The sequence below is a fragment of the Rugosimonospora acidiphila genome, assembly GCF_039543385.1.
GTDB classification, from domain to species: Bacteria; Actinomycetota; Actinomycetes; order Mycobacteriales; family Micromonosporaceae; genus Rugosimonospora; species Rugosimonospora acidiphila.
This window is the reverse complement of sequence record NZ_BAABJQ010000010.1, coordinates 226,123-270,163: the sequence shown is the minus strand read 5'-3', so window position 1 is coordinate 270,163 and position 44,041 is coordinate 226,123. Positions and strand designations below refer to the sequence as shown.

General features: G+C 72.1%; 36 protein-coding genes and 1 pseudogene. 16 read left to right on the top strand and 21 right to left on the bottom strand.

All coding sequences use genetic code 11. The annotated features are described in order from the left end of the window. Positions 1 to 187: 187 nt before the first annotated feature. The 4 genes from ABEA87_RS19470 to ABEA87_RS19455 are packed head-to-tail and all read right to left on the bottom strand — an operon-like array spanning position 188 to position 3,265. Entirely contained in the window at positions 188 to 982 is a 795-nt protein-coding gene (locus ABEA87_RS19470; RefSeq protein WP_345631419.1) for an ATP-binding cassette domain-containing protein, read from the bottom strand. Continuing rightward, positions 979 to 2,022 (bottom strand): ABC transporter permease, encoded by a 1,044-nt coding sequence (locus ABEA87_RS19465; RefSeq protein ID WP_345631417.1) that lies wholly within the window; start codon positions 2,020 to 2,022, stop codon positions 979 to 981. Before ABEA87_RS19465 ends, ABEA87_RS19470 begins: the two co-directional genes overlap by 4 nt. Beyond that, positions 2,022 to 3,002, bottom strand: coding sequence for a sugar ABC transporter substrate-binding protein (locus ABEA87_RS19460; protein ID WP_345631415.1), 981 nt, complete (start codon positions 3,000 to 3,002; stop codon positions 2,022 to 2,024). Before ABEA87_RS19460 ends, ABEA87_RS19465 begins: the two co-directional genes overlap by 1 nt. Further along, positions 2,978 to 3,265, bottom strand: a complete 288-nt coding sequence (locus ABEA87_RS19455; protein ID WP_345631413.1) for a hypothetical protein — start codon at positions 3,263 to 3,265, stop codon at positions 2,978 to 2,980. The genes ABEA87_RS19460 and ABEA87_RS19455 overlap by 25 nt, the downstream gene beginning before the upstream one ends. 167 nt (positions 3,266 to 3,432) lie before the next feature. Between ABEA87_RS19455 and ABEA87_RS19450 the strand changes: the two are divergent. Continuing rightward, positions 3,433 to 3,761 (top strand): annotated as a pseudogene (locus tag ABEA87_RS19450) (ATP-binding cassette domain-containing protein); the annotation flags it as partial. A gap of 12 nt (positions 3,762 to 3,773) precedes the next feature. Here the strand turns inward: ABEA87_RS19450 and ABEA87_RS19445 are convergent. The 9 genes from ABEA87_RS19445 to dnaK all read right to left on the bottom strand — a co-directional run bounded on the left by ABEA87_RS19445 (position 3,774) and on the right by dnaK (position 16,134). Continuing rightward, complete coding sequence (locus ABEA87_RS19445) at positions 3,774 to 4,526, bottom strand: ROK family protein (protein ID WP_345631412.1); 753 nt, start codon at positions 4,524 to 4,526, stop codon at positions 3,774 to 3,776. A gap of 63 nt (positions 4,527 to 4,589) precedes the next feature. Further along, the gene (gene ggt / locus ABEA87_RS19440; RefSeq protein WP_345631410.1) at positions 4,590 to 6,422 is read right to left on the bottom strand and encodes a gamma-glutamyltransferase; all 1,833 of its coding nucleotides are present in this window, start codon (positions 6,420 to 6,422) and stop codon (positions 4,590 to 4,592) included. 139 nt (positions 6,423 to 6,561) lie between these two features. After that, the gene (locus ABEA87_RS19435; RefSeq protein ID WP_345631408.1) at positions 6,562 to 8,751 is read right to left on the bottom strand and encodes a diguanylate cyclase; all 2,190 of its coding nucleotides are present in this window, start codon (positions 8,749 to 8,751) and stop codon (positions 6,562 to 6,564) included. A gap of 261 nt (positions 8,752 to 9,012) precedes the next feature. Beyond that, positions 9,013 to 11,424: a transglycosylase domain-containing protein gene (locus ABEA87_RS19430; protein ID WP_345631407.1), complete on the bottom strand. Its 2,412-nt coding sequence runs from the start codon at positions 11,422 to 11,424 to the stop codon at positions 9,013 to 9,015. A 92-nt stretch (positions 11,425 to 11,516) separates the two neighbouring features. After that, the gene (locus tag ABEA87_RS19425; protein ID WP_345631406.1) at positions 11,517 to 12,329 is read right to left on the bottom strand and encodes a DUF1707 SHOCT-like domain-containing protein; all 813 of its coding nucleotides are present in this window, start codon (positions 12,327 to 12,329) and stop codon (positions 11,517 to 11,519) included. 5 nt (positions 12,330 to 12,334) lie between these two features. Beyond that, positions 12,335 to 12,748, bottom strand: coding sequence for a pilus assembly protein CpaE (locus ABEA87_RS19420; RefSeq protein ID WP_345631404.1), 414 nt, complete (start codon positions 12,746 to 12,748; stop codon positions 12,335 to 12,337). Between the two features lie 113 nt (positions 12,749 to 12,861). After that, the gene (locus ABEA87_RS19415; protein ID WP_345631402.1) at positions 12,862 to 13,647 is read right to left on the bottom strand and encodes an aldo/keto reductase; all 786 of its coding nucleotides are present in this window, start codon (positions 13,645 to 13,647) and stop codon (positions 12,862 to 12,864) included. 73 nt (positions 13,648 to 13,720) lie between these two features. Continuing rightward, positions 13,721 to 14,263, bottom strand: coding sequence for a nucleotide exchange factor GrpE (locus tag ABEA87_RS19410; protein ID WP_345631400.1), 543 nt, complete (start codon positions 14,261 to 14,263; stop codon positions 13,721 to 13,723). Continuing rightward, a complete protein-coding gene (gene dnaK, locus ABEA87_RS19405; RefSeq protein ID WP_345631399.1) occupies positions 14,260 to 16,134 on the bottom strand; it encodes a molecular chaperone DnaK in 1,875 nt (624 codons plus the stop codon). Before dnaK ends, ABEA87_RS19410 begins: the two co-directional genes overlap by 4 nt. 199 nt (positions 16,135 to 16,333) lie before the next feature. Here dnaK and ABEA87_RS19400 point away from each other — a divergent pair, with 199 nt between their 5' ends. From ABEA87_RS19400 to ABEA87_RS19390, 3 genes are all read left to right on the top strand, one after another. Then, positions 16,334 to 19,606 carry a helix-turn-helix transcriptional regulator gene (locus ABEA87_RS19400; RefSeq protein WP_345631397.1) on the top strand — a complete coding sequence of 1,091 codons (3,273 nt, stop codon included), beginning with the start codon at positions 16,334 to 16,336 and terminating at the stop codon, positions 19,604 to 19,606. Positions 19,607 to 19,688: 82 nt separating this feature from the next. After that, complete coding sequence (locus ABEA87_RS19395) at positions 19,689 to 20,366, top strand: BON domain-containing protein (RefSeq protein WP_345631396.1); 678 nt, start codon at positions 19,689 to 19,691, stop codon at positions 20,364 to 20,366. Positions 20,367 to 20,512: 146 nt separating this feature from the next. Further along, complete coding sequence (locus ABEA87_RS19390) at positions 20,513 to 21,259, top strand: SDR family oxidoreductase (RefSeq protein ID WP_345631395.1); 747 nt, start codon at positions 20,513 to 20,515, stop codon at positions 21,257 to 21,259. 29 nt (positions 21,260 to 21,288) lie between these two features. Here the strand turns inward: ABEA87_RS19390 and ABEA87_RS19385 are convergent, their stop codons facing one another. Continuing rightward, a complete protein-coding gene (locus tag ABEA87_RS19385) occupies positions 21,289 to 21,834 on the bottom strand; it encodes a DUF1697 domain-containing protein (RefSeq protein WP_345631393.1) in 546 nt (181 codons plus the stop codon). Between the two features lie 66 nt (positions 21,835 to 21,900). On the opposite strand from ABEA87_RS19385, the gene ABEA87_RS19380 reads away from it, so the two are divergent. Further along, positions 21,901 to 24,405: a Tex family protein gene (locus ABEA87_RS19380; RefSeq protein WP_345631434.1), complete on the top strand. Its 2,505-nt coding sequence runs from the start codon at positions 21,901 to 21,903 to the stop codon at positions 24,403 to 24,405. Between the two features lie 89 nt (positions 24,406 to 24,494). Here ABEA87_RS19380 and ABEA87_RS19375 read toward each other — a convergent pair whose 3' ends face one another. Further along, the gene (locus ABEA87_RS19375) at positions 24,495 to 26,597 is read right to left on the bottom strand and encodes a catalase (protein ID WP_345631392.1); all 2,103 of its coding nucleotides are present in this window, start codon (positions 26,595 to 26,597) and stop codon (positions 24,495 to 24,497) included. Between the two features lie 149 nt (positions 26,598 to 26,746). On the opposite strand from ABEA87_RS19375, the gene ABEA87_RS19370 reads away from it, so the two are divergent. After that, positions 26,747 to 27,310, top strand: a complete 564-nt coding sequence (locus ABEA87_RS19370) for a TetR/AcrR family transcriptional regulator (RefSeq protein ID WP_345631391.1) — start codon at positions 26,747 to 26,749, stop codon at positions 27,308 to 27,310. Positions 27,311 to 27,394: 84 nt separating this feature from the next. Further along, positions 27,395 to 28,009, top strand: a complete 615-nt coding sequence (locus ABEA87_RS19365) for a hypothetical protein (RefSeq protein ID WP_345631389.1) — start codon at positions 27,395 to 27,397, stop codon at positions 28,007 to 28,009. Here the strand turns inward: ABEA87_RS19365 and ABEA87_RS19360 are convergent. The 4 genes from ABEA87_RS19360 to ABEA87_RS19345 form a co-directional block, all read right to left on the bottom strand. After that, entirely contained in the window at positions 27,981 to 29,042 is a 1,062-nt protein-coding gene (locus tag ABEA87_RS19360; RefSeq protein WP_345631388.1) for an alpha/beta hydrolase, read from the bottom strand. The genes ABEA87_RS19365 and ABEA87_RS19360 overlap by 29 nt on opposite strands. Before the next feature lie 88 nt (positions 29,043 to 29,130). Beyond that, entirely contained in the window at positions 29,131 to 29,727 is a 597-nt protein-coding gene (locus ABEA87_RS19355; RefSeq protein ID WP_345631386.1) for a nucleotidyltransferase family protein, read from the bottom strand. 112 nt (positions 29,728 to 29,839) lie between these two features. Beyond that, complete coding sequence (locus ABEA87_RS19350) at positions 29,840 to 31,006, bottom strand: XdhC family protein (RefSeq protein WP_345631384.1); 1,167 nt, start codon at positions 31,004 to 31,006, stop codon at positions 29,840 to 29,842. Between the two features lie 43 nt (positions 31,007 to 31,049). Beyond that, entirely contained in the window at positions 31,050 to 31,997 is a 948-nt protein-coding gene (locus tag ABEA87_RS19345; RefSeq protein WP_345631382.1) for a LysR family transcriptional regulator, read from the bottom strand. 165 nt (positions 31,998 to 32,162) lie between these two features. Here ABEA87_RS19345 and ABEA87_RS19340 point away from each other — a divergent pair, with 165 nt between their 5' ends. Genes ABEA87_RS19340 through ABEA87_RS19310 form a run of 7 tightly spaced genes read left to right on the top strand, consistent with a single transcriptional unit; the run spans position 32,163 to position 39,969 of the window. Next, positions 32,163 to 33,038 (top strand): FAD binding domain-containing protein, encoded by an 876-nt coding sequence (locus ABEA87_RS19340; protein ID WP_345631380.1) that lies wholly within the window; start codon positions 32,163 to 32,165, stop codon positions 33,036 to 33,038. 1 nt (position 33,039) lies between these two features. After that, positions 33,040 to 33,516, top strand: a complete 477-nt coding sequence (locus ABEA87_RS19335) for a (2Fe-2S)-binding protein (protein WP_345631378.1) — start codon at positions 33,040 to 33,042, stop codon at positions 33,514 to 33,516. Beyond that, entirely contained in the window at positions 33,513 to 35,903 is a 2,391-nt protein-coding gene (locus tag ABEA87_RS19330) for an aerobic carbon-monoxide dehydrogenase large subunit (RefSeq protein ID WP_345631377.1), read from the top strand. Before ABEA87_RS19335 ends, ABEA87_RS19330 begins: the two co-directional genes overlap by 4 nt. A gap of 25 nt (positions 35,904 to 35,928) precedes the next feature. After that, complete coding sequence (locus ABEA87_RS19325) at positions 35,929 to 36,891, top strand: XdhC family protein (protein WP_345631376.1); 963 nt, start codon at positions 35,929 to 35,931, stop codon at positions 36,889 to 36,891. A gap of 7 nt (positions 36,892 to 36,898) precedes the next feature. Then, positions 36,899 to 37,792 (top strand): AAA family ATPase, encoded by an 894-nt coding sequence (locus ABEA87_RS19320; RefSeq protein WP_345631374.1) that lies wholly within the window; start codon positions 36,899 to 36,901, stop codon positions 37,790 to 37,792. Further along, positions 37,785 to 39,008, top strand: coding sequence for a vWA domain-containing protein (locus ABEA87_RS19315; RefSeq protein WP_345631372.1), 1,224 nt, complete (start codon positions 37,785 to 37,787; stop codon positions 39,006 to 39,008). Before ABEA87_RS19320 ends, ABEA87_RS19315 begins: the two co-directional genes overlap by 8 nt. Before the next feature lie 7 nt (positions 39,009 to 39,015). Further along, complete coding sequence (locus ABEA87_RS19310; RefSeq protein ID WP_345631371.1) at positions 39,016 to 39,969, top strand: SRPBCC family protein; 954 nt, start codon at positions 39,016 to 39,018, stop codon at positions 39,967 to 39,969. A gap of 65 nt (positions 39,970 to 40,034) precedes the next feature. Here the strand turns inward: ABEA87_RS19310 and ABEA87_RS19305 are convergent, their stop codons facing one another. Together ABEA87_RS19305 and ABEA87_RS19300 are read right to left on the bottom strand one after the other, a co-directional pair. Beyond that, positions 40,035 to 41,438, bottom strand: coding sequence for a cellulose binding domain-containing protein (locus tag ABEA87_RS19305; RefSeq protein ID WP_345631370.1), 1,404 nt, complete (start codon positions 41,436 to 41,438; stop codon positions 40,035 to 40,037). Positions 41,439 to 41,621: 183 nt separating this feature from the next. Beyond that, a complete protein-coding gene (locus ABEA87_RS19300) occupies positions 41,622 to 41,822 on the bottom strand; it encodes a hypothetical protein (protein WP_345631369.1) in 201 nt (66 codons plus the stop codon). A 288-nt stretch (positions 41,823 to 42,110) separates the two neighbouring features. Between ABEA87_RS19300 and ABEA87_RS19295 the strand changes: the two genes are divergently transcribed. Together ABEA87_RS19295 and ABEA87_RS19290 are read left to right on the top strand one after the other, a co-directional pair. Beyond that, positions 42,111 to 42,485: a hypothetical protein gene (locus ABEA87_RS19295; RefSeq protein WP_345631368.1), complete on the top strand. Its 375-nt coding sequence runs from the start codon at positions 42,111 to 42,113 to the stop codon at positions 42,483 to 42,485. Between the two features lie 131 nt (positions 42,486 to 42,616). After that, positions 42,617 to 44,038, top strand: a complete 1,422-nt coding sequence (locus ABEA87_RS19290; protein ID WP_345631367.1) for a serine/threonine-protein kinase — start codon at positions 42,617 to 42,619, stop codon at positions 44,036 to 44,038. Positions 44,039 to 44,041 lie beyond the last annotated feature (3 nt).

The window sequence follows — 44,041 nt, the reverse complement described above, 5'->3', positions numbered from 1 at the left end:
TTGGTGGCTTTCCCCCCGCGGGCGGGGGGAAAGCCACCAAGATCTCGCATTCTCCGCCTCACCGGCCCCAGCGATGCCCGTAATGCGCGTTCCGTTAGCGCCGTCGGTGGAGGTGGTCGATGTCCATGGGTGGGAAAGTCGTGGCAGCCGGCCCGGCCAAACCGACCGGCGGGCGGCGGAGCGGTGCTCACGTCGGCGACGACTGCTCCAGTTCGTGGCCGAGTTCCTCCAGTTCCGCGCCGCCGGCCATCAGCCTGGTCACCTCCGCCAGGCCGACCTCCGACTTGGCGAAGTCACCCAGGCTGCGCCCGCGCTTGAGCAGCACGAAGCGGTCCCCCACCGGGTACGCGTGGTGCGGGTTGTGGGTGATGAGGACGACCGCCAGGCCCCGGTCCCGCGCCTGGACGATGTAGCGCAACACCACGCCGGCCTGCTTCACGCCCAGCGCCGACGTCGGCTCGTCGAGGATCAGCAGCCTCGCTCCAAAGTGGACGGCGCGGGCGATCGCCACCGACTGGCGTTCGCCCCCCGACAGCGTGCCGACCGGCTGCTCCGGGTCGCGGATGTCGATGCCCAGGTCGGCCAGTTCGCGCCGGGTGATGTCCTTGGCCCGCGCGACGTCGAGCCGGCGGAGCGGCCCGCGACCCTTGGTCGGTTCGGAGCCGAGAAAGAAATTGCGCCAGATCGGCATCAGCGGCACCATGGCCAGGTCCTGGTACACCGTGGCGATGCCGCGGTCGAGCGCCTCACGCGGACCGGCCAGCCGCACGGGTCGGCCGTCGATGAGGTACTCGCCGGTGTCCGGCGGAAACACCCCGGACAGGATCTTGATGAGGGTGGACTTCCCGGCCCCGTTGTCGCCGAGCACGCAGCACACCTGTCCGGCGGCCACCGCCATGGAGATTCCGGACAGCGCGATGACGCTGCCGAAATACTTGCCGATTTCCCTGACCTCCAGCAAGGGGGTGCTGCATTCGCTCATCGCCGACTCTCCTCTGCCAGCCGCCGGACGAACCGATTGGTGAACACCGCCAGCAGCAGCATGGCGCCCAGGAAGAACTTGAACCAGTCGCTGTCCCAGCCGAGGTACACGATGCCCTGCTGCACCATGCCGAAGATGAGCGCGCCGAGGCTGGCGCCGACCGCGGAGCCGAAGCCGCCGGTGAGCAGGCAGCCGCCGATGACCGCCGCGACGATGTAGATGAGCTCCTCGCCGATGCCGGTGTTGGCCTGTACCGAGGTGAGCCGCAGCGCGGTCATCGTGCCGACCAGCCAGGCTCCGGCCGCGGTACCCATGAACAGCAGCACCTTGGTGCGGGCGGCCGGTACGCCGACGCTGCGGGCGGCCTGCACGTTCCCGCCCACGCTGAAGATCCAGTTCCCGAACCGGGTACGCAGCAGCACCCAGGTCGCCAGCGCGGTGAGCACCACCCACCACAGGATGGTGACCCGGAACCCGACGCCGCCGACGTTCACCGTGGTGGCGAACAGGTCGTAGGCGGGCCGGTAGGCGGGCGCGGTATCGATCGAGTCGGCCTGCACGGTGTCGGTGATGGCCTTGGTGACGCCCAGATTCAGCCCCTGCAGCATCAGGAACGTGCCCAGCGTGATGATGAAGCTCGGCAGCCCGGTGCGCACCACCAGGTACCCGTTGAAGAAGCCCAGCGCCAGCGCCAGCGCCAGGGCGACTACCAGGGCGCCCCAGGTGTTCATCCCGTACTCGCCGGTCAGCACCCCGACGGTCAGCCCCACCGTGCCCACCATCACCCCGGCGGACAGGTCGAACTCACCGCCGATCATCAGCAACGCCACCGGGATCGCCATGATGCCCAGCGTCGAGGCGGGGTCCAGCCAGTTCGCCACGCCCGCACCGGACCGGAACACGCTGGACTGGACCGCGAAGAACGCGAACACCACCACGGCGCCGATCAGCGCTCCGATTTCGGGGCGGGCCAGCAGTTGCCGGGTGACGCCGGAATTTTTGATCCGCTCGTCGACTCCGGCGGTGGTGGCGGCCGCCACTACCGGGTGCCCTTCTCGGTGAGCGCCTCGACCTGCGCCGCGTTGTCCTTCGTGACGAAGCCGGGCCCGGTCAGGATCGGCTGACCGCCGCCGAGCGTGTTGAGGTTCTGCTTGTACAGCGTGAGCAGCACGATCGGCAGGTACCCCTGGGTGTACTGCTGCTGGTCGACCGCGAAGGCGATGTCGCCGGACTGGACCTGCTTGGCCACGTCGGTGTTCAGGTCGAAGGTGGCCACCTTGGCGGCGGAGCCCGCGCCCTTGGCAGCCGCCACGGCAATCGAGGCGACCTGGGCGTTGAGGGTGAGCACGCCGTCCACCGACTTGTCGGACTGCAGCTTGGCCTGGATGGTCGCCTGGGCCGCTTGCAGGTTGTTGAGGTCGACCTGGAGGTTCTCCACGGTGCCGCCGGTCAGGCCGGCCTTGGCGCCGACGCAGCGCTGCTCCAACCCGACGTTGCCGGCCTCATGGATGACGCAGATGAGGTGGTGCACGCCCATCGACGCCAGCTTGTCGCCGGCTCCCTTGCCGGCCACCGTCTCGTCCTGGCCGACATGGGCTATCGCGCCGAACGCCGCGGACTGTTCGGCACCGGAGTTGATGGTGATGACCGGGATGCCGGTGGCGACCGCCCGTTGAACGGATGCCTTCAGCGCGTCCGGATTGGCCATGGAGACCACCAGACCGTCCACCTTCTGATTGATCGCGGCGTCGATGAGCTGCGACTGCTGCTGAGGGTCGCCGCTGCTCTCGTAGGTCACCTTGTCGTTCAGCTGCTTGCCCGCCGCCATCGCACCGTTCTTCACCACCGTCCAGAACGCGTCCCCGGTGCCGCCGTGCGTGACCACGGCGAAGGTGTACCCGCCGCCGGTGCCCGGCGCCGTCCGGGCCGCGTTCTTCTTGCCGCCCTCGCACGCCGTCAGCGCGGTCAGCGCGAGCGGTACCAGCACGAGCGCGGTCAACAGCCGTCGATGCCTGCGCATGTCGCATCCTCCAGTCCCAGGGTCCGCGCGTCGACGCCGGTCAGCCCCAGCGACTCGATCTGGTCGAGGCCGCGCGGGTGGCCGCGTGCGAGGCGCCGGATCCGGCCGGCGCCGGCGAGCCCGATCCATATCTCGAATACTTTCGATAGATCGATATCTACGCCGTACGGTCGAGTTCGGCAACCACCACCACCGCGCCTCGCGCGCCCGGCGATCACTGACCACGCCCGGCGATCACTGACCACGCCCGGCACCGACCGCACCGGGGGCTATCCCCCGGTCCGGAATCCAGGTGATAGCCGCATTCCGCGTGCCGCCTCGGTTACCTACTGTGATCTTCGAGGCCAACGAGGCCCGTGCTCACCTCACCGATGAACGGACGCTCGCCGAAAGCGGCGGCGTTCAGGCACACGGCCAGCGAGGAGGTTCGGTGATCGAGGTCAAGGATCTGACCAAACGCTACGGCCCCACCCTGGCCGTCGACCGGCTCAGCTTCGCGGTCCGGCCCGGCACGGTGACCGGTTTCCTGGGTGCCAACGGGTCGGGAAAGTCAACCACTCTGCGCCTGCTGATGGGGCTGGACCGGCCGGACGGCGGGCAGGCACGCTGGGCATCGCGACCGCGCCGCTCGGCGATCCGGCCGTACTGCTCGGCGATCCGGCCGTACTGCTGCTTGACGAGCCGCTCAACGGCCTGGATCCGGAGGGGATCCGCTGGGTCCGCGGCCTGCTGGCATCGCTGGCGGCGCAGGAGCGGACCCGAGGATCCGGCTCAGACGCCCCGGATCGACCAGGCCCGCACCCCGCCGATGATGCCGGCCGTGTTCGGTACCACCACCACGTCGTCGCCCATCCGGGCCAGCTGCTCCGATCGGATGTGCCGGGAGTTGCCGCCGCCGAGGTAGAGCCGGTCCCACAGGAACACCGGACGGAGCCCCTCCACCACCGCGCGTACCCGACGTGACCACAGCGCGTCGCCGAGGCGCCGGCGCTCCGGCTCGCCGATGTACGTGTCGTAGCTCTGCCCCCACTTCGCCGGGGCCTGCGAGAACTCTATGTGCGGCGCCAGCGTCCCGCCGTCGAACAGGGCGCATCCCAGCCCGGTACCCAGGGTGAGTACCAGCTCCAGACCGGCACCGGCGACCACGCCGGCCCCGTGCACCTCGGCGTCGTTGAGCACCAGCGTCGGCACCCCGAACGCGGCGCCGACCGCGCTCTGCGCGTCGAAGCCGCTCCACGCCGACAGCAGGTCGGAGTCGATCTTGGTCCGCGGCCCGCTCCGGGTGACGTAGTGCGGGGTGGCCACCACCACACCGTGCCGGATCATCCCGGGCATACCCACCGTGACCCGGTCCGGCGTCGGGAACTCCGACCCCAACTCGACCAGGGTCGACACGAACCGGGCGGGCGACAACGGGTACGGGGTGGGCACCCGCTGCGGATGCGTGCGCATGGTGCCCGCCTCATCCAAGATCGAGCCCTTGATCCCACCACCGCCGCAGTCGATGGCCAGCGTCGTCTTCACGATCACAGTGTGCCCGGCCGCCGGACCGGACTCGCTCCGGCCCGGCGGCTCAGTGCCGGTCACTCAACGTGCTGGACGCACCACCCCGGCCGATCCGGTGCCTCGCCGGACCGGTTCGGCCGATGCCACCAGCCGGTTGCCCGGCAGGAACTCGATGCCAGTGGCCGCACCGATCTCCGCCGGGGCGCCCCACTGGTACCCCATCGCGGCCAGCGGACCGGCCTGCGGTGAGGCCAGGAACGACTGCTCCACGTCGGTCGTCGCGGCGTCCCGCTGCGAGGCCCTGGGCGCGGCTATCGCGTCGGGCAGGCTCATCCCGAAGTCCAGCCGGTTGACCAGGATCTGCAGCACGGTGGTAATGATGGTCGCCCCGCCCGGCGAGCCCACCGCCAGGTATGGCCGGCCGTGATCGAGCAGGATGGTCGGGGACATCGAACTGCGCGGCCGCTTGCCCGGGCCGGGCAGGTTCGGGTCCGGCGCGCTGCCCTGGGTCGGGGTGAAGTTGAAGTCGGTCAGCTCGTTGTTGAGCAGGAAGCCCCGGCCCGGCACCAGCATGGCGTTGCCACCGATCTGCTCGATGGTCAGCGTGTACTCCACCACGTTGCCCCACCGGTCGGCCACGGTCAGGTTGGTGGTGCTCTGCTCGTTGCTGTCGGTCACCGTACCGGCCGAGGGGGTGCACCGGCCGTTGGCGCCCGGCACGCCGGGACCGATCGGGGTGGGCAGCGCGTGCGCCTGGTCGACCAGGCAGGCCCGCTGCCGGCCGAAGTCGTTGGTGAGCAACGAGTTCAGCTCGGACCGCGGCGTGTAGTCGCCGACGTAGCGGTTGCGGTCGGCGAATGCCAGCGCGCTGGCCTGGAGGTAGTCGTTGAGCGCGGTGGTGCGCGGCTCGTGCGCCAGGTCGAAGTTCTTCAGGATGTTCAGCGCCTCGCCGACCGTGCTGCCGCCGCTGGACGGCGTGGCCATGCCGTACACGTCCAGGCCGTGGTACGTGACGTGGGTCGGCGCGGGCTGCCGGACCGCGTACGCGGCCAAGTCGGAGGCGCGCATGGTGCCCGGCCGGATGGTGTACGGCCAGGACATCGCCGGGTCACTGGCCACCGGCGGGTGCTGCACGGTGCGCACGATGTCCTGGGCCACTGGGCCGCGGTAGAACTCCTGCACCCCGTTCTTGGCGATCAGCCGGTAGGTCTCGGCCAGGTCGGGGTTGCGGAAGGTCGAGCCGACGGCCGGCGGCGCGCCATTGCGCAGATACAGCGCGCGGGTCGAGGTGAACTGACTGAACGCGGCCGCGTTGCTGCTGACCTGCCCGGCGAACGTGGCGTCCACCGGAAAGCCGTGCGTGGCCACGTCGATCGCCGGGCTCAACGCGTCGGCGAGCGAACTGGTCCCCCAGTTGTGCAGGGCGGTCTGCCAGGTCATCAGCGAGCCGGGAATGCCGGCCGAGATGCCGCTGATCCGGGCCTCCTGGAACGCGTACGGCGCGCCGGTGCCCGGGTCGACGAAGGCGTTCTGCTTCATCGAGACCGGCGCCGTCTCCCGCCCGTCGAGCGTGTGCACGGTGTGGGAACGGGCGTCGTAGTACACGAAGAAGCCGCCGCCACCGATGCCGGAGGAGAACGGCTCGGTCACGCCGAGCGTCGCGGCCGCGGCCACCGCGGCGTCGACCGCGTTGCCGCCGTGCCGCAGCACGTCCAGGCCGACACTGGTGGCGGTCGGGTCGACCGTGGCGACCGCGCCGCCGGAGCCGGTGGCGGTCGGGCCGGGTGGCGGGGCCGAGCCCGGCGAACCGTGCCCGGCCGGCGCCGCGGCCGCGGCCGTCGGCACCGCCAGCACGGCCGCGGCGGCCAGCACCGCCAGCGGGTACCCGTGCCGGCGCCCCAGAATCAGCCTCATGCGTGCCTCCCCAAGTAGCGAAACATCGACATCCCTCTGCCTACCCTCACGGGTACCGGGCCGCAAGTGGGCAGGGCGCGTCGACACGCCGCAATCAGGGATAATCCACAGTGGACTATGAGCCTGAGGGCTTTCCCCGTCAGGGAGTCAGGCGGTCGAAGGTGGCGGCCGGCGCGGAGCGGGGTGCGGGCACCGTCCCCGATCGCGGGCCGGGCAGGGAGAGCGGCCCGCCGTTGAAACGCGCGGCGGTCTCGGCGGAGAACGGGGTGGCGGCGGGCCGCAGCAGGCTCAACTGGCCCACCTCGCCCCGCTCGTGCAGGTCGAGGAACAGGTCGACCAGGTCCGGGTCGAACTGGGTGCCCCGGCCCGCCCACAGCTGCTCGCGCGCCCGGTCCTCGCTCAACGCCGGCTGGTACGCCCGGTCCGAGCGCATCGCCGCCCAGGAGTCGCAGACCGCGATGATCCGTGCCTCCAGCCGGATGCCCGACCCGCCCAACCGGTCCGGGTACCCGGCGCCGTCGTACCGCTCGTGGTGCTGCCGGATGGTCTCGGCCACCGCGTCGAATCCCGGTACCAGCCGGGCCAGCCGGGCACCGTGGTCCGGATGCTGCCGCAGCAGCAGCCACTCCTCCTCGGTCAGCCGGGTCGGCTTGCTGAGGATGGCCTCGGGCACCACGATCTTGCCGATGTCGTGCAGCCGGCCGGCCAACTCCAGCCGCCACCGGATGGCCTCGTCCAGGCCGAGCCGGCCGGACATCATCGTCGCCCACCGGGAGACCGCGGTGCTGTGCTCCTGCGCGGAGAGCCAGAGGTCCACCTGATCGGCGACCTGGCGCAGGAAGTCAACCATGGGGGTCTGGTTAGCACCGGCCGGCGGGGCCGCCGGCGGTGCCGGCTCGCCGGAACCGGCACGGCCGCGCGCCTTGGCCCGGGACAGCTCCCGGTCCACCGCGGCGACCAGCTCCCCGGGGCCCTCGCCGTGGCTCGGGTAGCCCGCCGCGCCGATCGACACGGTGACCATGAGGTAGGTGCTCGACGACACCGTGACCGGGCTGCCGGTGAGCCGATCGGACAGCCGCGCGGACATCGCGGTCAGCTCGTCCGGGCACAGCCCCGGCGCCAGCAGTGCGAACTCCTCGCCGCCGTAGCGGGCGAGCACGTCGCCCGGCCGCGCCGCCTCGCGCAGCCGACGGGCGATCTCCACCAGCGCCCGGTCGCCCGCCGGATGGCCGTACCGGTCATTGACCGAATGGAAATTATCGATGTCGATGACGAACATGGCAACGGCCGACCCGGACCGCCGCGCCCGGGCCACTTCCAGCGCCAGCTGCGCCTCGACGAACTGGCGGGTGTGCAGCCCGGTCAGCGCGTCGGTGATGGCCGAGCGCCGCTGAGCGGCGACCAGCGCGGTGATCCGGGCGATGGTGAGCCCGAACAGCAGCAGGCAGGCCACGGCGGTGGCCGGGATGTCGCGGTACGCGTGGTTGGCGCACTCGACCACCAGCATCACCGGCGCGGTGAACGCGGTGGCGGACAGCGTGGCCACCCGGGTCGGCATTCCATGGGCGCCGCGCACGTGCGAGCGCTTGCCCAGCTTGCTCATTGTCGGGTGCAGCGCGGCCGCGCCCAGGCACAGGTCGGCGATCAGCCACACCGCGCCCAGCGCCCGGCCGGAGGCCTGCGCGCCGTGCAGCCGCTGGACCGAGAAGGCCGTGTCGGCCGCCAGCATCGCGAGCAGGTTGCCGCACAGCAGGACGAACGCGGCCGGACGCCGCCCGGCGCCGAGCATCAGCCGCACCGCCGCCCCGAGCAGCGCCAGATCCATCACCGAGTAGCCGACGGAGACGACCCGCGTGCTCAGCGACATCGCGAAGTGGGAGTGCGGCTCGACCAGGTACAGCCAGTACGGCAGCGCGGCCACCACCACGAGCACGCCGGCGTCCAGCAGCCCGGCCAGGTCCCGGCCCGGGATGCGGGACCGGATCAGCAGACCCAGTCCGAGCACCACCAACGGGTAGTGGGACAGGTACAGCAGGTAGGCAGCTTGTAGCAGCCCGGCGGAGCCGAGCAGGTGCGACGCGAAAAAGCTGGTGTCGGCGCCGGCGTAGACCAGTTGGCCGAGCCCGAGCATCAGCCAGGGCAGCCACTGCGGGGGCCGGTCGCGCCGCAGCCGGAACCCGAGGGCCACCGCCGCCGAGGCGCTGACCAGGCAGTACAGCACGACTTTCGCGCCCCGCAGCGGTCCGACCGCCGGCACCAGATAATAAGCAGCGGTCACGCCCAGCCCGACGATCAGGTAGGCGAGCCAACCGCGCGCCTTCGGCTCCATTGCCGCTTCCCCCACGGTCATCTGATCGAGTCAGGTCACCGTATCGCCGGCCCGCCCGCCCGCGTCATGACCCGACTGCCCTGCCTGTTTTAGATGTGGCGGACTATCGGGCCCCGGACGGCCCCCCGCGCGTCTCGGTACGTGCTAAACCGTAGACCACCCATCGACGGACGCCAAGCGGCGCCACGCTGCGCCAATCACCGCACTGCCCCAGTGACCGCGCTACCTCACTGACCGCGCTGACTCCGTCACCGCGCGGTCTCAGTCACCGCCGGCCGAGGGGCTCGCGCGTCCCGCCGCGGGTCCCTCGCTGATCTGAAGGGTGGCCGTACCGGTCCCGTTGGAGCCGCCGGACAGCTTGGCCCGGGCGACCGTTCCGGCCGGACAGCTGGAGGCCACCGGGTCGCGGCTTACCTTGACCCGGTATCCGCCGGCACGCAGCGTCGCCGTGGCCGAGGAGACCGACTTGCACGTCACGCTGCTCCCGCTCTGCTTGCCGAAGGCCAGCGTGCGCGGCGGCGCGGTGAAGTCCATGCCCGGCTTGCCAACCATCACGTCGTGCAGGGTCTCGCCCACGGCCGGGTTCACCACGTCGGCGTGCGGGTCCACGCCACCGACGTCGTGTTGCAGCCGGGTGGTCTGCGACCAGTCCGGGTCGGCGAGGATGCCGCCCACCGACAGCTGTTTGGTCATCGTTATCAGCGTCGCGGTCTGGTTACCATCGGTGGTTCCGGTCTTACCGGCGACCGGCTTGCCCACCATGTCCCGGATGTTCGCGGCGGTCGCGCCGTCGCACTGGTCGAACGCCGACTGGTCGCCGACCGGGCAGCGCATGGCGTCGACCGCGGCGCGCGACACGTCAACCGGCACCGCCTGGTGGCAGCGCGGGTTCGCGGCGTCCAGCTTGTGCCCGCCGAAGTCACTGATCGAGTCGACCGGCAGCGGCTCGCAGTACAGCCCGTCCGCGGCCAGCGAGGCGTAGGCGTTGGCCATGTCCAGCGGGGTCGTCGCGGACACACCGAGGGTGAAGGCACCCCACTGGCTGGCGTTCGCGGCGAGCGAGGCGTCGGAGGGCGCCCGGAACTGGATGCCCAGGCCCTTTGCCACGTTGACCGCGTTCTGCGCGCCGACCTTTTCCTCCATCGGCACCCAGTAGGTGTTCACCGAGCGCCCCAGTCCGGTCCACATGTTGCGTGGCCCGTTCATGTAGGGCGGGTTGTCGTTGACGGGGCAGTAGTGCGCGCCGTGGCACGACGCCGGGCTGCCCGGCTCGACCGGGTACTTCGACACGTACGGCGACGTGGTGTTGATGGTGTAGTTCAGCTTCACGCCCTGCTCCAGCGCCGCCACCATGGTGAACACCTTGAACGACGAGCCGGCCTGGTACCCGGCGAGGTCGGTGCCGCCGCTGATCAACGGGTTGGTCGTGTTGGGGCTGTTGCCTTTGATGCCCAGCCTGCCCTTGGCCGGGTCGGAGCTGGTCGTGTTGTGCGACTGGTCGTTGCTGAAGTTGCGGTTGGCGGCCATCAGCACGACGCGCCCGGTGCCCGGCTGCACGCCGGCGAGCATCAACGCGCTCGGATTGCTGCCGGTCTGGTCGTACTTCTCCACGTTTTTCTTGGCCGACGCCTGCGCACCCACGTCCAACGAGGTGACGATCGTGTAGCCGCCGGTCTTGAGTCGGATCTCCCGCTCGTACTCGTCGGCGCCGAACGCCGGCTGCTGCAACCACCAGCGGTAGAAGTAGTCGCAGAAAAAGCCCCAGCTGTTGTTGGCGACCAGAGTGCAGCCGTTGGGTGACACCCGGTCGACGAACTTCAGCGGCGTCTTGATGGCGGCCTGCCGCTGCGCCTCGCTGATGTAACCCATCTTCACCATGTTCACCAGCACGTAGTTGTCGCGCCGGTCGGTCGCCTGCTTGAGCCCGCCGGAGGTGGTCGGGTCGTAGGAGCTGGGCGCCTTGGGCAGCCCGGCCAGCAGCGCGGCCTGTCCCAGGGTCAGCGCGCTGGGCGCGATGCCGAAGTATGCCTCGGACGCGGCGTAGATGCCGAAGGCGCTGTTGCCGAACGGCACGAGGTTGAGGTAGCGCTCCAGGATCTGCTGCTTGGTCAGCTGCTTCTCCAGGGACAGCGCGTAGCGCATCTCGCGAATCTTGCGCTCGGGGGTGTCCGCGGTGGCGTCGACCACCTGCTGCGGGCTGGCGGCCGAGTACTCGACGGCCTGCCGCACGTACTGCATGGTCAGCGTCGACGCGCCCTGCTCGGTCTGGCCGGCCTGCTGGTCGGCCACGAGAGCCCGGGCCACACCCTTGATGTCCACGCCGTGGTGCTGGTAAAAACGCGTGTCCTCGGCGGCGACCATGGCCTCCTGCATCACCTTGGCCACCTGCGCGAGGGGCACGTCGCGCCGGTCCTCGTCGTAGAACGTGGAGATCAGCGTCTTGCCGTCGGACGCGTAGACGTAGCTGATCTGCGGCGACTGCTGCACCGTCAGCTGCGTGGGCAGGTCGTCGAAGCCGTCCGCGCCGGTCTTCGCCGCCAGGCCGGAGATGGCCACGACCGGGAACAGCGCGGCGGCGACCACGACCCCGGCGAGCAGACCGCACGCGATCAGCGCCGCGGCGTTCGAGAACAGGCTGTGGTCACGGTTGCGGGAGCGACGTCGCCGGAACACGCATCCAGAGTATGCGACCAACTGCGAGCGTTACGTCCCTCGTCGGGAGCAAACTCGCATCGATTCATGCAACATCAACGCAAAATCATCCATCAATTTTCCGGGTACTCGGACCCGGGCAGTTCCCGCTTGCGCCGCTTGCGTTCCTCTTTGCGGCGCTTCAGCTCGCCCTCGGTGGGTAGCCGCCTGACGTCCACGCCGCCCCAGAACGCCAGCCCGTTGACGGTGATGCGCGGCCCGCCCGTCTGCCCGGCGCCGGACGCCCGGTGGTCGAACCCGCCCATGATGCCGATGCCGTTGACGGTCACCATGGCATCCTCCGGCACGAGCACGCTGATCCCACCCATGAACGCGAACGCCCAGATGGTGATCTCGCCGTCGATCAGGCGCGCCTCGCGCAGGTCGACCTCGCCGCCGCCGAGCAGCGCGAAGCAGGAGAAGGTGCCGGGGGCGGCCCAGGCGCCCTTGCGCTGGAAGCCGCCCATTATCGCGACGGCCGCGCCCTTGGTGGTGGGTGAGCCCGGGGGCCGGACCGGGGCCGGGGCCGGCCCCGGCGCCTGGGGCACGGCGGGGGCCAGCCGCTCGCCGTGCGTGGGCAGGTCGGCGGTGACCGGCTCCAGCTCCGCGTAGGTGCGCGCGGCGTAGACGACGGCCAGCCGCTCGTCCAGCTCGTCCAGCGCGAGCCGGCCCTCCCCGGCCGCCCGGTGCAGGATCTCGGCGACCCGCTGGCGGTCCGCGTCGGACGCGCGCAGTTGCCCGCGGTCAGCGGTCCCGGCGCGACCGGGGGCGACGGCACCATCGGGAGCCGTGGCGCCACCGGAAGCCGCGGCGCCACCGGAAGCCGCGGTGCCGCCGGTGGGCTCGGCGCGGTTGGTGGGTTCGGCGCGGTCCGGGGTCTCAGCCATGCCGCTCAGGGTAGCGGCCTGCCGTCCCCGCTACGACCTGCCAGCAGGTGCAGCAACGCCTCGCCGTACGCCCGCTCCACGCTCTCGGCCGAGAACTCGCCGGCGAGCCCGCGCACCAGGTACCCGTCCGGGGCGCGCTCCAGCGCCGTGAACGCCAGGCCGAGCAGTTCGCGCAGCTGGTCCTCGCGCGGCAGCCACACGGCCTCGTCCTTGTCCAGGTCGTCCAGCGCCCGCTGGGTGGTGCCGTTGAACCCGATCACGGAGCCGTCGGGCACCTCGTACACCTGGATGGTCATGTTGCTGAGCACGAACAGCTCGTCGTCCATGTCGCGGTCCGGTACGGCGAACCAGTCGCCGGCGTTCGGCTGCCACACCAGTCCGGCGTCACGCAGCCGGATAGCGAGATCGAGGGGGATCATCTTCCCATCGTGCCCACCCTCGGACGCGACGGCCATTCTCGTCACGCGATCCGGCGTGGGTGCCGTGGGTGTCACGTCAGGGGCCGGCCCGCCGCGCGGACCGGCCCGACCGCTCACTCCTTCGACAGCCCGTCGATGCGGGCCATCTCGTCCTCGCTCAGCGAGAAGCCGAACAGGTCGAAGTTCTCCTTGATCCGACCAGGGTTCGCGGACTTCGGGATCACCGGGATGCCGTGCTGGACGTGCCAGCGCAGCACCACCTGCGGCACCGTCACCTGGTGCCCATCGGCGATCTCCACCAGTAACCGGTCCCGCAGGTGGGTGCCCTTGAGCGGGCTATACCCCTCCACGACCACCCCGCGGTCCCGGCTGTCGGCCAACCGGCCCGGGTCGTGCTGGGCGGGGCTCCACGGGATCTGGTTGACCGCCGGCGGCTGCCCGGTCGCCTCGATCAGCTCGTCGATCTGGTCGGTGCGGTAGTTGCTGACGCCGATCGCCCGGACCAGCCCCCTGTCCCGCACCGCCAGGAACTCCCGCCACATCGGGGGGGCCGCCCGGCCCGCCGGGGGCCAGTGCACCAGCCACAGGTCGACGTAGTCCACGCCCAGCGCGTTCAGGCTGGCCGTGATCGCCTCCCGCTCCCGACCGGCGGCGCTCGGCGGCGCCTTGGTGGTGATGAAGACCTCGCCGCGGGCCAGCCCGGTGTCCCGCAGGGCACGGCCGACCTCCTGCTCGTTGCCGTAGTTCGTCGCCGTGTCGATGTGCCGGTACCCGGACTCGAGCGCCTGCCGGACCGCCTGGTAGGCCTGCTCACCGCCCAGCTGCCAGGTCCCGAAACCGACGATCGGCATTGATACGTCGCCAGCCAGCGTCACCGCCGGCATCTCCCCTGCCTCCATGCGAACATTGTCCCCAACCATGAACGGGCGAAACGATCGGCTCCGCCTGACACGCTTAGCCAATGTTGGACAGTCAGCCGCCCTCGCCGGAGACCACCACGGAGGCCGGGCGCAGCTGGCGGTCCCCGTCGCCGTACCCGGGCCGCAGCACCCGCAGCACCACCCCTGGCGGTTGGTCGGCGGGGCACTCCACGCTCAGCGCCTCGTGGGTGACCGGATCGAACGGGACCCCGATCTCGTCGTGGCGCGGGTAGCCGAGTTCGGACAGCACCGCGACGGCCTGGTCACGGATCGCCCGTACCCCCTCCACGACGCCGCCCTCGCCGCTGCCGGCGTGCGCCACGGCGAGATCGAGGTTGTCCACCACCGGTAGCCACGCCGCGACCACCTGGCACCGCTCGTTGGCCTGATCCCGGGCCATCTGGCGGTCGTAGCGCCGGCGCAAATTGTCCAGATCGGACATGGCCCGGCGCCACCGCTGTTCGATATCCGACAGTTGCTCGAGCCCCGGCGGGGCGCCGGAGGGCATCCGCGGCCCCGCGGTCCCGGCCGTCTCCTCCCGCCGTGGACCCGACAGCGGGACGCCACCGGGCTCGGGCTGGCTGCTGGGGTTCACCGCGCCTGGGGCCCCGCGTCGGTGTTCACGTCGATCACGTCGTCGCCCACCAGCCGGTCCGGGGCGCCCATCCGGACCCTGGAGCCGAGGGTGACCAACCCCTTGGCGATCTCGCGCAGCTCGGTGTTCATCGACTCGATCTGCTCCAGCGGCGCCTGGTCCTCCATCGCCTGCCGGGCCTGAGCCAACAGCGTCTCGCTGCGCGCCTTCTCGTGTACGGGTACGTCGTCCTCCAGCTCGTCCAGCCGGCGTTCGACCAGGTACGCGACGGACTCCAGCTCGTTGCGCATGTCGATGAGCCGGCGCATCCGCCCGTCCTCGTCGCGGTTGCGGTTCGCGTCGGTCACCATGCGGTCCACCTCGACCCGGTTCAGATCCGTGGTCCTCGTGATGGTGATGTCCTGCGCCGACCCGGTGTGCGTGTCCTTGGCCGCCACGGTGAGCATGCCGTTGACATCGATGTCGAACGTGACCTCGATCTGGGGTACGCCGCGCTGGGCCGGCCGGATGTCCTCCAGCAGGAACCGGCCGATCAGCCGGTTGTCCGACGCGCGTTCCCGCTCCCCCTGCAGCACCACGATGGACACCGCCGACTGGTTGTCCTCGGCGGTGGAGAACACCTCGCTGTGCCGCACCGGAATGGTGGTGTTGCGCTCGATCAGCCTGGTCATCACGCCGCCGAGCGTCTCCAGCCCGAGCGAGAGCGGGATGACATCCAGCAGCACCACGTCCGGGCCCTGCCCGGTCAGCACCGCGGCCTGGATCGCCGCGCCCATCGCCACTACCTCGTCCGGATTCACGCTCATGTTCGGTTTCCGGCCGCCGGTCAGCTTCCTGACCAGCGCCTGCACCGCCGGCATCCGGGTGGAACCGCCGACCAGGATGACCTCGTCGAGCTGGTTGGGGCCGAGCCCGGCGTCGCTCAACGCCTGCCGAACCGGCTCCACGCACCGGTCGAGCAGGTCGCGGGTCAGCTCCTCGAACCCGTCCCGGGTGACGGTCTCGCACAGGTGCTTCGGGCCGTCCCCGCCGGAGGCGATGAAGGGCAGGTTGACCTGGGTGTGCGACACCGAACTCAGCTCGACCTTGGCCGCCTCCGCGGCCTCGAACAGCCGCTGCCGCGACTGCGGGTTCTCGCGCAGGTCGATGCCGTGTTCGCGCTGGAACCCGGCGGCCAGGTGGTCGACCAGCCGGCGGTCGAAGTCGTCGCCGCCCAGGTGCGTGTCGCCGGCCGTGGCCCGCACCTCCACCACGCCCTCGCCGACGTCGAGCACGCTCACGTCGAAGGTGCCGCCGCCCAGGTCGAATACGAGCACCGTCTCGTTCTGCCGCTTGTCCACCCCGTAGGCCAGGGCGGCGGCGGTCGGCTCGTTGATGATGCGCAGCACGTCGAGCCCGGCGATGCGGCCGGCCTCCTTGGTGGCCGCGCGCTGCACGTCGTTGAAGTACGCCGGCACCGTGATCACGGCCTGGGTGACCTGCTCGCCGAGGTACCGGCTGGCGTCCTCGACGAGCTTGCCGAGGATCTGCGCGCTGATCTCCTCCGGGGCGTACTGGTCGCCGTGGATGTCGAACCGCGCCATCCCTTCCGGCCCCGGTACGACGGTGAAGGCCACCGTCTGCGACTCCTCGGAGATCTCCTCGTAGCGCCGGCCGACGAACCGCTTGGCGGAGAACGCGGTACCACCGGGATTGAGGATTGCCTGGCGCCGGGCCAGCTGCCCGACCAGGCGCTCGCCGTCGGTGAAGGCGACCACCGAGGGGGTCGTACGGGAGCCCTCGGCGCTCACGATCACCATCGGCGACCCGCCCTCGACGAGGGAGATCACGGAGTTCGTGGTCCCGAGGTCGATACCGACTGCCTTGACCATCCCTGCGTGCAACCTCCCCCGTGTCCCGCTCGGGCCACCTCGGCGGGCGAACGTCTTCCGTAGCGCCACGATCTGCACTAGCCGGGTGATCCCGGTTCGCCCGCCGCGGATGAACGTCCTCGCCCGGTGCCGGTTTGCGCCGCCGCGCCGGGGATAACGCAAGAGTTGGTTGTTCGAGGTCTCCACGGGGGTGGGACGGGTGCCTCAAGATCACCCGGAGGTCAATTTCACCAACAGCGTCGGTAACATTGGCATTGCTGACAATACCGACATCGCTGGTGAAACCGCAGGTCATCCGGTCGTTGACGACGACGCCGCTCGCCTGGCGGGCGCCGTCGGCGCCGAGCCGCTGCTGGTCTCCAAGCTCGCCATGCCGCCGCTGCCCGGTAGCCTGGTCAACCGGTCTAGGCTGCACAACCTGCTCGACGCCGGAACCCGCGGCCCGCTGACCGTACTGGTGGCGCCGGCGGGTTGGGGCAAGACGGTGCTGCTGAGCACCTGGGGACGGGAACGCGGCGGCACCGGCTGGCTGTCGCTCGAACCCGACGACGCGGGCGAGCGGTTCTGGTGTTACCTCAACGCCGCCCTGGACTCGGCCGGGGTACCCGGACCGCTGCCGGTACCCGGGTCGAGCGGGTACCTCACCGAGCTGGCCGGGGCGCTGTCCGGCCTGGCCGAGCCGGCGGTACTGGTGCTCGACGACTTCCACCACGTCCAGGACGCCGGCGTGATGTCCGGGTTGGAGTTCCTGCTGCGCCACGCGGCCAGCGGACTGCGGCTGATCCTCGCCACCCGGGTCGACCCGGCGCTGCCGCTGCACCGGCTGCGCCTGCGCGACGAGCTGACCGAGGTGCGCGCCGCCGAGCTGTCGTTCACCGCCGCCGAGACCGCGCGGCTGCTGGGTGAGCAGGAGCTGGCGCTGCCGGGCCCCGCCCTCGACGCGCTGCAGGCACACACCGAGGGCTGGCCGGCCGGGGTACGGCTCGCCGCGCTGTCCCTGCGGGAGCACCCGGACCCGGCCAGGTTCGCCGGCCACTTCGCCGGGGACGACCCGACCGTCACCGAGTACCTGATCGGTGAGGTGTTCGAGGACCAGTCCCCCGGCATCCAGGACGCGATGGTGGACACCTCGATCCTGCAAGGGTTGTGCGGCGGGCTGGTCGAGGCGCTGACCGGGCGCGACGACGGCGACCAGGTGCTCGCCGAGCTGTCCCGGACCAACACGTTCGTGGTGCCGCTGGACTCCCGGCCGTCGTGGTACCGGTACCACCGGATGTTCGGGGAACTGCTGCGCGCCCGGCTGCACCGGCAGGCGCCCGAGCGCATCGCCGACCTGCACCGGCGGGCGGCCCGCTGGCACGCCGGGCAGGATCAGCCGGTGGACGCCCTGCGCCACGCGCTGGCCGCGCAGGACTGGGGATACGCCACCGGGCTGCTCGTCGGCAACTGGCACCACCTGGCCCGGTACGGGCACGACGAGCAGCTGCCCGCGCCCATGCCGCCGCCGCCGGCCGACGCCATCCGGGCCGACCCGGAGTTGGCCCTGGCGTACGCCGCCGAACGGTTGGACCTGCGCGACCTGGACACCGCCGAGGGGTACCTGCGGCTGGCCGACGGGCACCGCCACCTGCTCGACGAGGACCGCCGGGACCGGTTCGCGCTGATCACGACGGCGCTGCGGCTGGCACAGGCCCAGCAGCGCGGCGACGCTGCGCAGACCCGGCGCGCGGCGCTCGCCATGCTCGACCTGCTCGGCCCGGTCGCCCCTGTCGGGTCGGTCGCCCCGATCGGATCGGTCGGACCGATCGGGTCGGTCGGACCGATCGGGTCGGTCGGACCGATCGGGTCGGTCGGACCGGACGGCGCACTCGGGCAGGACGGCGCACTCGGGCCGGACGGCGCACTCGGGCCGGACGGCGCACTCGGGCCGGACGGCGCGGACGGGCCGAACGGCGCGGACGAGCCGACCGCGACCGGGGCCGGAACGACCGCCGGAGCGGGAACGGTTGGCGGGGCCGGAACTGTTGGCGGAGCGGGAACTGTTGGCCGGGCCGGAACTGTTGGCGGGGCGGGGGGTTCGGCCGAGGCCGGGCCGGCCGCGATCGCGCTGGCCGCGCTCGGTACCGCAGAGCTGACCGCCGCCGACCTGAACGCGGCCGAGGCCGCCCTGCGCACCGGCCTCGCCCACGCCGAGGCCGCCGGGCTGTCCTGCCCCCGGCTCGTGTGCGCCAGCACCCTCGCGTTCGTCCAGGCGGTACGCGGCGAGTTGCGCGCCGCCCAGCGCACCGCGCAGGATGCCATCGCCCTGCCGCCCTGCCCCGGCCAGTCCCGGGCGGTGCACCGCGGCTACGCGTACCTGGCGCTGGCTCTGGTGGACATCCAGCGGGACCGGCTGGGCCGCGCCCGTTCCGAGGTGGACTTCGCGGCCGGCGCGTGCGAGCCGGGTTCGGAGCCGGTGCTGGCCGGCTGCGTGGCGGTGGTCTCCGCGCAGCTGCTGCACGAGCAGGGCGAGCTGGCCAAGGGGTACGAGGTGCTGTCGGCCGGGCGGCGCGATCTGGCCGACCGGCCACCGTCGGCGTTCCTGGAGCAGTGGTTCGCGGCGGTCGAGGCCGACCTGCGCACGGCCCACGGCGACGCCGAGACGGTACGGCGGCTGCTCGCCCACACCCCCTCCGGCGGACCGTCCCGCCCGCCGCAGCCGGGGGCTCTCCAGCACGGGGCCACTCAGCTCGGCACCGCCCAGCACGGGACCACTCAGCTCGGCACCGCCCAGCACGGAACCGCCCAGCACGGGCCGGTGCGGCATGGATCCGGCGCGCCGCCGGGCGCCACCCGGCAGGTGTCGGCCGCGCCCGGGGCCGCCGGGCAGCAGGGGCCGGCCCCCGCCCCGGCGCGCGACCCCGCGCTGGCGGTCGCCCGGGCCCACGCGTACCTGCGCGACGGCGATCCGGCGGCCGCGCTGCGCACGCTGCACGGCTGGCACGAGGAGGCCGGCGCGCCGCTGCCGGTCCGGCTGTCCGCCGGGCTGGTCGAGGCGCTCGCCACCCGCCGGGCCGGCGACACCCGCCGGGCCAGCCGGACGCTGGAACAGGTGCTGCGGCTGGCCGAGCCCGAGGGCTACCGGCGGGTGTTCACCCGGGCCGGCGCGTCCGCGCGGGAGTTGCTCATCGAGCACCTGGACTCGGGCACGGCCTGCTGGTCACTGGTGAACGAGCTGGTCGCGGCCGGCGAACGGCCGGCGCCGGCCGACCCGGGCGCGGCGGCGCCGGCCACCCTGGCCGAACCGCTCACCGAGCGCGAGCTGACCGTGCTGCGGTACCTGCAGAGCATCCTGTCGAACACCGAGATCGCCGTGGAGATGTCCCTGTCGGTGAACACGGTCAAGACGCATGTCCGCAACATCTACCGCAAACTGGACGCCGCGCGCCGCCGGGACGCGGTTCGCCGGGCTCGCGAACTGCACCTGCTGTGACGGTTCACCGCGTGAGGGTGAGGGGACCTCACCCGGTACGGCGCAACGATCGGCGGGTAGGCGTCAGGAAGGGTATCCGCAGATGACCGGCCCATCGGTGACTCGTACCGACGACCAGATCCAACGGGATGTCCTGGAGGAGTTCAGCTGGGACGCCCGGGTCCAGCCCAACGAGATCGGCGTGACCGTCAACGACGGCGTGGTGGCCCTGACCGGCTGGGTGGACAACTACGGCAAGAAGTGGACCGCCGAGCGCACCGCGCACCGCGTCAACGGCGTGCGGGCGGTGGCCAACGACATCGAGGTCAGGCTGCCCAGCTCCGCCGAGCGCACCGACGCCGACATCGCCGGCGCGGCCACCCGGGCCCTGGAGTGGGACGCCTTCGTGCCGATCGAGCGGCTCGACATCACCGTGGCTCGCGGCTGGGTGACGGTCAAGGGCGAGGTCGAGTGGGAGTACCAGCGCCGCTCGGCGGAGCGGGCCGTACGCCGGCTCTCCGGCGTGCGCGGCGTGACCAACCTGGTCACGGTACGGCCCCGCATCCAGCCCTCCGCGGGGGAGCTGCGCCAGCGCATCGAGGACGCGCTGAGCCGCAACGCGGAGACCGACGCCGAGCAGGTCAACGTCGACGTCGAGACCGACAAGGTGATTCTGCGGGGTTCGGTGCGCTCGTGGGTCGAGAAGCAGGAGGCCGAGCGGGTGGCCTGGTCCGCCCCCGGGGTGACGTCGGTGGACAACCGGATCGCCGTCACGCTCTGACCCACCATGATCACGGCCGGCTCGTCAACGGGGGACGGGCCGGCCGACCTCATCCCTGACCGGCGTCGGGCAGGCCCGGCCGGACCGCACGGGGCGGGATCAGAAACCGCTCCCCCGCCCTCCCCTCTTCGCCTAAGGTCGCTGGGATGAGACCTGTGGCGCTGGTGACCGGGGTCGGACGACGGGTCGGCATCGGCGCGGCCATCGTGGCCCGGCTGGCCGCCGAGGGCTGGGACATCGGTTACTCGTACTGGCGGCCGTACGACCAGCGGATGGTCTGGGGCGCCGACGACGAGGCCCCCGAACGGATCGAGCACCAGCTCGCCGAGCTGGGCGCGCGCGGTCACGGTGCGCCCGCCGACCTGACCGACCCCGAGGCCCCGGCCCGCCTCCTGGACGAGGTGGTCGGCGCGCTCGGCCCGGTCCGGGCGCTGGTCATGGCGCACTGCGAGTCGGTGGATTCCGGCCTGCTGAACACCAGCCTGGAGAGCTTCGACCGGCACTTCGCGGTCAACACCCGGGCCTCCTGGCTGCTCATCCGCGAGTTCGCCCGGCGCTACCGGGAGCCCTTCGGCGCCGGGCGCATCATCGCGCTGACCAGCGATCACACGGTCGACAACCTGCCGTACGGGGCCAGCAAGGGCGCGCTGGACCGGATCACCATCGCGGCCGCGAAGGAGCTGCGCCACCTGGGCGTGACCGCCAACGTCATCAATCCGGGCCCGGTCGACACCGGCTGGATGACCCCGGAGTTGATCAAACGCTTCACCGAGGCGACCCCGCTGGGTCGGCTGGGCGAGCCGGTGGACTGCGCCAACCTCGTCGCGTTCCTCTGCTCGCCGCAGGGCGGCTGGGTCAACGGCCAACTGCTGTACAGCAACGGCGGGCTGTAGCCCGCGCGGCGATCACCGGGCGGCGCTCATCACGCGGCGCCGCTCACCATCGCCAGCAGCTTGGTGACCGTGTTCCAGTTGCGGGTGGTCGACACCCGGTCGATCCGCTTGTCCCAGAAGTTCACCGGAATCCGGCTGTTGCTGAACCCGTTGGGCAGCCACACGTAGACCTCCCGGCCGGCCAGCCGGAACTCGTCGGGGGCGAAGTCGGCCGGGTCGGTGTCGGCGAACCGGGCCGGATCCACCGGCCCGTCCAGGAAGGTCACCGCCAACTTGGCACCCTCGGTGGCCTTGTCCGGGAACGGGTTGGCCGCCACGACGGCGGCCAGCTCGTCGGCGGTGCGGATGACGCAGCCGATGTCCATGCCCAGCTCCGCGGCCAGCCGGTCGGTGATCTCCGCGGAGAGCTTGTCCGGTTTGCGGCTAGCGGCGCCGAACACCGCGTTGCCGCTCTGCAGCAGCGTGCGCACGTCCTGGTAGCCGAGGCCGGACAGCAGGGCACGCAGGTCCTGCATGGTGACCCGGCGGTTCGAGCCGAGATTGATGCCGCGCAGCATGACCGCGTATCTGACCACGCCCGATTAGACCATCCCGGGAAGTGTCGGCGGGCACCCGTAGGATGGCGCACCGTGACCACCACCGTGACCGCCTCCATTAATCAGCAGATCGCCACCGAGCTCGGCGTCCGGGAAGGACAGGTCCGGGCGGCCGTGGATCTGCTCGACGGCGGAGCGACCGTGCCGTTCGTCGCTCGGTACCGCAAGGAAGCCACCGGCGCCCTCGATGACGCGCAGCTGCGCACCCTCGAGGAGCGACTGGGTTACCTGCGGGAGCTGGAGGAGCGGCGCACCGCGATCATCGAGTCGATCCGCGGCCAGGGCAAGCTCGACGACGCCCTGCTGGGCCAGATCATGGCGGCCGACTCGAAGGCTCGGCTCGAGGACATCTACCTGCCCTACAAGCCCAAGCGGCGGACCAAGGCGCAGATCGCCCGGGAGGCCGGCCTGGAGCCGCTGGCCGACGCGCTGCTCGCCGATCCGGGCCTCGATCCGCAGGCCACCGCCGGCGGATATGTCGACGCCGACAAGGGCGTGGCCGACGCGGCCGCCGCGCTGGAGGGCGCCCGGGCCATTCTGACCGAGCGGTTCGCCGAGGACGCCGACCTGATCGGCGCGCTGCGCGAGCAGATGTGGTCGCGGGGCCGGATGGTGTCCAAGGTGCGCGAGGGCAAGGAGGACACGGGGGCCAAGTTCTCCGACTACTTCGACTTCTCCGAGCCACTGACCACGCTGCCCTCGCACCGCATCCTGGCGCTGTTCCGGGGCGAGAAGGAGGAGGCGCTCGACCTGGTCATGGAGCCCGAGGAGCCGGTGGACGGGCCGAGCAGCTACGAGCGGAACATCGCCGCGCAGTTCGGCATCTCGGACGCCGGCCGGCCCGCCGACCGATGGCTGGTGGAGACCGTGCGCTGGGCCTGGCGCACCCGCGTCCTCGGGCACCTGTCGATCGACCTGCGGATGCGGCTGCGCCAGGCGGCCGAGGACGAGGCCGTCCGGGTGTTCGCCGCCAACCTGCGCGACCTGCTGCTCGCCGCGCCGGCCGGGGCGCGCACCACGATGGGCCTGGACCCGGGCTTCCGCACCGGGGTGAAGGTCGCGGTCGTCGACGCGACCGGCAAGGTGGTCGCCACCGAGACCATCTACCCGCACGTACCGCAGCGCCGCTGGGACGAGTCGATCGCCACCCTGGCCCGGCTGGCCCACGCACACGGCGTCGAGCTCATCGCGATCGGCAACGGCACCGCCTCCCGGGAGACCGACAAGCTGGCCACCGATCTGATCGCCGCGCACACCGACCTGAGCCTGACCAAGGTGATGGTGTCCGAGGCCGGCGCCTCGGTGTATTCGGCCTCCGCGTACGCCTCGCAGGAGTTGCCCGGCATGGACGTGTCGCTGCGCGGGGCGGTCTCCATCGCCCGCCGGCTCCAGGATCCGCTGGCCGAGCTGGTCAAGATCGACCCTAAGTCGATCGGCGTGGGCCAATACCAGCACGACCTGGCCGAGAGCAAGCTCGCCAAGTCGCTGGACGCGGTGGTGGAGGACTGCGTCAACGCGGTCGGCGTGGACGTGAACACCGCCTCCGCGCCGCTGCTGACCCGGGTGTCCGGCGTCGGCTCCGGGCTGGCCGGCAGCATCGTGGCGCACCGGGACGCCAACGGGCCGTTCCGGTCCCGCCAGGCGCTCCTGCAGGTCTCCAGGCTCGGCCCCAAGGCGTTCGAGCAGTGCGCCGGGTTCCTGCGCATCCGCGGCGGCGACGACCCGCTCGACGCCTCCAGCGTGCACCCCGAGGCATATCCGGTGGTGCGCCGGATCATCGACGCCACCAGCACCGACATCACCTCGTTGATCGGCAACACGGCGCTGCTGCGCAAGATCAAACCCACCGACTTCGTGGACGACACCTTCGGCCTGCCCACCGTCAGCGACATCCTCGGCGAGCTGGACAAGCCGGGCCGCGACCCGCGCCCGGCCTTCAAGACCGCCGTGTTCGCCGACGGCGTGGAGACCCTCGCCGACCTCAAGCCCGGCATGCAGCTGGAGGGCGTGGTCACCAACGTGGCCGCGTTCGGCGCGTTCGTCGACATCGGGGTGCACCAGGACGGGCTGGTCCACGTGTCCGCGATGTCGAAGAATTTCGTGAAAGATCCGCGTGATGTGGTCAAGCCGGGCAACATCGTACGGGTGAAGGTGCTCGACGTGGACATCGCGCGCAAGCGCATCTCGCTGACGCTGCGGCTGGACGAGCCGCTGGACGCCGCCGGGGGCGCGCCGGGTGGCGGAGGCGCTCCCGGCGCCCCCGGCGGGGGCGGCGCCCCTGGTACGGGTGCCGGTCAGGGTGGCTCCGGTGACGGGCCGGAGCGGCGGCGCTCGGGGCGCTCGGGCAGCCGTTCGGGCGGTTCCCGCGGCGGCACCGGAGGCTCCAGCGGAGCCAAGGGCGGTGCCCCCGGCGGCTCCAGTGGCGGCTCAGGCGGCTCGGGTGGCTCGGGCGGCTCCGGGGGCGGCGGAGGTTCGCGCGCCTTCAACACCGCCATGGCCGACGCACTGCGCCGCGCCGGCCTCGTGGACAAGGGCCGCGACCGCCGCTGACCCACGCCTGAAACGTGAGATCTTGGTGGGTTTTCCCGCGCGGGGAAACCCACCAAGATTCGGAAGTCATCCGGGGCGGTGCGGGCGGATCAGGCGACGACGGCCTTGCGGGGTCGCTGGAAGTACCGCTGGCCGGTCAGCGCGCCGATGAACTCCTCCAGGAAGTCGGCGCCGGCCGGCCCGTTCTCAGTCTGGATTACCACCCCGGCCCCGGCACCGTCCGGGGCCGGTGCGCCGTCCGCGCCCGGCAGTCCCGCCCGCCGCAGCAGGCTCACCCCCTCGGCCACCGCGCCGATCGGCTTGGCGTGCAGGTATGCCTCGGCCACGAAGTGCACCGCGTACCCGTCCTCGACCAGCGCCGCCGCGCTGTCCTCGCCGCCGGCGATCACCACGGCGTCGTAGAGCACCGAGGCCATCGTGTTCAGCGCCTTCGCCTCCGGTAGTTCGAGCGTGTCCTGGTTGTTGGTGCGCAGCGGGCCGGCCGCCGGCGCGAGCAGGTCGGCCTTCGCGCCCCGCTGGTCGAGCGCCTGGCACAGCCGGGACAGGCCGACCTCCTCCACGCCCGGGGCGGCGAGGATCGCCACGCGCCGGCCGAGGACTCCCTCACCGGTCCGCGCGGTCAGGCTCAGCGCCGGGGAGCTGCGCCCGTGGTTCTCGCCGACCGGTGCGGGCTCGTCCACGCCGATGCCGGCGGCGACGGCCACTGCCAACTGGTGATCGATCTGCTCCAGGTGGTCGACCAGCCGCTTCCGGACGTCCATCCGGTCGCACTTGCCCAACTCGAACCGGTACGCCTCGATGATGTGCGAGCGCTCCCAGTCCGACATGCTGTTCCAGAACAGCGTCGCCTGGCTGTAGTGGTCGGCGAAGGTCTCGCTGCGGCGCCGGATCTTGTGCCCGTCCACCCGCTCCGGGAAGTGCCGGAACCCGTCGCCCCCCGGTACCACCGGGCAGCCGCCGCCGAGCGTGTTCGGGTGGTAGTTGCCCTCCCCCATCGGGATCTCGTGCTGGCCGAACCCGTCCTGCTGGTGGTGATGCACCGGAGCCAGCGGCCGGTTGACCGGTAGCTGCGCGAAGTTGGGCCCACCGAGCCGGGTCAGCTGGGTGTCCAGGTACGAGAACAGCCGCGCCTGCAGCAGCGGATCGTCGGTGAAGTCGATGCCGGGCACCACGTTGCCGACGCAGAACGCTACCTGTTCGGTCTCGGCGAAGAAGTTGTCCGGGTTGCGGTTGAGCACCAGCTTCCCGACCGGGGTGACCGGAACCAGCTCCTCCGGGATGATCTTCGTCGGGTCCAGCAAGTCCCAGTCGAAGTCGAACTCCCGGTCCTCCGGGATGAACTGCAGCCCGAGCTCGTACTCGGGCAGCGCCCCGGACTCGATGGACTCCCACAGGTCGCGCCGGTTGAAGTCCGGGTCCACGCCGGCGATCTTCTGCGCCTCGTTCCAGACCAGGGAGTGCGTGCCGAGCACCGGGGTCCAGTGGAACTTCACGAACGTGTTCCCGCCCTGCGCGTTGACCAGCCGGAAGGTGTGCACCCCGAAGCCCTGCATGGTGCGGAAGCTGCGCGGGATGGCCCGGTCGGACATCAGCCACATGACGTGGTGCATGGTCTCCGGCTGCTGGGATACGAAGTCCCAGAAGCTGTCGTGCGCGGAGGCGCCCTGCGGGATCTCGTTGCGGGGCTGGGGCTTGACCGCGTGGATGACGTCGGGGAACTTGATCCCGTCCTGGATGAAGAACACCGGCATGTTGTTGCCGACCAGGTCGAAGTTGCCCTGGCCGGTGTAGAACTTCGTGGCGAAGCCACGCACGTCCCGCACGGTGTCAGCGGAGCCGCGCGAGCCCTGGACCGTGGAGAACCTGACGAACACCGGGGTATGCAGCGACGGGTCGCACAGGAACTCGGCGGTGGTGTACCGGGCCAGCGACTCGTAGACCTGGAAGTAGCCGTACGCGCCCGAGCCCCGGGCGTGTACCACCCGTTCGGGGATCCGCTCGTGGTCGAAGCGCATCACCTTCTCGCGGAGGTGGAAGTCCTCCAGCAGGCTGGGGCCCCGCGTGCCAGCGTGCAGCGAGTTGTCGGTGTCCTCGACCGGGATGCCCTGATCGGTGGTGAGCCTGGTGTCGGCGTGATCGACCCGCGCCGAGGCGAGTTGTTGATCTTTGTCGTCGCGCCGGAGTTCGGTCACGGGGCCCTCCTGAGGTCGTTCGTCGTGCGCCCTTACCCGCGCCGCCCACCCGGCAAACGGGACAGGTTGGGGCGCTGCGCTCAGACACCATCGTTCCGGACGCGCGGGAAGGCTTTCGCGTCAACGGCCGTTGACCTACATTCATTGGCGTGACCGACACCGCCAGAGGCCGCCGCTCCGACGCCACCCGGGCCGCCATCCTGTCCGCGGCGAGGGAGCGGTTCGCCGCCGGCGGGTACGAGCGGGCCACCATCCGGGCGATCGCGGCGGACGCCGGCATCGACCCGGCCATGGTGATGCGCTATTACGGCAGCAAGGAGCGGCTGTTCGCCGCCGCCGCCGAGTTCGACCTGCGGCTGCCGGACTTGTCCGGGGTACCGGTCGAGACCGTCGGCCAGGTGCTCGTCCGGCACATGCTCGAACGCTGGGAGTCGGACGAGACGCTGACCGCGCTGCTGCGCGCCGGGGCGACCAACGAGGCGGCGGCCGAGCGGATGAGAGAGATCTTCTCGGCCCAGGTCGGGCCGGTGCTCGCCCCGCTGTGCCCGGATCCGGCACAGGTACCGGTCCGGATCGCCCTGGTCAGCTCCCAGGTGCTCGGGCTGGCCCTGGCGCGGTACGTGCTGCGGCTCGCGCCGATCGCGCAGCTGTCCCACGACGAGGTGGTGGCCTGGCTGGCCCCGACCATCCAGCGGTACCTGCTGGACCGCTGAGCCCGCCCGCGCGGGGCAACCGGCACGCGGCGCTCACCGTCACGGGAACCGGCGGGGTCGCGCAAGATCGATACACTGCCCGGTGTGCGCACCGTTACCGTTTTCGCACCGGATTCGACGTCCTGGCGGGTACGCGTGGTCTGGCAGCCCCGGTGGCGACCGCTGGCCCGCCGGTTCGGCGGCTGGCGGCGCACGCGCAAGCGGTCCGAGCCCACCCCGGCCCGCGCCGGCTCCGGCGGCGCCGCGAGCCTGAACGACCTCAGCGGCCCGGCCGAACTCGCCCAGGACGTCGCCAGGGCGGGCGGGGGCGGAGGCGGGGGCGGAGGCTGGTTCGACAATCTGGCCGACGATCTCCTGATCGGGATCCTGGTGATCATCGGGCTCATCCTGTTCGGCTTCCTGTTCTGGTGGCTGCTCCTGCCCCTCCTGCTGCTGGTCGTGGACGTGGTGGTCGTGGTGTGCCTGGCCGCGGTCGCGATCCCGGCCCGGGTCCTGCTGCGCCGCCCGTGGACCGTGGAGGCCAGGTGCGACCGGACGGGAAAGCGGCACCGGACCGACGTCGTCGGCTGGCGGGCGGCGCTGCGCGCCCGGGACCGGATCGCCGACCAGCTGCGCCTCGGGCAGTTTTCCCCGGTGCCGCCCGGGGATCGGGCGGCACCGCGCGAAATTCCTAGCGAGACACCGACGTCACCAGCTTGAGCAGCGCCTCGGCGAACTCGGCCGGCCGCTCGACGTGCGGTGAGTGCCCGCAGCCGTCATAGACGATCTCGGTGTACGTGCCGCCCGCCGACGCGTACCCGTCGAGCACCGCCCGGGTCTGCGCCACCATCGGCTGCGGGGGGCACTGCTCGTCCCCGGGCCAGCCGGGCACCGCGCCGAGCTTGCCGAGGTAGGCCAGGTCGAACAGGGAGGTGTCCGAGACGATCGCGTCGGCGGCGCCGTGCACCCAGACGATCGGGGGCTTCACCGCCAGCCCGATCAGGTCCTCGGCCGTCCGGAACCACCTCGGCGAGATCGCGTTCGTCACCCCCCGGGTACCCGGGGCCGAGCCCGGCCAGTTCGGGCTCTCCACCCCGTCGCCGGGATAGTTGTCCGTGCCGACCAGGGTGGACAGCACCGTGTCCAGTAGCGCCTCCTCGTCGGCACCCAGGCTGGCCGGGTCCGCGACGTAGGAGGCGCGCAGGACGTTGCGCGGGCTGGTCGGTTCGTCGTCGCCGCGATCGCCCCGGGCCAGCCGGGCGACGAAGTCCGGGCTGACCGACCCGCCGCCGGTACCGGCGAAGTCGGGCGTGGTCGGGGTGCCCCGCTCGTCCCGGGTGCCGCCGAACCCGTACGGCGACACGGGCGCCTCCAGCAGCAGCCCGGCCACCCGGTCGGGGTGGTCGATGGCCAGCTGCATGGCCACGCCGCCGCCGATCGAGTGCCCGACCACCACCGGGCTGGAGCCGGCCGCCCACAACCCCGGGGCGTCCAGCAGCGCGGCGACGTCGTCGGCGAAGTCCCGCAGCCCACGGGTGGCGTCCACCGGAGCGGGGTCGGTCGCACCGTACCCGCGCAGGTCCGGCGCGACGACGCGCAGCGAGTCGGGCAGCCGGCGCAGCAGCGGAAGCCAGTACCCGGCGCTGGAGCAGTTGCCGTGGACCAGCAGTACGGGGACGCCGTCCTCGGAGCCGCCGACCAGGACGTTCTGGGTGATCGCGCCGGTGCCGACGCGGAGGGGCCGCACGTTCATCCGGCGGATGTTGCCAGCACCCCGGGCGGGCGGCAATGGCGCCGGCACACATATTGGTGCCGGCCCACATATCTCAGCGCGGCACGTCTCAGCGCGGCACGTCGACGTCATCGCCGACCGCGACGTCCTCGCACGGCACGTCCTCGACCAGCTCCGGGTGCCGGGCCAGGTACCGCCGGGCCCCCACGTCGCCGGTGGCCAACTCGCCCACGGCGTTCCAGTGATCGCGGCCGAGCAGCACCGGGTGCCCCGGCTCGCCGTGGTACGTCGCCATGACCAGGGCGCCCGGCGCGGCCCGGCCGGCGACCCGCCGTACCGCGCCGGAGGTGATCCCCGGCGTGTCCACCAGCAGCACGCAGACCGCCTCCGGCGCCGCGGACTCCTCCTCCAGCGCGGCCAGGCCGGCGCGCAGCGAGGAGCCCATGCCGGTGGCCCAGTCCCGGTTGACCACCACCGTCGAGTCACCGAGATCCGCCGTGGCCAGCACCTCGTCCGCGGCCGCGCCGAGCACCACGAGCACCGGTGCGCAGCCGCCGTCCCGCAGCGTGGCCACGGCCCGCTCCACCAGCAGCGCGCCGCCCTCGCGCACCAGCGCCTTGGGCATCCCGTACCGGCGGCCGGCCCCGGCGGCCAGCAGCAGCCCCGCGACGGTCACCGGACCCGCCCACCCCTGATCCGCTCTCATGCCGGATCCTCGCTCCGCTGCGGTCCGGCATGAGGCTCCAACGCGCGGCAACTCCAATTCCTGATCCTCACGGGAGGAGCGGCTCCACCGCGCTCGCCCAGCTGGCGCTCGCTCATGCCGGCGTCTCGTGGTGGATGCGCCCGGCCTGGGAGGTCAGCCGCTCGCCGCTGCCGCCCCAGCGGCCGGCGATGATCTCGGCGGCGATGCTCACCGCCGTTTCCTCCGGGGTCCGGGCGCCGAGGTCCAGGCCCACCGGCGAGGCCAGTGCGGCCAGTTCATCCTCGGTCAGGCCGGCCGCGCGCAGCCGGTCCAGCCGGTCGTCGTGGGTGCGGCGGGAGCCCATCGCGCCCACGTACGCCAGTGGCAGCCGCAGCGCCACCTCCAGCACCGGCACGTCGAACTTCGGATCGTGCGTCAGCACGCACACGACGGTGCGGACATCGACCCGGCCCGCGTCCGCCTCGCCCCGCAGGTACCGGTGCGGCCAGGCCACCACCACCTCGTGCGCCTCCGGAAAGCGGCGCTTGGTGGCGAACACCGGCCGGGCGTCGCAGACCGTCACCCGGTACCCGAGAAACGCGCCGACCCTGGCGACCGCGGCCGCGAAGTCGATGGCGCCGAACACGATCATGCGTGGTGGCGACGCGTACGCGGACACGAACAGCGTGAGCTCGTCGCCGCGGCGCTGCCCGTCGTACCCGTACCGGAGGGTGCCGGTGCGGCCGGTGGCGAGCATGCCCCGTACGTCGTCAACGGCCGCCGCGTCCAGCCGCTCGGTGCCCAGCGAGCCGGCCGTCCGGTCCTGCCAGACGATCAGGCGCCGGCCCAGCCGGCCCTGCGGATCCGGCCCGCCGCCGGGCGAGCCCGTCGCGCCGGGTGACCCGCCGACCGCCACGCAGGTGACGACCGCCACCGGTACCTCCGCCCGGATCGACGCGGCCACCTCGCCGAACTCGGGGAAGCCCGCCGGATCGACCCGCTCCACGTGGACGTCGATAATGCCGCCGCAGGTCAGGCCGATGGCGAACGCGTCGTCGTCGCTGATCCCGTAGCGCCGCAGGACCGGCATCCCGGAGCCGACCACCTCCTGGGCCAGCTCGTAGACCGCGCCCTCGACGCAGCCGCCGGAGACGCTGCCCACGGCGGTGCCGTCCGGGCCGACCAGCATGGTGGCCCCGGCCGGACGGGGCGACGAGCGCCAGGTGGCGACGACCGTGGCCATCCCCACCGGCTCGTCGGCCTTCCACCACCTGTCCAACTCATCCAGTACTTCTCGCATGCGTGCCCACCGATCGTGTTCGTTCCTTCTTACTCTGCGCCTGTCAGCTCCAGATCGTCACGTAGACGGGTGGCCGGAACCGGGACGGCGACACACCGGTGCCAGGCGAGCACATCAGCTGCATGGCCTCCGGTGTGGACAGGAAATTACGCAGGTACCGCGCGGCCGGCGACCGCCGCTCCGGTGCCAGCGTGGTCACGTACCAGCAGGCCACGGCCGGGGTCAGCTCGGTGTCGAGTACCCGCAGCTCGCCGCGGCGCAGCTGCCGGCCGACCAGGGTGGCCACCGCCGGGGCGACCCCGAGGCCGTCGGCCGCCGCGGCCCACGCGGCGGTCTGGTTGGGAAAGACCCGGATGGACGACTCCGGTACCCGGAAGCCGCGCAGCAGCCTCCCGGTGTCGCTGTCCGGATCGGTACCCGACGAATCCACCAGCCAGGGCCACCGGGCCGGTGGACCGGTCGCCCGGAAATCCTGCCCGGTGACCAGGATGATGCGGTATTTCAGCACCGGCTCGCTGACCAATCCGGAGGTGGCGTCGCCGCGCAGGTCCGGCCCGAGCGCCACGTCGGCCAGCCGGTTGGGCAGCAGCGCCCGCATCTCCGCGACGCTGGCCACCCCGGACGACGCGTCGAAGGAGGTCTGCCACCGCCGGCCGAACGCCTCCAGCAGCGGGGTGGCGATGAACTCGGCGATGGTGCTGGACACCAGCAGCTTCAGCCTGGCCGGAGTGCCCTTGGCGGCGCGCACCGCGGCCTCCGCGTCCGAGCCCAGCGCGACCATCTGCGAGGCGATACCGAACAGCCGGCTGCCGCCCTCGGTCAGCGCCATCCCGTTGCCGTCGCGCACCAGCAGCTGGTCACCCAGGTGCTGGCGCAGCGCCGCGATCGCCCGGGACACCGCCGGCTCGCTCACCCCCAGCACGTCGGCCGCCGCCCGCACCGAGCCGAGCCTCGCGACGAGAACGAACGCCCCGAGCTGGGTGAGGGTCATGGTCATACCTTCGCAGCCGGGCGGCCTTCGCAACAGCCCCCGTCACGGGTCCTAACCATTCGGTTATCACGGTGTTGCATCGATGGTCGGCCGCTCACCAGGATGGCCCTGAGCTGGCGCTTGAACGTGATCTCGGGGGCTGCCCGGCGGCCAATGGAGGCGTTGATGCAGGTACCTGCGCATTTCGAGTACGAGCGCGCCACCAGCGTCGAGCACGCGCTGGCCCTGCTTGCCCGCTGGGGAGGCGAGGCGCGGGTGGTGGCGGGCGGGCACAGCCTCATCCCGATGATGAAGCTGCGCCTGGCCAGGCCCGAGGCGCTGATAGACATCAACGAGCTGACCGAGCTGTGCTACCTCCGGTTGGCGGGCGACGAACTGCTCATCGGCGCGATGACCCGGCACGCCCAACTGCTGGCCTCCCCGCTGGTCGGCGAGCACTACCCCATCCTGCACGACGCCGAACGGGTCATCGCCGATCCGGTGGTGCGCAACCGCGGCACGGTCGGCGGCTCACTGTGCCAGGCCGATCCGTCCGAGGACCTGTCGGCCGCGTTCGCCGCGATCGACGCCGCCGCCGTGATTCGCGGCCCGCACGGCACGCGCACCGTGCCGGTGCGCGAGTTCCACGTCGGGCCGTACGAGACGGTGGTGGCCCAGGACGAGCTGCTCACCGAGATCCGGCTGCCCATCCGTCCCGGCGGCGGATCCGCCTACGAGAAGGTTGAGCGGCGGGTCGGCGACTGGGCGGTGGCCGCGGCCGGCGCGACGGTGTGGCTCGACGGGGACGTCGTGGCGGACGTCGGAATCGGCCTGACCGCGGTCGGCGCGCCGCACTTCCACGCCGCGCGGGCGGAGGAGTCCCTGCGCGGCCGGGCCGCCACCGAGGAAAACTTCGCCGAGGCCGGCCGGCTGGCCGCCGCGCACTGCGACCCGGTCGCCGACCAGCGCGGCCCGGTCGACTACAAGCGCCATCTCGCCAGCGAACTCACCATCCGCGCGCTGCGCCGGGCCGCCGCCCGGGCCCAGGGTCAGGAGGCCTGACATGCAGGTGACCGTGACGGTCAACGGCGAGGAGCACACCCGGGACGTGGACCCCCGGCTGCTGCTGGTGCACTTCCTGCGCGACCAGCTCGGGCTCACCGGCACCCACTGGGGCTGCGACACCTCCAACTGCGGGGTCTGCACGGTCTGGCTGGACGAGGTACCGGTCAAGTCCTGCACGGTGCTCGCGGTGATGGCGGACGGGCACGCGGTGCGCACCGTCGAGGGGCTGGAGCGCAACGGCGTCCTGGACCCGGTGCAGGAGGGCTTCGTGCAGTGCCACGGCCTGCAGTGCGGGTTCTGCACGCCCGGAATGATGCTGACCGCGCGCTGGCTGCTCGACCACAACCCCGACCCGTCCGAGGAGCAGATCCGGGAGGCCATCTCCGGCCAGTCCTGCCGCTGCACCGGGTACGAGAACATCGTGCGCTCGGTCCGCTGGGCCGCCGAGCACTCCACAGTGGAGGCGACGTCATGACGACCGTGGAAACACCCATGGGCTACGGCTCGATGCGCCGCAAGGAGGATGCCCGGTTCATCCGCGGTCGCGGCAACTACGTCGACGACGTCACGCTGCCCGGGATGCTCTACGGCGCGGTGCTGCGCAGCCCGTTCGCGCACGCCCGCATCGTGTCCATCGACACCAAGGCGGCCGAGGCGCACCCCAAGGTGCGGGCGGTGATCACCGGCGCCACCCTGGAGGGGCTGAAGCTGGCCTGGATGCCCACGCTGTCGTACGACACGCAGGCGGTACTGGCCACCGACAAGGTGCGCTTCCAGGGCCAGGAGGTGGCGTTCGTCGTCGCCGAGGACCGGTACGCCGCCCGGGACGCGCTGGAGCTCATCGACGTCGAGTACGACCCGCTGCCGGCCGTCGTGGACGCCCGCCGCGCGCTGGATCCGGACGCGCCGGTCATCCGCGACGACAAGGAGGGCAAGTCCAACAACCACATCTTCGACTGGTCCTCCGGCGACAAGGAGAAGACCGATCGGGCCTTCGCGGAGGCTGAGATAGTCGTGGCGCAGGACGTCCTCTATCCGCGGGTGCATCCGGCCCCGCTGGAGACGTGCGGCGCCATCGCGGACTTCGACAAGGTGACCGGCAAGCTCACCATCTGGTGCAACACCCAGGCACCGCACGCCCATCGGACGGTCTACGCGATGGTGGCCGGCCTGCCGGAACACAAGATCCGGATCATCTCGCCCGACATCGGCGGCGGGTTCGGCAACAAGGTCGGCATCTACCCCGGGTACGTGTGCGCGGTGGTCGGCTCCATCGTCACCGGCAAGCCGGTGAAATGGATGGAGGACCGGTCGGAAAACCTGATGAGCACGAGCTTCGCCCGCGACTACCACATGCGTGGCGAGATAGCGGCCACCCGGGACGGGAAGATCAAGGCCGTGCGGGTGTCCGTGATCGCCGACCACGGCGCGTTCAACGGCACCGCCCAGCCCACCAAGTTCCCGGCCGGCTTCTTCCACGTGTTCACCGGCTCGTACGACCTGGAGGCCGCGTACTGCGACGTGACCGGGGTCTACACGAACAAGGCGCCGGGCGGCGTCGCGTACGCCTGCTCGTTCCGGGTCACCGAGGCCGTGTACCTGGTCGAGCGCATGGTCGACGTGCTGGCGTACGAGCTGCACACCGATCCGGCCGCGCTGCGCATGCGCAACCTGCTGCGCCCCGAACAGTTCCCGTACGCCAGCCCCACCGGCTGGGAGTACGACTCCGGTGACTACCCCCGTGCCCTGGCACTGGCCATGGACATCGCCGGGTACGACGACCTGCGCGCCGAGCAGGCAGCGCAGCGGGCACGGTGGGCGGCCGGCGAGGGCGGCGGCACTCTGACCGGCATCGGCATCAGCTTCTTCACCGAGGCGGTCGGGGCCGGCCCGCGCAAGCACATGGACATCCTCGGGCTCGGCATGGCCGACGGCGCGGAACTGCGGGTGCACCCGACCGGCAAGGCGGTGCTGCGCATCTCGGTGCAGTCGCAGGGGCAGGGGCACGAGACGACCTACGCCCAGATCGTCGCGGAGGAGTTGGGCATCTCGCCCGACGACATCGAGGTGGTGCACGGCGACACCGACCAGACGCCGTTCGGGCTGGGCACCTACGGCTCGCGCTCGACGCCGGTCTCCGGCGCGGCCACGGCCGTGGTGGCCCGCAAGGTCCGGGATCGGGCCCGGATCGTCGCGAGCGCAATGCTGGAGGTCTCGCCGGACGACCTGGAGTGGGAGAAGGGCCGCTGGTTCGTGCGCGGCGATCCGGACCAGGGTAGGACGATCACCGAGATCGCGCTGGCCGCGCACTCCAGCCTGGAGCTGCCCGAGGGCGTCGAGGGGCACCTGGACGCCACCACCGTCTACAACCCGCCGAACCTCACGTTCCCGTTCGGCGCCTACATCTGCGTGGTGGACGTGGATCCCGGTACCGGGCAGGTCAAGGTGCGCCGGTTCATCGCGGTCGACGACTGCGGGGTGCGGATCAACCCGATGATCGTCGAGGGGCAGGTACACGGCGGCCTCGCCGACGGGGTCGGGATGGCGCTGATGGAGCTGATCGCCTTCGACCCCGACGGCAACTGCCTCGGCGCGTCCTTTATGGACTACCTGCTGCCGACGTCGATGGAGTGCCCGTCCTGGGAACTGGGCGCCACCGTCACCCCGTCGCCGCACCACCCGATCGGGGCCAAGGGGGTGGGCGAGTCCGCCACGGTGGGCTCCCCGGCCGCCGTGGTCAACGCCGTGCTGGACGCGCTCAAGCCGTACGGGGTGCGGCACGCGGACATGCCGCTGACTCCGGCCGCGGTCTGGCGCGCGATCCAGGGCGCCCCGCTGCGCACCGACCTGGCGATCTCGTAAGCGAGCCTGGCATGAGCGAGTTGATATGAGCCGCACCGAGCTGCTGGCACGGGTGGAGCACCTGCGCGCGCAGCGCACGCCGTTCGTGCTGGCCACGGTGGTGAGGGCGCAGCGCCCGACCAGCGCCAAGGCCGGCGACAGCGCGCTGGTACTCGCGGACGGCACGCTCGACGGGTTCGTCGGCGGCACCTGCGCCGAGGCGACGGTGCGCCTGGAGGGGCTGCGGCTACTGGAGACGGGCCGCTCCACCCTGCTGCGCATCACGCCGTCGCCCGCGGAGGACGACCGGGGCGGGGACGAGGACTCCGACGGGCTGGTCACGGTGGCCAACCCGTGCCTGTCCGGCGGGTCGCTGGAGATCTTCCTGGAGGCGATGCTCCCACCGCCGCTGGTGCACGTGTTCGGTGCCGCGCCGGTCGCCCGCGCCATGGCGGACGTCGGTGCCGCGCTGGGGTACGACCTGGTGGCCGCCACGGATCCGGACGCGCCGGTGCCGCCCGACGCCGACGCCGTGGTGGTCGCCTCGCACGGGCGCGACGAGGAGCGGATGCTCAAGGCGGCGGTACGGGCCGGGGTGCCGTACGTGGCGCTGGTCGCGAGCCGGCGACGGGGCGCGGCGGTACTGGCCGGGCTGGACCTCGCGCCGGCCGACCGGGAGCGGATCCACACGCCGGCCGGGCTGGACATCGGCGCCCGCACCCCGCCCGAGGTCGCCCTGTCGATATTCGCCGAGCTCATCGCTGCGCGGCCGCACAATGCCGGGCCGGCCGGCGCGCCCGCCGACGAGGCTGGGTCGGTGCGCCCGAGCGTGGTGGCCGGGCGCCCGAGCGCGGTGACCGAGGCCGTGGATCCGGTGTGCGGCATGCGAGTGGCCGTCACCCCCGACGCGCTGTCCGTCGAGCACGGCGGCCACACCTGGTACTTCTGCGGCTCCGGCTGCCGCGGCGCGTTCGCGGACTCCCCCGAGCGGTACGCGGAGCCGGCGTGAGGGCGGCATGACGGAGCACGGTGAGCTGCCGGCGGACGTCGAGGCGCTGGCCACCGGGCTGGACCGGGCCGGTTACCTCGCTGACGAGTCGCTGGCCACCGCACTGTTCCTCGCGGTGCGCATGGGCCAGCCGATCCTCCTGGAGGGCGAGCCGGGGGTGGGCAAGACCGAGGCCGCCAAGGCGCTCGCCACCGTGCTGTCCACGGTGCTGGTCCGGCTCCAGTGCTACGAGGGACTGACCGCCGCCGAGGCCCTGTACGAGTGGAACTACCCCCGGCAGCTGCTCGGCATCCGGCTGGCCGAGGCGCGCGGGGAGCAACTGACCGACGACGACCTGTTCGGCCCCGGGTACCTGCTGCGCCGGCCGCTGCTGGCGGCCATCGAGCACCCCGGTCCCCGGCCGGCCGTGCTGCTCATCGACGAGATCGACCGGGCCGACGACGAGTTCGAGGCGTTCCTGTTCGAGCTGCTGGCCGAGTCGACGGTGACCATTCCCGAGCTGGGTACCCGGCGGGCCGTGGTACCGCCGGTGGCGGTGCTGACCTCCAACCGCACCCGCGACCTGCACGACGCCCTGCGCCGCCGCTGCCTCTACCACTGGATCGGCTACCCGGGGTCGGAGCGCGTCGCGGACATCATCCGGCGGCGCGAACCCGCCGCGAGTACCCCGCTGGCCGCCGCCGTGGCCGGATCGGTGGCCCGGCTGCGCGCCCTCGACCTGACGAAGCCACCCGGGGTGGCCGAGGCGATCGGCTGGGCCTGCGCCCTGACCACGCTGGGCATCGCGCGGCTGACGCCGGAGGCGGCCGGTCGCACCCTGAGCGCGGTGCTCAAGCATCAGGAGGACCAGGACGCCGCACTGCGGGCCGGACTGTCCACTGTGGTCGGCACGGATGAGTGAGGGCGCCAGCCGCACGCCCACGGACCTCGCGGAACTCGTGGCGCGGTTCGGCGAGCGGCTGCGGCTGGCCGGGCTGCCCGCCGGCCCCGACCGTTGCCAGCGGTTCACCCGGGCGGTGCGGCTGGTCGCGCCCCGGACCACGACGCAGCTGCGCTGGTGCGCACGGGCCACGCTGGCCGCCGAGCCGGCGCAGCTCGAACTGCTCGACCGGGTCTTCGACGAGGTGTTCGGCGGGCTGACCGATCCGGCGGACGGGCGCGGCGACCCGAACGCCCCGCCGCGCCCGCCGGCCGCCGCGCACTCCGCACCGCCCGTGCCCGGCGCCCGCGCCGGTGATTCCGGCTCCGATTCCGGGTCCGGTCGGGCCGACGCGCGGCAGGCCTCCGCCGACGAAGGCGGGGACCGGACCGACGTGCCCTCGGCGGCCAGCGCGGCACAGCGGTTCGGCGGCCGGGACTTCGCCGAGCTGACCGTCGCGGAGCTGGCCCTGCTGGCCGACGTCATGGGCCAGTTGCGGGTGGCGACCCCGCCGCGCCGGTCCCGGCGCACCCGACCGGTGCCGCACGGCGATCGGGTGGACCTGCGCGCGACCCTGCGGCTTGGCCGCCGTACCGGTGGTGACCCGCTACGGATGGTCCGGCGCCGGTACCGGGACAAGCCCCGCCGGCTGGTCGCGCTCTGCGACATCTCGCGGTCGATGGAGCCGTACGCGCGGGCCATGCTCCAGTTGCTGTACTGCGCCGCCGGCGGCACCCGGGCCGAGGTGTTCACCTTCGCCACCCGGCTGACCCGGCTCACCCCGATGCTGGCCCGCTCCGCGCCGGCCGTGGCGTTGGCGCTCGCCGGCCGGAGCGCCCCGGACTGGTCCGGTGGCACCCGGATCGCCGCCTCGCTCAAGGAGTTCACCGACCGGTACGGGCGGCGGGGGCTGGCCCGGGGCGCGGTCATTCTGATCATCTCGGACGGCTGGGAGTCGGGCGACCCCGCGCCACTGGGCCGCGAGATGGCCCGGTTGTCCCGGCTGGCGTACCGGATCGTGTGGGTCAACCCGCGTACCCAGAGCCCGCGGTACCGGCCGCTGGTCGGCGGCATGGCCGCGGCCTGGCCGCACTGCGACGCGGTGGTGAGCGCTCACCGGCTGACCGCCCTGTCCGACCTCATCGACGCGCTGGCCGACCCGCGTCGGCGGCGCACCAACGTGTTCCGGGAAGGGTGAGCAGCCAGTGCGACTGGACAACGAGTTCGTGGTGCCGCGGCCGGTCGATGAGGCGTGGACGGTGCTGACCGATGTCGAGCGGATCGCGCCCTGCATGCCGGGCGCACAGCTGACCGAGGTGGTCGGAGACTCCTACCACGGCACGGTGCGCATCAAGGTTGGACCGGTGGTCGCCCAGTACGGCGGCGCGGTCCGGTTCACCGAGTTGGACGCCGAGCGCCACCGCGTGGTGCTCGAGGCGAAGGGCAAGGAGCGCAGCGGCCGTGGCCTGGCCTCGGCGCTGGTCACCGCCGACCTGACGGGTGAGGACGGCGGCACCCGGGTGAAGGTGAGCACCGACCTGACCATCTCCGGGCCGCTGGCGCAGTTCGGCCGGGGCGCCATCGCGGAGGTGAGCAGCCGGCTGCTGAACCAGTTCGTGGACCAGCTCAAGGAGACGGTCCTGCGGGACGGCGCAACCACGCCGGACGCTGATGCCCGGCCGACACCGGCGGTACCGGCCCCGGCGCCCTCGCCCGAGGCGACGCCCACGGAGGCGGCGGCCACCGCATCTACGCCGGCCGGGACGGTGACCGGTGCAGCGACCCACGGCACAACAGCCCACGGCGCAACGGCGCACGGAGCCACAGCCCACGACGCCACCGTGCACGAAGCCACCACGCCTCAAACAGCGCCCGAAGCGCCGTCCGGGGCACCGCCCGAGACGGCGTCCGGGGCGGCGTCCAAGGATTCTGCGTCCGGAACTGCGGCCTCCGGCGCGACGGCGCCGGTGCCGCCCAGGCCCGCCTCACCGGGCGCGGGCGGGCCGGCCAGGGCGGGCGAGGGCGCCCCGGCCCCGCCCGAACCGGTCGCGCCGGCCAACCTGCTGCGGGTGGCCGCGGTGCCGATCCTCAAGCGGCTGCTGCCGCTGCTGATCGTGATTGTCGTGATAGTCGTCCTGCTGGTGGTCTGGCTCACCTGACCACCGGCGGACCGGGCGCCGGAAGGGTGGAACCCCACCGGCGCCCGGGGCCGATCGACGGACGCTCAGCCGCATCTGATTCCGCTGGGCGGCGGCGTGGACGATCCGTTCGCCTGGAAGCCGAAGCTTGTCGAGGCCCCCGGCGCCAGGCTGGTGGCCCAACTCGGCGCCGTGATGGTCCAGGCGCTACCGCTGGTGGTGATGGTCGAACTCCAGGCACCGGTCAGGGTCACCCCGGCCGGCATCGTCCAGGCGACCGCCCAGTTGTTCCAGGTCGTCGATCCCCGGTTGGTCACCGTGACGTTGCTGGTGAAGCCGCCCGGCCACGTGCTGGACACCTGGTAGTTCACGTCGCAGGTGGGGCCGCCCGACGGCGCGCTGGGCGACGGCGAGGTGGTGCGCGACGGGCTCGGCGACGGCGAGGTGGTCCGCGACGGACTCGGACTCGGCGACGGCGAGGTGGTCCGCGACGGGCTCGGCGAGGGACCGCCGGTCGGGCCGCCCGGGTCGGTCGTGGTGTAGGTCGCCTGGCTGTACGGCGCGGAGCACTGGCTCGAGCAGGACGACGGCAGGGAGAAGGTGTAGACCCGGCCGTTGTTGACCAGCGTGTCGGAGCTGTCCCGCACCCGGATCTGGAACTGGGTGCCGCCCGCCGTGGTGGGCGAGACGATGTACGCCTGGCCCATGTCGCTGTCCATTGTGGCCGACTGCCAGCCGCCGCCGGATGTCTGGTACTCCACGCCGTGAATGCCGTTGGGCAGGTGGGAGATGGCGATGGCGCCCCACCAGGACTGGGCCCCCTGCAGGAACCCGATCTGGATGTCGCCGCTGTAGTTGGGCGCGGATACGAACTGCCACTGGATCTGGCGGTTGTTGAAGTGGTTCGGGTACAGGTCGCCGACCGCCGCACCGTTCTTGACGAACCGGTTCAGCGAGTCCTTGTGCAGGTCAAGGTGGTACGGGTCGTCCCGGCACCAGGCGTTCGAGTCGCCGCAACTGTCCGCCACCAGCATGGTCAGGGTGGCGCCGTTGTACGCGTCGGAGACCCAGGATCCGTTGCGGCAGAACGGCTGATTCTGCGCCCCGTCATTGACGCCGGTGCAGTAGTTCCCGACCGTGACCTGCACGTAGCGCCCGCAGTTGAGCCCGTTGTCCCACATCCCCATCTTGTCGGCGAGCGACGCCGGCAACGGCCGGGGATAGGCGCCGTAGTCGCCGGGGGTGTTGAACACGTTGAGCGCGACGAAATCCTGCGAGTCGAGGTTGGCCTGAGGCAGGCCGCAGCCGCCGTAGGGCTGGCCGAGCCCATCGAAGTAGGTGGAGTTGCCGGTGACGGGTGACGGGGTGCCGGTCACCGTCAGGGCTCCGGCGGGCAGTTGCGAGGCAAGCAGCGACACGGCGGCGACCAGCACGGTCACCAGGGCAACGCGTACCCATACGCCGGTGCGCCTCCTACGAGGCACATCCATGGGATTGTCCTTCCGGGCGGCGCCGCGCCGTTGCCCCGGGCACGGCGGCAGAGGTTGGTATCACCTACCCGACCCCTGGCGCCCGGATCCATGGTTTCTCTAACGATCGCAGATTGTCAATGAGTGGACGGTCGATCGACCGTTCGACGGGTGTGCGGCCGGCGGGTGGCCGGCCGCCGGCGGTCAACCGGTCAGCTTGTGCTGCGGCTTGCTGTGCCGTCGCTCCGTCTCGGGAAGCTCCTCGTCGGGCGGGCGCAGCGCCTCATCCGGCTCCCGGGCACCGCCCCTGGGGGCGCCCTTCTTCGCCGTGCCGTCCCGCGCCACGCGCAGCAGGACGTCGTCGGTGTCCGCGGTCTTGGCGCGGCTCTCCTCGGGCTGGCTCATCCTCGGCTGCTACCCGGGCGCGGCCGGTGGAAACCCGGGAGTGGCCCCACCGGTCACAGCCGTCCCACCGGTAACGAACGCCCCACCGGCCCCGATCGGCCCCGGTGCCCCGATCGGCACGGCAGGCCGATCGGCTCTCCCTTGCCTCAACCAGATTTCCGTCACTACTCACCGTGCGAGAACGGCCGGGGCAGGAACGGCGATGCGGGTGCGAACACACCAAAGTCGACACCCCGAGACCGCTCAGACGTCACAGAGAGCAGCCTCGGGCGAGCTATCTTGGGGTCCATGGATGAGAACCGGGCGCAGCGAGTAGTGGACAAGCTGCGCGCGAGGGGTGTACCCGCGCATATGGAACGCAGCGGAGTAAACCAGTTCGGGGTACGGGTGAGCCTGCCGGACGGTCGCGAGGCGATCTGGGACACGGACGGGACCGCGGGCCTGGAGGCCCAGGTCATGCGCGACGGCGTTCTGGTCGGCTACGTACCCGAGATCGCCGGCTCGGAGAACTTCGACGAGCCGCAGGTCATCGACGCCATCGAGCGCACCGACTACAACCGGCCGGTGGCCACGCGGCGCTCCGCGACGCCCCCTCCCGCGCCGCCGCTGCCCCCGGAGGGCGGCTTTTTCCGGCGCATGTTCGGCGGGTTCCGGGAGCGCTGACCCGATCGCTGGCGCCGGTCCGCCGACGCCAGTGGCCCGCGGGCTGCGACGATGCGACTGCCGGCCGGGCCTCGCGGCGACCGCGAGGCCCGGCCGGCTTAGCGTTTGGACGCCGTGGGTAGAGTATTGAAGTGTTGACGCCTGAGGACGTGCTCAACGAGCGATACCGGCTTGACGCCCCGATCGCCAGTGGTGGAATGGGCGAGGTGTGGCGGGCGACCGACATCAGCCTCGGCCGGACCGTCGCACTCAAGGTGATGCATGCCGGACGGCTTCCCGGATCCGACTTCGACGCCAGATTCCGTGCCGAGGCACGCACCATGGCCGCCCTTCACCACCCCAACGTCGTCAACATCTACGACTACGGGCGCAGCGCGATGGACGACGGCACCAGCGTGACCTATCTGGTGATGACCTATGTGGACGGCGAGTCGCTGCGCGACCGGCTGGCCGACGGCCCGCTGCCGGTCGCCGAGGCGATGAACCTGGTGGCCCAGGCCGCCGACGCGCTGCACGCCGCGCACAAGCACGGCATCGTGCACCGCGACGTCAAGCCCGCGAACCTTCTGGTCACCCCGGACGGCACCGTCATCCTGGTCGACTTCGGGGTGGCCCGATCCGACGCCGTCACCTCGGTGACCACCGCCAACGCCATCCTCGGCACCGCCCTGTATATGGCGCCCGAGCAGGCGTCCGGCCGGACGGTGTCGCCGGCCACCGACATCTACGCGCTCGGCGCCGTCGCGTTCCACTGCCTGGCCGGGAATCCGCCGTTCGTCGGGGAGACCGCCCTGGAAATCGCGCTGAAGCACGTGTCCGACGAGCCGCCGTCGCTGCCGGAGGAGGTTCCGCCGGCCGCGCGGGCCCTGGTCACTCGGGCCCTGACCAAGGATCCGGCCGACCGGTTCGCCAGTGCGGCCGCGTTCGCCGCCGCCGCCCGGTCGGCCGCGACAAAGCCCGATCTCGTGCCGGACGATGCCACCGCGGTCGTCACCCCCGGCCAGGCCACCAAGCTACGCAACGCCAGGGTGGGCAAGCCCGGGGCGGGCGGCAAGGCCGGTACGGGCGCCGCGGGCGGCGGGGCCGAGGCGGGCACGGTCCTCCAGCCGGTCGCCGGCTTCGGTGGGCCCACCACCGCGGGTTCCAGGCGCGGCCGCCGGATGGGGGTGCTGACCGGGGCGGGAGTCCTGGTGCTGGTGGCGGTGGCCGGCGTGGCCGTACTGCTGAACAAGGGCGAACCTCCGCCCGCGCCACCGGCACCGCAGCAGACCTTCTCTCCCGCGCCGTTCATCCCCGGCGCGATTTCGCTGTCCCCGACTCCCGAAGCGTCCCGGCACCGGGCGGCGCTCGGTCGAAGCTCCCCCACCCCGGCCGACAGTCCGACCTCCGCGCCCCCGTCGAAGTCGGTGCCGTCCAGGTCACCGTCGCCGACGCCGACCCCAACCGCGACGACCCCGTCCCTGCCGCCCGACGAGCCGTCGAGCGCGCCACCGTCCATTCCGGAGTCTCCGACGGACCAGCCCAGCGGGCCGCCAGACGGTGAGAACCAATAGACA

Bases quoted from the DNA above. Each gene is read 5' to 3' on its own strand.
- ABEA87_RS19470 (WP_345631419.1), bottom strand. From the start codon at position 982: ATGAGCGAATGCAGCACCCCCTTGCTGGAGGTCAGGGAAATCGGCAAG.
- ABEA87_RS19460 (WP_345631415.1), bottom strand. From the start codon at position 3,002: ATGCGCAGGCATCGACGGCTGTTGACCGCGCTCGTGCTGGTACCGCTC.
- ggt (WP_345631410.1), bottom strand. From the start codon at position 6,422: ATGAGGCTGATTCTGGGGCGCCGGCACGGGTACCCGCTGGCGGTGCTG.
- ABEA87_RS19435 (WP_345631408.1), bottom strand. From the start codon at position 8,751: ATGGAGCCGAAGGCGCGCGGTTGGCTCGCCTACCTGATCGTCGGGCTG.
- ABEA87_RS19425 (WP_345631406.1), bottom strand. From the start codon at position 12,329: ATGGCTGAGACCCCGGACCGCGCCGAACCCACCAACCGCGCCGAGCCC.
- ABEA87_RS19420 (WP_345631404.1), bottom strand. From the start codon at position 12,748: ATGATCCCCCTCGATCTCGCTATCCGGCTGCGTGACGCCGGACTGGTG.
- ABEA87_RS19415 (WP_345631402.1), bottom strand. From the start codon at position 13,647: ATGGAGGCAGGGGAGATGCCGGCGGTGACGCTGGCTGGCGACGTATCA.
- dnaK (WP_345631399.1), bottom strand. From the start codon at position 16,134: ATGGTCAAGGCAGTCGGTATCGACCTCGGGACCACGAACTCCGTGATC.
- ABEA87_RS19395 (WP_345631396.1), top strand. From the start codon at position 19,689: ATGACCGGCCCATCGGTGACTCGTACCGACGACCAGATCCAACGGGAT.
- ABEA87_RS19390 (WP_345631395.1), top strand. From the start codon at position 20,513: ATGAGACCTGTGGCGCTGGTGACCGGGGTCGGACGACGGGTCGGCATC.
- ABEA87_RS19360 (WP_345631388.1), bottom strand. From the start codon at position 29,042: ATGAACGTGCGGCCCCTCCGCGTCGGCACCGGCGCGATCACCCAGAAC.
- ABEA87_RS19355 (WP_345631386.1), bottom strand. From the start codon at position 29,727: ATGAGAGCGGATCAGGGGTGGGCGGGTCCGGTGACCGTCGCGGGGCTG.
- ABEA87_RS19350 (WP_345631384.1), bottom strand. From the start codon at position 31,006: ATGCGAGAAGTACTGGATGAGTTGGACAGGTGGTGGAAGGCCGACGAG.
- ABEA87_RS19345 (WP_345631382.1), bottom strand. From the start codon at position 31,997: ATGACCCTCACCCAGCTCGGGGCGTTCGTTCTCGTCGCGAGGCTCGGC.
- ABEA87_RS19340 (WP_345631380.1), top strand. From the start codon at position 32,163: ATGCAGGTACCTGCGCATTTCGAGTACGAGCGCGCCACCAGCGTCGAG.
- ABEA87_RS19335 (WP_345631378.1), top strand. From the start codon at position 33,040: ATGCAGGTGACCGTGACGGTCAACGGCGAGGAGCACACCCGGGACGTG.
- ABEA87_RS19330 (WP_345631377.1), top strand. From the start codon at position 33,513: ATGACGACCGTGGAAACACCCATGGGCTACGGCTCGATGCGCCGCAAG.
- ABEA87_RS19325 (WP_345631376.1), top strand. From the start codon at position 35,929: ATGAGCCGCACCGAGCTGCTGGCACGGGTGGAGCACCTGCGCGCGCAG.
- ABEA87_RS19320 (WP_345631374.1), top strand. From the start codon at position 36,899: ATGACGGAGCACGGTGAGCTGCCGGCGGACGTCGAGGCGCTGGCCACC.
- ABEA87_RS19315 (WP_345631372.1), top strand. From the start codon at position 37,785: ATGAGTGAGGGCGCCAGCCGCACGCCCACGGACCTCGCGGAACTCGTG.
- ABEA87_RS19305 (WP_345631370.1), bottom strand. From the start codon at position 41,438: ATGGATGTGCCTCGTAGGAGGCGCACCGGCGTATGGGTACGCGTTGCC.
- ABEA87_RS19300 (WP_345631369.1), bottom strand. From the start codon at position 41,822: ATGAGCCAGCCCGAGGAGAGCCGCGCCAAGACCGCGGACACCGACGAC.
- ABEA87_RS19295 (WP_345631368.1), top strand. From the start codon at position 42,111: ATGGATGAGAACCGGGCGCAGCGAGTAGTGGACAAGCTGCGCGCGAGG.